This window comes from Allobosea sp., assembly GCF_017308075.1.
Taxonomy (GTDB): Bacteria; Pseudomonadota; Alphaproteobacteria; order Rhizobiales; family Beijerinckiaceae; genus Allobosea.
The window spans coordinates 1-57,671 of record NZ_JAFKFX010000045.1 but is presented as its reverse complement, the minus strand read 5'-3'; the positions used below and the strand labels follow the sequence as shown (position 1 = coordinate 57,671).

Here is a 57,671-nt window from a genome sequence, read left to right as displayed (position 1 = left end):
GCGCTCTCGCGATCATAGGGATATTGCAGCAATTGCCCGCGCGAAGGCCAGGTGAACAGCACGGCCACGCCCTTGAATCCGGCATCATGGACGATCTGGGCGAAGCGATAGGAGGCGTCGGCGAAATTGGTGTTGTAGCCATGGACGAAGACGAGCACGTCACGGTCGACCGGCTTGCGTCTGGCGAGTTCAGCGCGGACCTGCGCGGTGATCGGGGCACGTTCCAGCGACGTGACCTTGCTGACGGCGAAATGCAGCGAGGGATCGGCCTTCGCACCGACGGCCGGCAACTCGAGCTCGCCGGTCTTGTGGGCCCGCGGCACCGTCATGTCGAGTCGGGCGAAGGACAGGGTCGCGGCCCGCTCGCCGGTAAAATAGCTCGGCTCCTCGGCCGGCGCGCGCGTCGTCGCGACGAAGATCGGGAAGCTGGCGACGGTGTCGCCCTGCGCCGTGTCGGCCAGGACCAGGGTACGCGGCGTGCCCCCGCAGGCGCCGAGCGCAAGAGGGGCCAGCAAGGCCAGCACGATCAATCGAAACCGGGACAACAGGCGGCGCTCCAACAACCGGCGATTCGTCCCACCGCGGTGCCCGCGGATCAAGTGCCGCCAGGACACAGGCCCCTTACAATCGCGCTCTTCCTCCGCGGCCATGCACTTGCTACCAGCAGGGCATGATCGACCTGAACGCGCTCGGCAATGCGATTCTGGCGGGTGATCGGGCAGCGCTGGCGCGAGCCATCACGCTGGCCGAAAGCCGCCGGGCCGACCATCGCGAATTGGCGCAAGCCCTGCTGCAAAGGCTCTTGCCGCATGCCGGCAAGGCGATCCGCGTCGGCATCACCGGCGTACCGGGCGTCGGCAAGTCGACGACGATCGACGCGCTCGGCTCCTATCTGACCGGGCTCGGCCACAAGGTCGCCGTGCTGGCGGTCGACCCGTCATCGACCCGCACCGGCGGCTCGATTCTCGGCGACAAGACGCGGATGGCCCGGCTCGCGGTCGACCCCGACGCCTATATCCGGCCCTCGCCCTCGTCCGGAACGCTCGGCGGCGTCGCCGCGAAGACGCGCGAGACCATGCTGCTCTGCGAGGCCGCCGGCTTCGATGTGATCCTGGTCGAGACCGTCGGCGTCGGCCAGTCGGAAACCGCGGTCGCCGACCTCACCGACTTCTTCCTGGTGCTGATGCTGCCCAATGCCGGCGACGAATTGCAGGGTATCAAGAAGGGCATCATCGAGCTCGCCGACATGATCGCGGTCAACAAGGCCGACGGCGACGGTGCCACCGCGGCGCGGGCCGCAGCGGCCCAGTACAAGGCGGCGCTGCACATCCTCGCACCGGCCTCGGCGCTCTGGTCGACACCTGTCGTGACCATCTCCGGGCTGACCGGAGACGGGCTCGAGAAGCTCTGGGCGAAGATCGAGGAGCACCGCGACCGCCTGGCAGCCAAGGGCCTGATCGCCGAGAAGCGGCGCCAGCAGGATGTGAAATGGATGTGGGCGATGGTCCAGGACCGGCTCCAGGCCAGACTGCGGCACGATCCGGCGCTGAAGGCGCGCACGCCGAAGCTCGAGGCCGCAGTGGCGAGCGGCGAGATGCCGCCGACGCTGGCCGCCGCCGAAATCGCCCGGGCGCTCGGCCTGTGACCGCGGCGACGGGCGTCGATCTGCTCGTCACCGGCTTCGGCCCTTTTCCCCATGTCCGGGTCAACCCGACCGCAGCACTCGCCCGGGCTGTCGCGGGCCGGCTGGCCCGGGCCGGCATGGACGCAAGAGCGCTGGTTCTGGAAACCAGCTATTCGGGCGGCCTTCCGGCACTGCGCCGGCATCTCGACGAGACCCGTCCGCGCGCGGTGCTGATGCTCGGCCTCGCCGCCCGCGCCCGCTTCGTTCGGGTCGAGCTGTTCGCGCGCGGCCGCTCGAGCCGGCTGCACGCCGATGCCCGCGGCGCGACGCCAATGGCAGCGCCCGCCCCTGCGCGCGGCATGCCGCTGCGCAGCTCAGCCAGCACAGGCGCGGCACTCGAAACACTGCGCCGGGCCGGTATCAGGACCAGGCTCTCGCCTACCGCAGGGCGCTATCTCTGCGACGCCTGTTACGCCGCCGCCCTCAGCGGCCGCGACGCCGGCGTGCCGGTGATCTTCATCCATGTCCCCTGGCTGCGGCCCAGTGCCGGGACGAGACCGGCGAACCGGATCGCCCGGTTCCGACCGGGGCCTGCGCAGCTCGCCGCGGCGCTGGCGGAGCTCGGCCGCACGCTCGCCGGCTCCGGCAAGCGGAACGCCCGGCAGCGCAGCCGCTGACGCGGCACGCAGCTTGAACCCCTCCGCGCCGATGGAGGGTCTCATGACGGTTTCGCGCCGAAATCTGCTGCAGGCGGCCCTGTTTGGCACAGTCGCTGGCGCGGCCGCTCCCGCTTTGGCGCAATCGGCGCCACGCGCCGCCTCCGCCACGCCGCTCGGCGCGCTCGGCATCGAGGCCTCGCAATACGGGCTGCGCCCGGGCTCGACCGACGATCAGTCTCGCATCCTGCAGAATGCCCTCGTCGAAGCGGTCAAGCGCGATGCGCCGCTGCTCGTCGCGCCCGGCCGCTACCGCATCGCCAATGTCGTGCTGCCGGAAGGGGCGCGGCTTGTCGGCGTGCCCGGCGCCACCCAGTTCATCGCGGCGCAGGCCGCCCCGCTGCTCGTCGCGCGCCGGATCAAACGGGCGGCTGTTTCCGGCATCCTCCTCGACGGGCTCGACATCCGCATCGGCCAGCTCAACGGGCTGATGGCGGTGGACGAAGTGCCCGATCTCGGCCTCGCCGATTGCGAGTTCGCCAATGCCGGCTCGGTCGGCCTGACGCTGAACCGGACGGGCGGCCGCATCGCGCGCAGCCGCTTCCGCAGCATGCGCGATTCCGCCCTGTTCTCGCTGGATTCGCGCGGGCTCTCGATCGAGGCGAACACGGTCGAGGATTGCGGCAATAACGGCATCCAGCTCTGGCGCAGCCAGGCCGGCGACGAGCAGAGCCTCATCCGCGGCAACCGGGTCAACCGCATCCGCAACGATGCCGGCGGCGACGGCCCGAACGGCAACGGCATCAGCCTGTTCCGGGCCGGCGGCGTGATCATCGAAGGCAATACGCTGCGCGATTGCGCGCTGACCTTCATCCGCAACAATTCCGGTTCCGGCGTGCAGATGCTCGGCAATCAGGGCAGGCGCTGCGGCGAGGTCGGGCTCTACTCGGAATTCGCCTTCGAGGGCGCGATCATCGCGGGCAACCTCGTCGAGGACTGCGCCCAGGGCGCCAACATCACCAATCTCGACCATGGCGGGCGCCTGTCCGTCTTCGCCAACAACATCGTCCGCAATGCCCAGAAGGGCCTGGCGCCGAAGGGCAAGGAGCTGATCGGCGGCATGGGCGTGCATGTCGAGGCCGAGGCCAGCGTCACCGGCAACGTCATCGAGAACGCCAGCGAGGTCGGCATCTCGCTCGGCTGGTCCTGGGGGATGCGCAATCTCGTCGCCACCGGCAACATGGTGCGCAAGACCGGGATCGGCATCTCGGTCTCGCTGGTGCCGAAGGAGCGAAACGCCCTGATCGCCAACAATGTGATCAGCGAGGCGAAGCTCGGCGCCGTCGTCGGCACCGAGTACGGCAAGGCCGTCACCGGCGACCTGACCAAGGCCGAAGACCGGCGCGCCGCCGGCGTCAGGGTGGAGAGCAACGCGGTGGGCTGAGGCGTTTGGCTAGGCCTCTGCTCTGCACCGGCCGGGCAGGTGCTCGGCATCGCTCTTCCTGGCTTCGACCAGCGCCCGCTTCAGCGCCTTCCCGAATGCGCCCTCCACGGTCGCACGCTTGATCCGCCGGCGCAGGTGATCGGCCCAGAGAAATTCAGCGAACGGCATCTCGGTCTTGGCATAGCCGCCGGCGAGCCGCAGCGCCCCGGCTAGCGAGCGATAGGGATCGTCGACCAGATCGGAAATGCTGCGCGGAATATGGCCGTAGCCGCGTCGCCGCCCGTCGGCATCGAAGGGGTGCATCCAGCCGCGATTGTCGAGGAAGGTCCAGAAGGCCTGCCTGTCGAGCCGGCTCAGATCAGCGAGCTGCGTCGTCAGGACACGGTGCTCACCTTCGAGATGCAGGGCGAGCACCAGGTGATGGTGGTCGACCAGATAGGGCCGCCTCTTCGGACCCAGGACGACGGGAACCGCGTGCCCGCCCAGATACAGCGCGTCCCTGTCCACGCTCTCCTCGCGCCAGCGCAGGCGCTTGGCCTCGACCTCACGCATGCCGACGGTGATCTGGGTCGGGCGCAGATCCGTGATCGCCGTCGCGATCAGTTGCGGCTCGATCTCGAACTTCATCAGCTCCTCCCGCCGCTGTGCTGGTCGAGGGTCCGAAGCGCCTCCTCGACGCTATGGAACAGGTGGTCCTCCCCGATTTCGGCGATGACGCCGAAGCGGCGCAACGCCTCGAGCGCGCGCACCGACTCGACCCGCGCAATGGCGACGGCGGTTCCGCCTTCCCGGCACTCCCGTATCAGGGAGAGCAGCGCCTGTGCCGCGGTATAGTCGACCGCCGCGATCCCGCCGGCCTCGAGCACCAAGAGCGCCGGCCGTCGCTGCGCGATCAACGCCATCATGCCGTGCCTGAAGCTCTCGGCATTGGCGAAGAGCAACGGCGCCTGGAAGGCCGCGACCAGTACGCCTTCCTCATTCTGCGTCACACAGCCGTCACCGGGCGGCCACCAGATTGTCGTCCCGGGCAGCCGCCCGAGCTCCAGCGGCCGGCTCCGGGTGGTCATCCAGACGCCGTGCAGCAGCGAGAGCGCGATGCCGATGGCGACGCCGGTCTCGATCGGCAGCCAGATGATCGCAATGGCCGTGAGCAGGATGAGCGCGAATTCCGCCGGCGATTGGCGGGCGATGGCGCGGATCTGCCGGAGACGGAAGATGCGCTGGGCGATGAAGAGCAGGACCCCGGTGAGGGCCGCGACCGGCACCTGCGCCAGCAGCGCGCCGCCGGCAACCGCCAGCGCCAGCACGATGGCGGCGGCCAGCAGCGCGGCGCGCTGCGAAACGCCGCCGCTTTCGACGACCACAGCCGTGCGCGGCGGGCTGGCATTGACCGGAAAGGCGCCGGCAAGGCCGGAGAGGAGATTGCCCGCGCCGAGGCCGACGAAATCGCGGTCGATCCGCGGCTCGGCGCCTTCGCCGTCGGGGAAGGAGCGGCTCACCGTCGCCGTCTGCATCATCACGACCAGCGCGAGCAAAAGAGCGAGCGGCACCAGACCACGCAAATCGGCCCAGTCGAAGTGCGGCCAGGCCAGCGCCGGCCAGCCCGAAGGCAGGACACCGAGGACCGCGACGCCGCGCGCCGCCAGTCCGAACAACACTACGGCGGCGGTCGCGGCGGCCAGCGCGATCAGCGCGCCGGGCAGGCGCGGCGCCAGGCGCTCGCACAGATTCATCGTCGCCAGGGTGAACAGGCCGATGGCAAGGGCGAACGGGCTGGCATCGCCGATCCGGCTCCAGATCGCCTGGAGCTGCCCGGCGATGTGATGTCCGCCGCCGGGAATGCCTAGCAGCCCCGGCAACTGCGAGACCGCGATGTGGACCGCGATGCCGGCGAGGAAGCCGGTCAGAACCGGCACCGAAAGCAGGTCGGCGATCCAGCCGAGCCGGAGTCCGCCAGCGGTTAGCAGGGCGACACCGACGAGCAATGCCAGGAGCGCGGCGGCGCCCGGTGGAATGGCGCCGCTCGCGGCGAGCGCCGCGAGGCCGCTGACGAAGATCGGCGTGATGGTCGAATCGGCGCCGGCCGTCAGGACGCGACTGGCGCCGAAGGCGGCGAACCCCAGCGTCGCCGCGACGAAGGCGAAGAAGCCGAGTTGCGGCGCGAAGCCTCCGAGCTGTGCCGTCGCCATCTGCTCGGGAATGGTGATCGCCGCCAGCGTCAGACCGGCGAGCAAATCACGGCCGAGCAGGCCCGCGCCATTGGCGGCGGTGGAACGGTCGGCTTTGTCGAGATCTTGCGGCATGGAGCGGACCCGGCAGGGCCAGCCGAGCCTGCGCGCAGCTATCAGCGGCCGTCAAGCGCCTCAGGCGAGGCTTGCCGCCGCCCGGATCCTGCCGACCTCGATGCCGTTCCAGTTCTTCAGCACGCTTTCGCGGAAACCGCCGAAGGCGGCCTTGCCGTCCTCGTCCAGCGGCAGCAGGCGCTCGATCAGCGCCGCCATGGCGACCTCCGCGGCCCGGCCGGCGCCATCATCGCATTTCAGCGCGATGCCGTAGCCCAGTTCCGGCAGCGAGCCGCAATAGACGCCCTCGGCGCCGGTCTTGATGAAGGCGCGCGCCCCGAACTTCTCCATGAAGCGGGTGTCGAAGCGGCCGGTGCCGGCGACCATGAAGGGATTGGCGGCAACCGCCTCGCGGATGCGCCGCGCCGCCTCGGCGCGCTTCGGACCGAAGCCGTGACCGGTGCCGAAGCGGGCGAAGCCGAGCGCCAGCGCCTTCAGCGGCACGGCATAGGTCGGGATCGAGCAGCCATCGGTGCCGGAGAGTTCGCTGGTGTGGGCAGCGCCGGTCGTCTCCTCCAGAGCGCGGCGCACCGCCTGCTGCACCGCATGGCCGGGCTTCACATAGCCGGCCGGGTCCTCGTCGAGACCGCAGGAGAGGCAGACGAAGCCGGCATGCTTGCCCGAGCAGTTGTTGTTGAGCGCGGTCGGCTCCCTGCCCGCTTTGGCGAGGGCGCGCGCAGCGGCCTCGCCCATCGGCCAATGCGCGCCGCATTCGAGGCAGCCGGCCTCCCGGCCGGCCTTGCGCAGCATGCCGAGCGCCGTCTGCGCATGCGCCTCCTCGCCGGAATGCGAGGCAACGGCGAGGGCGATCTCGGCCGGCTTCAGGCCGTAGCGCTCGGCCGCACCGCTCTCCAGCAGCGGCAGCGCCTGCAAGGCCTTGACCGCCGAGCGCGGAAAGACCGGCCGCTCGACATCGCCGAGCGCCAGCACCACGGCCCCGTCAGCATCCATGACGATCGCCGCGCCGCGATGGCGCGATTCGACGACGCCGCCACGCGTGACCTCGGCGAGAACGGGATTGTCCATAAGAGCCTCCGGCGGAACTGCGGCGGATTTGTCGCGTTTGTCGCTCGACCTGTCAAAGACCATGACGCAGAGTGGCGGACGCCTGCCGAGGCAGGGATCTCCCATCAGCCGGAACGCCATGTCCCAGGACTACGAGACGCAATACAACAACCGCGCCCGCGTGCCCGAGCATCCCGCGCTGATCGCCGGCTGGGCGGCCGATGCCGCCGCCTATCGCAGCGAGGCCGTCTCGGAGCTCGGCGTCGGCTATGGCGAGAGCCCGCGGCAATATTACGACCTGTTCAAGCCGGAGACGGTCAACAGCCGGGCGATCGTGCTGTTCATCCATGGCGGCTACTGGCAGGCGCTCGATCCCAGCTATTTTTCGCATATGGCGCGCGGCCTGAACCGGCTCGGCGTGCCGGTCGCTGTGGCCGGCTACGACCTCTGCCCGCAGGTCGAGATCGGCCATATCGTCTGGGAGATGCAGCAGGCCGCAGCGGCGATCTGGCGGCGCTTCGGCCTGCCCGTGCTGGCGGCCGGACATTCGGCCGGCGGCCAGCTTTCGGCCTGCCTGCTCGCGACCGACTGGAAGAATGTCGACCCCGAGCTGCCTGACCATCTGGTCCACGCGGCCTATGGCATTTCCGGCCTCTACAATCTGAAGCCCCTGACCGAGACCAGCATCAACAAGGCGCTGGGCCTGACGATGGAAGCGGCCGAGCTGGAAAGCCCGCTGTTCTGGCCGGCCCCTTCAGGGCTGATCATGGACGCCGTGGTCGGCGGGGCGGAGAGCGAGGAATATCTGAAGCAGAGCCGGCGCATCACCGATGTCTGGGGCCTCGGCGGCGTCCGGACGCGCTATGAGGAGATCGAGGGCGCCAATCATTTCACCGTGCTGGCGGCCCTGCCCGATCCCGACAGCGCCATGTGCCGGCGCATCGCCGCCCTCGCCGGCGCTTGATCTTCCGGCGCAAGCCTCTATCCAGAAGCGCTTCAGGACACAGCGTTCCGGAGCGCGCAATGCAGACCTTCTTCGTCGAGATCAAATGCAGGCTCGGCAAGACCTACGAGGTCGCGAGCGAACTCGCCGACCGCGAGATCGCCTCGGAGATCTACTCGACCGCCGGCAATTACGACATCCTGGCCAAGTTCCATGTCGCCGCCGATGTCGATATCGGCCATTTCGTCGCCGAGAAGGTGCAGTCGATCCCCGAGATCGCCGACACCCACACGATCATCACCTTCAAGGCGTTCTGAACCTCCCGGGCCTCAGCGGATCGGCGTCGTTAGCCCGTCCTCGGGCTGCCAGGCGCGCAGAAGATCGGCGAAGCGCCGCGCCGCCGGGGCGACCGAGCCGGTCGCGGGGAAAAGCAGCGAGGTGCGATAGGCGATCCGCGGCGCAAAGCGCCGGGCCGCCAGTCCCTGCATGCCACCGAGCGTCAGCGGAAACGGGTTGAGCAGCGCGAGGCCGACGCGCTGTCGCACCAGTTCCGCCATGAAGGTCGCGGTCGCCCCTTCGGCGACCAGCCGGGGCGCGATGCCGGCAGCGGCGAAGGCTCTGTCGGCCTCGAAGCGGACCGGGAAGCGCCGCGCCGCCGCGATCAGCGGTTCCTCGGCGAGGTCGCGCGGTGTGAGCAACGCGCGCGCCGCGAGCGGATGATCCTCCGGCATCACCACATGCGCCACCGCCTCGCGGAAAACCTCGCTGCGAACGCCGATATGCGGCACGGGAACGTCGACCAGACCGATATCGGCAGCGCGATCGGCGACCTGAGCGATGACGGAGGAGCTAGTGCCGATCTCGACATTGGCCACGACATCCGGCTCCTGAATCCGGAAGCGCGCCAGCGCCGGCGGCAGCACGAACTGCGCCAGCGTCGCCGCGGCGGCGATGCGCAGCACGCTCGCCGGCGCTGTCTGCGAAGGCCAGCCGGCCAGGCGCTCGAGCGCGTCGAAGATCGGCTGCGCCTCCGCCTCGAGCGCGAAGGCGTCGCCGGTCGGCACCAGGCGCCCACCCTCACGCATGAAGAGCGGCCGTCCGACATGCGCTTCCAACGCCGCCAGCGCCCGCGACACCGCCGGCTGCGAAATGCCGAGCATCTGCGCCGCAGCCACGGTCTTCCGGGTCGCGATCATCGCCTGCAGGATCTCGAGCTCGCGCAGACTGGGCGCTTGCCGTGCTCCTCCTTTGCCGGCCACCGGCTTCTCCATCGCAACCGCCCTCGCCCCTGCATGAATCCGCATGCCGCATTCGAATATGCGCAGACGTTATACAGTCGACTGCCATCTATAATTTACAAGCATAGAAAACGCCTCTAGGCTCCCTGCCAAGGCGAAAACAGGGGAAGCTCCGGAGAACCGGTGACTCGCCAGCCATGGTTCAGTTGTTCAAGATGGCGGCTCAGGCCATCGGGAGGGCATAATGGAAAAGATCAGCAGGATCGGGCTGAAAGGCCTGAAGGCCGCGCTTCTCGCGGCGCCCGTCATGGCTATCGCTGGGGGGGCATCGGCCCAGGAGCTGCGCGTCGGCATCTCGGCCGAGCTCAGTGCGATGGATCCGCATTATCACAACGTCTCGCCCAACAACATGCTGGCGCGGCACATCTACCAGCCGCTGGTCGGGCAGGACGAGAAGCAGACGCTGACCCCGCTGCTCGCCGAAAGCTGGAAGGCGATCGACGACACGACCTGGGAGTTCAAGCTCCGCAAGAACGTCAAGTTCCATGACGGCTCGCCGTTCACGGCGGACGATGTGATCGCCACCATGCAGCGCGCGCCGAACGTGCCGAAAAGCCCGTCGAGCTTCTCCGCCTATGTGCGCGGCAAGGAATTCAGCAAGGTCGACGATTTCACCATTCGCGTGAAGACCGCGACGCCGGCGCCGCTGGTGCCGACCGATCTTTCGACCTTCGGCATCATCTCGGCCAAGTGCAAGGACACGACCACCGAGGAGTTCAATCTCGGCAAATGCGCCGCCGGTGGCACGGGCGCCTACAAGCAGGCCGAATATGTCGCGGGCGACCGCGTCGTGCTGACGCCGAACGAGGACTACTGGGGCGGCAAGGAGCCCTGGTCGAAGGTCACCTTCAAGATGATCACCTCGGCGCCGACGCGCGTCGCGGCGCTGCTGGCCGGCGATGTCGACGTGATCGACAACGTGCCGACCTCCGACGTCGCCCGCCTCAAGGGCGATGCCAAGCTCAGCGTCGCCAGCACGGTCTCGAACCGGGTGATCTATTTCCACATGGATCACTTCCGCGAGGTCTCGCCCTTCATCAAGGGCAAGGACGGCTCCGAGATCAAGAACCCGCTGCAGAATCTCAAGGTCCGCCAGGCGCTGTCGATGGCGATCAACCGTCCGGCGATCGTCGACCGTATCATGGAGAAGGAGGCGATTCCCGCCGGCCAGCTCCTGCCCGACGGTTTCTTCGGCACCTCCAAGAAGCTGAAGCCCGTCGCCTTCGACCTCAACGGCGCCAAGAAGCTGCTCGCCGAGGCCGGCTATCCGAACGGCTTCAAGATGAAGCTGCACGGGCCGACCAACCGCTACCTCAACGACACCAAGATCATCGAGGCGGTGGCGCAGATGTTCTCGCGCCTCGGCATCGAGACCGAGGTCGAGACGCTGCCTTCGGCCAACTTCTTCACCCGCGCCTCGCAGGGCGGCCAGGGCAATGTGCCGGAATTCTCCTTCATCCTCGTCGGCTGGGGCGCGGGCACGGGCGAATCCTCCGACTCGCTCAAGGCGCTGCTCGCGACCTTCGACCCGCCGAAGGGCATGGGCGCGACCAATCGCGGCCGCTACTCCAACAAGGCCTTCGACGCCAAGCTGGAAGAGGCGCTGCGCACGGTCGACGACGCCAAGCGCGACCAGGCTCTGGCCGAGGCGATGGAGATCGGCATGAACGATGTCGGCCTGATCCCGACCCATTACCAGCTGAACACCTGGGCTTCGCGCAAGGGTGTCAAGGTCCAGGCCCGGACGGACGAGTACACCCTCGCCACCGGCATCCGGAAAGAATAAGCCGGACTATCGACACCCGTCCGGACCCGCTTGAAGCCCGGTCCGGACGGCGCGAAACTCTTTTCTTGTTGGACTGCGGGAGCGCCATCCGGCCGGCACACCGGTCGGCTGGCGTTTCGCATCCCGCTCCGGAAGGTCCCGGACCATGCTCGCATTCGTCCTGCGCCGCCTGGCGCAAGCGCTCTTCGTCATCGCGGCGATGCTCGTGATCGTCTTCTTCGGCGTCAACGTCGTCGGCGATCCCGTCTACATGCTGATCTCGCCGGAGATGGACCAGCAGCAGATTGCCGAGACGGCGCGGGCGCTCGGTCTCGACCGGCCGATCTGGGAACAATTCCTGATCTTCCTGAAGAACGCCGTCCAGGGCGATCTCGGCCGCTCCTTCGTGCATGGCGAATCGGCGATCAAGCTGATCCTGCACCGTATGCCGGCGACGCTGGAGCTCGCCTTCGTCGCCCTCTTCATGGCGATCGTGATCGGCCTGCCACTCGGCCTCTATGCCGGGCTGAAGCCCGAGAGCCGGATCTCGCGGCTGATCATGGCGATCTCGATCCTCGGCTTCTCGCTGCCGACCTTCTGGGTCGGTCTGATGCTGATCCTGACCTTCGCCGTCAGCCTCGGCTGGCTGCCGGCTACGGGGCGCGGGCCGACCGTCTCGATCCTCGGCATCGATACCTCGCTGCTCTCGCTCAAGGGCTGGCAGCATGTCGCCCTGCCGGCGCTCAACCTCGCTCTGCTCAAGATCTCGCTGGTGATCCGTCTCGCCCGGGCCGGCGCCCGCGAGGCGGCGCTGATGGACTATGTCAAATTCGCGCGGGCCAAGGGCCTGTCGCAGAGCCGGATCATCGGCGTCCACATCCTCAAGAACATCATGATCCCGATCGTCACCGTGCTCGGGCTCGAATTCGGCTCGCTGGTCGCCTTCTCGGTGGTGACGGAGACGATCTTCGCCTGGCCCGGCATGGGCCGCCTGCTGCTCGAGGCGATCACCCGGCTCGATCGGCCCGTTATCGTCGCCTATGTCATGGTTGTCGTGGTGCTGTTCGTCACCATCAACCTCCTGGTCGACCTGATCTATTCCGCGCTCGATCCACGCGTGCGCCTGACGGAGGCCACATCATGAGCGAGGCGACCCTGCCCACCGCCGCTTCCGCCCCGCCGGTCGAAGCGAAGGAGGAGACGCCGTTCCGGCGCTTCGCCCGTTCCTTCTTCGAGGACAGGCTCGCGACCTTCGGTCTCTGCCTCTTCGCCCTCATCGTCCTGCTGGCGCTAGCTGCGCCCCTGATCGCGCCGCAGAATCCTTACGACCTCGCCAGCGTCGACGTGATGGATTCGCGCCTGCCGCCCGGCGACGTCGCCGGCGAGGGCTTCACCATGTGGCTCGGTTCCGACGGCGTCGGGCGTGACCTGCTCTCAGGCATCCTCTACGGCCTTCGCATCTCGCTGATGGTCGGCGCCTTCTCGGGCATCCTCGCCGCCGGCGTCGGCATGGCGATCGGCCTGATCGCCGCCTATGCCGGCGGGCGCACCGAGAACATCATCATGCGCATCGTCGACCTGCAGCTCTCGCTGCCTTCGGTCCTGGTCGCGCTGATCCTGGTCGCCGGGCTCGGCAAGGGCGTCGACAAGATCATCATCGCGCTGGTGATGGTGCAATGGGCCTATTACGCCCGCACCGTGCGCGGATCGGCGCTGGTCGAGCGGCGCAAGGAATATGTCGAGGCGGCCCAGTCGCTCGGCCTTTCCCACGCGCGCACCGTGTTCCGGCACATCCTGCCGAACTGCCTCGCCCCGGTGATCGTCATCGTTACCGTGCAGACGGCGCATGCGATCTCGCTGGAAGCCACCCTCTCCTTCCTCGGCGTCGGCCTGCCCCAGACCGAGCCCTCGCTCGGCGTGCTGATCGCCAACGGCTTCCAGTACATGCTCTCCGGCAAGTACTGGATCTCGGTCTTCCCCGGCATCGCGCTGCTCCTGACCATCGTCTCGATCAACCTGGTCGGCGACCGGCTGCGCGACGTGCTCAACCCGCGGCTGGAGAAGTGAGGATGGCGCCTGTTCTCGAAGTTTCCGGCCTGAAGACCCATTTCTTCACCCGTGCCGGCACGGTGAAGTCGGTCGACGGCGTCGACTTCCATGTCGACCGCGGCGAGGTGCTCGGCCTCGTCGGTGAATCCGGCTCGGGCAAGTCGGTCACCGGGTTCTCGATCATGGGATTGATCGACCCGCCCGGGAAGATCGTCGAGGGCTCGATCAGGCTCAACGGCAAGGAGCTCGTCGGACTCGACGAGGAGGGCTTCCGGAAAGTGCGTGGCCGCGAGGTCGCAATGATCTTTCAGGACCCGATGATGACGCTGAACCCGGTGCTGCGCGTCGACACGCAGATGATCGAGGCCGTCACCGCCCATGACAGGGTCTCGCACAAGGCGGCGCGGGAGCGCGCCCGCGACGCCCTCGCCAAGGTCGGCATCCCCTCGCCCGAGGAGCGGCTCAACGCCTATCCGCACCAGTTTTCCGGCGGCATGCGCCAGCGCGTCGCGATCGCGATCGCGCTGCTGCACCGCCCGCCCCTGATCATCTGCGACGAGCCGACGACCGCGCTCGACGTCACCATCCAGAGCCAGATCCTGGCCGAGATGCAGTCACTCTGCGCCGAGACCGGCACGGCTCTGGTCTGGATCACCCATGACCTCGGCGTCGTCGCCGGCCTCGCCGACCGGATCGCGGTGATGTATGCCGGTCGCATCGTCGAGACCGGCGCGGTCGATCCCGTCCTCGACGCGCCCCTCCATCCCTATACCAGCGGCCTGCTCGGCTCGCTGCCGGCCGAGGGTGAGCCCGGCGCCCCCTTGCGCCAGATTCGCGGCTCGACGCCGTCGCTGGCGAGGCTGCCGCAGGGCTGCGCCTTCGCGCCGCGCTGCGATTTTGCGCAGGCCGATTGCCTCGCCCAGGCACCGGCCGTCACCGCCTTCCCGGGTGAGCGCGGCGTGCGCTGCCATCACCCGCTGAACCTCGCCGGAGTCGCGGCATGAGCGCGCCGATCCTGACCCTCGACGGCGTCTCCAAGCGTTTCGTCAAGCCGCTCGACGCCGCCTCGAAATTCGCCAACCTGCTGGGGGCCGGTTACACCGAGCAGGTGGTGCATGCGGTCGACGGGGTCGATCTCTCGGTGACCCAGGGCGAGGTCGTCGGGCTGGTCGGCGAATCCGGCTGCGGCAAGTCGACGCTCGGACGCGTCGTCGCCGGCATCCACCCGCCGAGCGCCGGCCGGGTGTCCTGGCGCGGCCAGTTCACCGACGAGATGGACGCGCAGCAGCGCCGGGCCGCGACGCTGGCGATCCAGATGATCTTCCAGGACCCGATGTCCTCGCTGAACCCGCGTCTACGGGTCACCGACATCGTCGGCGAGGCCCCGGTCGTGCATGGCCTCGTCGGCAAGGCGCAGCAGGACGCCTATGTCGTCGAGATGCTGGAGCGGGTCGGGCTCGATCCGAGCTATCGCCGGCGCTATCCGCACCAGTTCTCGGGCGGGCAGCGGGCCCGCATCGGCATCGCCCGGGCGCTGGCGGTGAACCCGCAATTCCTGGTCTGCGACGAGAGCGTCGCCGCACTCGATGTCTCGATTCAGGCCCAGGTCCTGAATCTCTTCATGAAGCTGCGCGACGAGCTCAACCTGACCTATCTGTTCATCAGCCACGATCTCAGCGTGGTCCGGCACCTCTCGGACCGGGTGGTGATCATGTATCTCGGCCGGGTCGTCGAGGCGGCGCCGGCGAGCGAACTGTTCAAGGGGCCGCAGCACCCTTACGCCCAGGCGCTGCTTGCCAATGTGCCCTCGATCACGGCACGCAAGAAGCGTTTCGCGCCGCTGAAGGGCGAGATCCCCTCGCCCCTGCACCCGCCCCCGGGTTGCCATTTCCATCCGCGCTGCCCGATGGCCGGGCCGCGCTGCAAGGCCGAGCGGCCGGTGCTGAAGCAGATCGCGCCCGGCCATGTCGCCGCCTGCCATCTCCATGATGGCGGGGTCGGGGCGCTCGCCGCCTAGAGCCTGGCCCACCCAGTTCCGGCCAGGACGTTCTGAACAAGGATTATTGCCGGTTCGCAGCTTGACGCGGGCCGGCTTACGGGCGACCTCCGAACAGCCCGGCGCCGGTTGCGCCGGGCGTACGCCTGGGGAATCGGAACCATGAAGAGCACCCTGTCGGCCGACCTTCGCGCTGGCGCCCTCGTCTATCATCGCCAGCCGCGGGCCGGAAAACTCGAGATCCAGGCGACCAAGCCGCTCGGCAACCAGCGCGACCTCGCGCTCGCCTATTCGCCGGGCGTCGCCGCGGCCTGCGAGGCGATCGTCGACGATCCCAGCCAGGCGGCCGAGCTGACCTCGCGCCAGAACCTCGTCGCGGTCATCACCGACGGCACCGCCGTGCTCGGCCTCGGCGACATCGGCCCGCTGGCCTCGAAGCCGGTGATGGAAGGCAAGGCCGTCCTGTTCAAGAAGTTCGCCGGCATCGACTGCTTCGACATCGAGGTCGACCAGCGCAATCTGGAGAAGTTCGTCGAGGTCGTCGCGGCGCTGGAGCCGACCTTCGGCGGCATCAATCTGGAAGACATCAAGGGCCCCGAATGCTTCGAGATCGAGGAGCAGCTCAAGGCCCGGATGAACATCCCGGTCTTCCATGACGACCAGCACGGCACGGCGATCATCGTCGGCGCCGCCGTCCTCAACGGGCTCGATCTCGCCGGCAAGAAGATCGCCGACGTCAAGATCGTCGTCTCCGGCGCCGGCGCCGCCGCGCTCGCCTGCCTCAACCTCCTGGTCTCGCTCGGCGCGCAGCGCAAGAACATCTGGGTCACCGATCTCGAAGGCGTCGTCCACAAGGGCCGCAACACGCTGATGGACCGCTGGAAGGAGGTCTACGCCCAGGAGACCGACGCCCGCACCCTTTCCGACGTGATCGGCGATGCCGACGTCTTCCTCGGCCTCTCGGCGGCCGGCGTGCTGAAGCCGGACATGGCCAAGCGCATGGGGCCGAAGCCGCTGATCCTGGCGCTCGCCAATCCCAATCCGGAGATCACGCCCGAGGATGCGCTGGCCGCCCGGCCGGACGCGATGATCTGCACCGGCCGCTCGGATTATCCGAACCAGGTCAACAACGTCCTCTGCTTCCCCTACATCTTCCGCGGCGCGCTCGACGTGCAGGCGACGACGATCAACGAGGCGATGAAGCTCGCCGCGGTACGCGCCATCGCCGCGCTGGCACGCGAGGCGACCTCGGACATCGCGGCGCGAGCCTATGGCGGCGAGGCCCAGACCTTCGGCGCGACCTCGCTGATCCCGAACCCGTTCGACCCGCGCCTGATCCTGCGGATCGCGCCCGCGGTCGCGGAAGCTGCGATGATCACCGGCGTCGCCAAGAAGCCGCTGATCGATATCGAGGCCTATCGCGAGGACCTGTCGCGCTTCGTCTTCCGCTCGGGCTTCCTGATGAAGCCACTCTTCGCCAAGGCCAAGGCCGACCCGAAGCGGGTGGTCTACGCCGAGGGCGAGGATGAGCGCGTGCTGCGCGCGGCGCAGGTGGCGCTCGAGGAAGGCCTGGCGGTGCCGATCCTGATCGGCCGGCCGAGCGTGGTCGAGGCCCGTATCGCGCGCTTCGGCCTGACGATCCGGCCCGGCATCGATTTCGAGCTGATCAATCCCGAGGACGACCCGCGCTATCGCGACTATGTCCAGACCTATCTCGACATCGCCGGCAGGCGCGGCATCACCCCGGAAGCCGCCCGCTCGCTGGTGCGCACCAACAACACGGTGATCGCGGCGCTCGCCGTGGTGCGCGGCGAGGCCGACGCGATGATCACCGGCCTCGAAGGCCGCTTCCTCTCGCGGCTGCGCCATATCCGCGACATCATCGGGCTCGAGCCCGGCGTCAGCGACATCGCGGCGATGACCCTGATCATCACCAGCAAGGGCGCCTTCTTCCTCACCGACACGCATGTGAAGCACGATCCGACGGCCGAGGAGATCGCCGACATGACCGTGCTCGCGGCCGGCCATGTCGAGCGCTTCGGCATCGAGCCGAAGATCGCCCTGCTCTCGCATTCCGATTTCGGCGCGGCCGACACCCCCTCCTCGATGAAGATGCGCAAGGCGCTGGGGTTGATCCGCGAGCGCGCGCCGGAGCTTGAATGCGACGGCGAGATGGAGGCCGATTCAGCGCTGGTGGCGGCGATCCGCGACCGGGTCCTGCCCTCCTCGCGGCTGAAGGGCGTCGCCAATGTCCTCGTCTTCCCGAATCTGGACGCGGCGAACATCGCCTATCAGTTCGCCAAGGTGCTGGGCGACGCGCTGCCGGTCGGCCCGATCCTGATCGGCGCGGCCAAGCCCGTGCATATCCTGACGGGTTCGGTGACCTCGCGCGGCGTGGTCAACATGACCGCGGTCGCGGTGGTCGAGGCGCAGGGGCGCGGCCAGAAGGGCTGAAACGCGAACAGCAAGCCGGGCTGGTTCACCCGCCCGGCCTCCTGCCTCCCGCCAACCGCGCGGGTGCTTTTCGGCACCCGCCGACACCTCTCGAAGAACAGTTGAAGCCCCCGTTTTCCTCCTTGGCTCCGGCCTCGGGATCGGCCCATACTTCCCGTACGAGCGGGAAAGGGGCCCGTCCGGCTAAGCTTCGGAGAGCGCTCATGAAAACCTTCACGCGTCAGTCGCCGCTCCTGCGCCGGCTGCGGCCTCTCGCCCTTGCCGCCAGCCTCGCCTGCGGCCTCGGCGGAACGGCTCTCGCGGAAGTGGTCTTCCATCGCGGCAATGACGGCGACCCCGAGACGCTCGACGCCCACAAGACCTCGACGGTGAGTGAGGCGCATCTGCTGCGCGACCTCTCCGAGGGGCTGGTCATCCACCATATCAGCGGCAATGTCGTGCCCGGCGTCGCCGAGAGCTGGACGATGAGCGAGGACGGCAAGAGCTACACATTCAAGCTCCGCGCCAACGCCAGATGGTCGAATGGCGATCCGGTCAAGGCCGGCGACTTCGTCTATTCGCTGAAGCGGATCATCAATCCCGCGACCGGCGCGAAATACGCCAACATCCTCTACCCCATCCTCAACGCCGAGAAGATCAACAAATCGGGCGAAGGCGCGGGCCTCGACGAGCTCGGCGTCAAAGCGCCGGACGACACGACGCTGGAAATCAAGCTGGAGCGGCCGACGCCCTATTTCCTGGAATTGCTGACGCACCAGACCGGCCTGCCGGTGCATCCGGCCTCCGTCGAGAAATTCGGCAAGGACTTCGTCAAGCCGGAGAACTGGGTCTCCAACGGCGCCTACACGCTGAAGGAGTTCGTGCCGAACTCCCACATCAAGATGGAGAAGAACAAGAACTTCCACGATGCGGCGAATGTGCAGATCGACACGATCCTGTACTATCCCGCCTCCGACCTCGCCGCCGCCGCGCGCCGCTTCCAGGCCGGCGAACTGCACATGACGACCGACATTCCGGCCGACCAGATCCAGCAGTTGCGCGAGAAGCTCGGCAATCAGGTCAAGGTCGCGCCCTATCTCGGGACCTATTTCCTGATCGTGAACACGGCGAAGAAGCCCTTCGACGACCTGCGCGTACGCCGGGCGCTGTCGCTGGTAATCGACCGCGAGTTCATCGCCGAGGAGATCTGGGGCGGCACCATGCTGCCGGCTTATGGCGTGATCCCGCCCAATATCGGCAACTACGGCGAGCGCGCCGAGGCCGACTTCAAGAGCGTCTCGCCGCTCGACCGCGAGGAGGAGGCCAAGCGCCTGCTCGCCGCCGCGGGCTACGGTCCCGGGATGCCGCTACGGGTGCAGCTGCGCTACAACACCACCGACAACAACCGCCGCACGATGATCGCCATCGCCGAGCAGTGGAAGGTGCTCGGCGTCGAGACCAGCTTCATCAACACCGACGGCAAGACTCATTTCGCCCTGCTGCGCGACGGCGGCGATTTCGACATCGCCCGCTATGGCTGGATCGGCGACTATTCCGATCCGCAGAACTTCCTGTTCCTGTTCCTCAGCGACAACAAGGGCTTCAATTCCGGCAAATATGCCAATCCGAAATTCGACGCGCTGCTGCAGCGAGGCGCCGACGAACTCGATCTCGCCAAGCGCGCCGCTGTGCTGCGCGAGGCCGACGCCATTCTCGCGGCCGAGATGCCTTGGATCCCGCTGATGTACTACTCCTCGAAGAACCTGGTCTCGCCGAAGCTCGTCGGCTTCCAGCAGAATCTGCGCGGCGCGCTGCCGACGCGGTTCATGAGCCTGAAGCCGTGACCGACGCACGTCATGGTCGGGCTTGTCCCGACCATCCACGTCTTCCCGTGACGAGCGCGGTGTTCGAGACGTGGATGCTCGCCACAAGGGCGAGCATGACGGGTAGACCTGAGCGACCCCTCATCCGGCCCTTCGGGCCACCTTCTCCCGCAGAGGGGAAAGGGAAGAATGGCGGGCATCCCGGCGCAATCTGATGCTCACCTACATCCTGCGCCGCTTCGCCACCGCGATCCCCACCCTGTTCGTGATCGTCACCCTTTCGTTCTTCCTGATGCGGCTCGCGCCGGGCGGGCCGTTCGATCTCGAACAGCCGCTCGAAGCCAAGGTGATGGAGAACCTGCGGCGGATCTACCAGCTCGACCAGCCGCTTCACGCCCAGTACCTGACCTATCTTGGTGCCCTGCTACGCGGCGATTTCGGCCCCTCCTTCTATTTCCGCGATTTCTCGATCGCCGAACTGTTCGCGCAGGGGCTGCCGGTCTCGATGCGGCTCGGCGCCTCGGCGCTCCTGCTCGCCCTCACCATCGGCGGCCCGCTCGGCGCGCTCGCCGCCTTCCGCCAGAATGGTGGGGCCGATCATGCGGTGATGGGCTTCGCCACCGCCGGCATCACCATTCCGAATTTCGTCGTTGCGCCGGTCCTGCAGATCGTCTTCGGCCTGAGCCTGGCCTGGCTTCCGGTCGGCGGCTGGAACGGCGGCGCCTTCCGCAACACCGTCCTGCCGATCATGACGCTCGCTTTGCCGCAGATCGCCGTGATCGCCAGGATGACGCGGGCGGCGATGATCGAGACGCTGCGCGCCAACCATATCCGGACCTTGCGGGCGCAGGGCCTCTCTGGCGCGACGATCGCCCTGCATGCCGGGCGCGGGGCCGCCCTGCCGGTCATCTCCTATCTCGGCCCGGCGGCGGCGAGCCTGCTCACCGGCTCGGTGGTGGTCGAGACGATCTTCGGCATTCCCGGCATCGGGCGCTATTTCGTCGAAGGCGCGCTCAATCGCGACTACACGCTGGTGATGGGCACGGTCGTCGTCGTCGCCATCTTCGTGCTCGTCTTCAATCTCGTCGTCGACATCCTCTACGCGCTGCTCGACCCGCGCGTCCGGCTGGATTGAGCCGATGAGCGAGGCCGTACCACTCCCCGCCCCGCCCGCCGGCCGCACGCTCTGGCAGGATGCCCGCATCCGCCTGCTGCGCAATCGCGCCGCGGTCGCGAGTCTCGTCGTGCTGGCGCTAATGACGCTGATCTGCAGCTTCGGGCCCTGGTTCACCGGCCACCCTTACGACCGGGTCTATCAGGACTATGTCCGCGTGCCCGCCAGCCTCTCGGCCTATCCGAAGGCCGAGGCGCTGCCGGCCGCCGTACAGCGCATCGCCTCGCGCATAAGGGCGACGTCGAGCGAGATCACGGTGGAAGCGCAGGAGGTCCGGCTGGTCCTGACGGCGCAAAGACCGATCGACCAGCGCCTGCTGGTCTATTTCGACCGCTCCGACCAGTTCGGCACGCCGCGGCTCCTCGCGAGCGAGCAGGATGGCCGCCGGCTCGCGCTGGCCGTGCCGATCAAGCGCCAGCATTTCCTGCTCGGAACCGACAGCAATGGCCGCGACCTCCTGACCCGGACCCTGGTCGCCGGCCGCGTCTCGCTCGCCATCGGGCTGCTCGCCACCGGCGTCGCGCTGGTGATCGGCGTCGTCTATGGCGCCACCGCCGGCTATCTCGGCGGGCGCATCGACATGGTGATGATGCGCATCGTCGACGTGCTCTATTCGCTGCCCTTCATCTTCCTGGTGATCCTGCTGGTCGTGTTCTTCGGCCGGAATTTCATCCTGATGTTCCTGGCCGTCGGCGCGATCGAATGGCTCGACATGGCCCGGATCGTCCGGGGCCAGACGCTCTCGATCAAGCGCCAGGACTATGTGCTGGCAGCCGAAGCGCTCGGCGTCTCCACCGGCGGCATCCTGAAGCGCCACGTCATCCCGAACACGCTCGGCCCGGTGATCGTCTATGTCACCTTGCTGGTGCCGAAGGTCATCCTGCTCGAGAGCTTTCTCTCCTTCCTCGGCCTCGGCGTGCAGGAGCCGATGACGAGCTGGGGCGTGCTGATCTCGGACGGAGCGCGCGCGATCCAGGCGACGCCCTGGATGCTCGTTTTCCCGGCCGTCTTCCTGGTGACCACCCTGTTCGCACTGAATTTCCTCGGCGACGGCCTGCGCGATGCGCTCGACCCCAGGGATCGCTGAGATGGCGAGCGAATCCGTCCTCGCCATCCGCGACCTCAAGGTTCGCTTCCGCACCAATGACGGGCCGTGCGAGGCGGTGCGCGGCATCGACCTCGACGTCGCAGCCGGCGAGTTCGTCGCCATCGTCGGTGAATCCGGTTCCGGCAAGAGCCAGAGCGTGATGGCGGCGATGGGGCTGCTTGCCAGCAATGGCGAGGCTTCGGGCTCGATCCGCTATCGCGGAACCGAGCTGCTCGGCCTCTCCCCGGCCAGACTCAACGCCTATCGCGGCAGGAAGCTCGCCATGATCTTCCAGGAGCCGATGACCTCGCTCGATCCGCTGTTCCGGATCGGGGCGCAGATGGCCGCACCGCTGCGCCGGCATCAAGGCCTGTCGCGCAAGGCGGCGCGGGCGCGGGCGCTCGAACTGCTCACGCTGGTGCGCATCCCGCAGCCGGAGCGGCGGCTCGATTCCTATCCGTATGAGCTCTCCGGCGGCCAGCGCCAGCGCGTGATGATCGCCATGGCGCTCGCCAATGATCCCGACATCCTGATCGCCGACGAGCCGACCACCGCACTCGACGTCACCATAGAGGCCGAAATCCTGGCGCTGATCGCCGAGCTCAGGCAGCGCCTCGGCATGGCGGTGATCCTGATCAGCCATGATCTCGGCCTCGTCAGGAAATATGCCGAGCGCGTCCATGTGATGAAGGCTGGCGAGATCGTCGAGAGCGGCACGACCTCGGCGATCTTCGAGCGGCCGGTGCACCCCTATACCCGCGCCCTGCTCGCGGCCGAGCCGCATGGCCGCAAGGCCCCTCCTCCCGCTGATGCGCCGATCCTGCTCGAAGCCCGCGACCTGCGCGTGACCTTCGACCTTTCACGGGGCCTGTTCGGGCGGCACAAGGCGGTGCTGCACGCCGTCGACGGCGTCGATCTCACGCTGCAGCGCGGCCAGACCATCGGTATCGTCGGCGAATCCGGCTCGGGCAAGTCGACGCTCGGCCGGGCGGTCCTGCAATTGGTGCCGGCGGGCGGGCTGGTACGCTTCGAGGACCGGGCACTGACCGGGCTCGACCGGGCTGCCATGCGGCCGCTGCGCCGCAGCCTGCAGCTGGTGTTCCAGGACCCGTTCGGCTCACTCTCGCCCAGGCTGACCGTCGGCGAGATCGTCACCGAAGGGCTGCTCGTCCATGAGCCCGGCCTGTCGCGCACCGAGCGGGAGCGCCGCGCCGCGCACGCGCTCGCCGAGGTCGCGCTCGAGCCCGCCCTGCGCAACCGCTATCCACACGAGTTCTCAGGCGGCCAGCGCCAGCGTATCGCGATCGCCCGCGCCATGATTCTGCACCCGGCCTTGGTCGTGCTCGACGAGCCGACCTCGGCGCTCGACCGCACGGTTCAGGCGAGCATTGTCGCTTTGCTCAAGCAGCTGCAGGCACGGCACGGCCTGTCATATCTCTTCATCAGCCACGATCTTTCCGTGGTTCGGGCGATGTCCGACGAGGTCATGGTGATGAAGGATGGCCGGGTGGTCGAGCGCGGGTCGACCGAGGCGATCTTCGAGGCGCCTCAGCAGAGCTACACACAGCGCCTGATCGCAGCGGCGCTGAAGTGCTGAGACGCAAGTCCCGTAAGGGCCGCGCTCTGCGCCTGGCGCCGAGCGGTAACACGGCCTGCCCTCTCGCATCGCCAGCTCCGCTCGGATAGGAAAGGTGCGCCTTTGTCCACCCAGCAAGAGACCCGAGCGATGAGCCGTACTGTCTATGTCAATGGCGCCTATCTTCCCGAGGAAGACGCCACGATCTCGATTTTCGACCGCGGCTTCATCTTCGGCGACGGCATCTACGAGGTTTCGGCCGTGCTCGGCGGCAAACTCGTCGATTGCGAGGCCCATCTGATCCGGCTGGAGCGCTCCTGCAACGAGATCGGCCTGAAGCTGGCCTGGAGCCGCGACGAACTGATCGCGATCCATCAGGAGCTGATCGCCCGCAACAAGCTCGACGAGGGCTCGATCTATCTGCAGGTCTCGCGCGGCGCCGCCGACCGCGACTTCGCCTTCCCGAAGGACATCAAGCCGACGATCGTCCTGTTCACCCAGGCGCGCCAGTTCGCCGACATCCCGCAGGTCAAGACCGGGATCAAGGTGGTCAGCACGCCGGATCTGCGCTGGGCCCGCCGTGACATCAAGAGCGTCAACCTGCTCGGGCCGGTGCTGGCCAAGCAGTTCGCCGCCGAGAACGGCGCGCAGGAAGCCTGGCTGATCGAGGATGGCGTCGTCACCGAAGGCGCCTCGTCGACCGCCTGGATCGTCAAGGGCAAGACGCTGATCTCGCGCCCGCTTTCCAACAAGGTCCTGCCCGGCATCACCCGCAAGGCCGTGCTCGCCTTCCTCGCCGAGAGCGGCTTTTCCTTCGAGGAGCGCGAATTCACGCTGGCCGAAGCGCTCGACGCCGAGGAGGCTTTCATCACCTCGGCGACCAGCCTGGTGATGCCGGTGACCACGATCGACGGCCATAGCATCCACAATGGCGCGCCGGGACCGGCGACGCTCCGCCTGCGCGAAATCTATCTCGACCATGCCCGCAAGGGCGGCGCGCTCGGCTGATTGACTATCCGTCAGCGTTCACATCGCCGTCCGTCGTCCGGATGTTCAACAATTTTTCAATGTGTTGAACATCCGGAGGCACGCTCGCCCATCACATAGGTCGCGACCACGTTGCGCTCGTCGCCGAGCGTAACCAGCACGAAGAGTTCCTCTGCGAGATCGCGCGCTGTCTCAAGCCTGTGCGCCATCGCCCGCGTCGCGGCGGGATCGAGCACCACGACATCCGCCTCACGGCCGGGCTCGAACGAGCCGATCAGCTGGTCGAGGCCGAGCGCCACCGCATTGCCCAGCGTGATCGCGTGCAGGGCCTCGAAGGCCGACAGGCTTTGCCCCTGCAATTGCAGGATCTTGTAGGCCTCGGCCATGGTGCGCAGCATCGAATAGGAGGTGCCGCCGCCGATATCGGTGGCGAGCGCGACCTTGACGCCCTCGCGCCGGGCCCGCCCCCAGTCGAACAGGCCGGAACCGAGGAAGAGATTCGAGGTCGGGCAGAAGACGGCGACCGCCCCATGCTCGGCGAAGGCGCGCCATTCGCGCTTGGTCATGTGGATGCAGTGGCCGAGCAGGCTCTTCTTACCGAGCAGGCCGTAATTCTCGTAGATGCCGGCATAGTCGGCGGCTTCTGGATAGAGCTCCCTGGCGAAGGCGATCTCGGCCCGATTCTCGTTGATATGGGTCTGGACGAAGCAGCCTGGATGCTCCGCGACCAGGCGCTGCGAGGCCGCCATCTGCTCAGGCGAGGAGGTCACGGCGAAGCGCGGCGTGATCGCGTAGAGTTGCCTGCCCTTGCCGTGCCAGCGGCCGATCAGCGCCTTGCTCTCGGCATAGCCGCTTTCGGCCGTGTCGGTCAGCGCCGGCGGCGCATTGCGGTCCATCATCACCTTGCCGGCGATCATCCTTGTGTTGCGGCGATGCGATTCGGCGAAGAACGCCTCCGCCGATTTTTCGTGCACCGAGCAATAGACCGCCGCGGTCGTGGTGCCGCTCGCCAGCAATTCGTCGAGCAGGAAGCGCGAGAGCTTTTCGGCATGGCCCTGCTGCTCGAGCTTCTGCTCCTCGACGAAGGTGTATTTGTTCAGCCACTCCATCAGCTGCGCGCCATAGGAGGCGATCACCTGCGTCTGCGGCATGTGGATATGGGCGTCGATGAAGCCAGGCATGATCAGATGCGGGCGATGGTCGATGATGTCAGCCCCCGCCGGCAGGGTCGGCAGCAGCGCCCGCGCCTCCCCGGCCGCCCGGATCAGCCCGCCCTCGACGATCAGCAGCCCGTCCTCGACATAGCGATGCGCGGCCGCGCCGGCGCCATGGGGATCGCCGACGAACCAGAGAAGCCGGCCCCTCAGGGCGCGGACCGCATCCTGCCTGCTCAACCTGCACACTCCGGCGCCGATACCTATCTTATCTGCACCAAATCAAAGCTTCCGGCCAAGCGACGAACATGCCTAATCTCAGGGCATGTTCGCGATTTGCTCTCGACGGGGCTGCCATGCGTGAAACCGTCCGCTTCCTGCTCGGCGACGAGCTGGTCGAGATCGCAAGCTGCGATCCGACCCGGACGGTGCTGGACTGGCTCCGGCTCGACCGGCGCCGCACCGGCAGCAAGGAGGGCTGTGCCGAAGGCGATTGCGGCGCCTGCACCGTCGTCATCGGCCGCCTCGACGAGGGCCATCTGCGCTACGAGGCGATCAATGCCTGCATCCGCTTCCTCCCGACATTGGACGGCTGCCAGCTCCTGACGGTGGAGCATCTGAAAGGCGCGGACGGCACGCTTCATCCCGTGCAGCAGGCGATGGTCGACTGCCATGGCTCACAATGCGGCTTCTGCACGCCGGGCATCGTGATGTCGCTGTTCGCACTCTGGCTGAACGAGGCGGCACCATCCATCGCGCGCATCGAGGACGCGCTCGCCGGCAATCTCTGCCGTTGCACAGGCTACGAACCAATCATCGCGGCCGGGCTGCGGGCGGCTGCGGCCGACCGCTCTCAGGACCGCTTCGTCGCAGCGCAGGCCGGTATCGCCGCCCGCCTCGCCGAACTGCGTGACAGACAGACTGTGGCGATAGGCGACGGCGAGCGACGCTATTACGCCCCGGCCACTACGGAAGCCCTCGCCGAGCTCGTCGCCGCCCACCCGCAGGCGACGCTGATCGCCGGCGCGACCGATGTCGGGCTCTGGGTGACCAAGGGCATGCGCCGGCTCGATCCCGTGATCCATCTCGGCCGGATCGAGGCGCTGCGCGCCATCTCCGACGAAGGCGACCAGCTGCGCCTCGGCGCGATGGCGAACCATGTCGCCGTGCGCAAGGCGCTCGCAGCCATCTCTCCGCAGCTCGACGAAATGATGCGCCGCTTCGGCGGCGAACAGGTGCGCAATGCCGGCACGATCGGCGGCAACATCGCCAATGGCTCGCCGATCGGCGACCTGCCACCCGCGCTGATCGCTTTGGGAGCGACGCTGGTGCTGCGCCAAGGCAGTGAACACCGGACAATCCCGCTCGAAGCTTTTTTCCTCGACTATCGCAAGCAGGACCGGCGCGAGAGCGAGTTCGTCGAAGCCGTGCTGGTACCGAAACTGCCGGCCGATGCGCTGTTCCACGTCTCGAAGATCTCGAAGCGCTTCGACGAGGACATTTCGGCCCTGTGCGGCGCCTTCTTCCTGCGCCGAGACCCCGATAACCGCATCGTCGAAGCCCGCCTCGCCTTCGGCGGCATGGCCGGCATCCCGAAACGGGCGAAAGCGGCGGAAGCGGCCCTGCTCGGCCGCCACTGGAATGCCGAGGCCGTCGCGGCGGCCAAGGCGGCGCTGGCGCAGGATTTCACGCCGCTCACCGACATGCGTGCCTCGGCCGGCTACCGGCTCAAGGTCGCCGGCAACCTGCTCACGCGTTTCCTGCTCGAAACGACCGCTCCCGAAGCCGCGACCCGGGTGGCTGGCCTGCTGGCGGAGGCCGCCCATGGCTGACGCACGCAAGCGGCTCGACGCCATGGAGACGCGGCCGGTCGTCGGCTCGCCGCTGAAGCACGATTCAGCCGACAAGCACGTCGCCGGCGAGGCCGTCTATGTCGACGACATCCTGGAGCCGGCGGGAACCGCCCATGCCTGCCTCGGCCTCTCCAGCATCGCCCATGGCCGGCTGCTATCGCTCGACCTGTCGGCGGTCGAAGCCACGCCCGGCATCCTCGCAGTCCTGACCGCCGCCGACATCCCCGGCGAGAACGATATCTCCTCGACGCACAAGCATGACGAGCCAGTCTTCGCGACGGACAGGATCCTGCATCACGGCCAGCCGCTCTTCGCGGTGATCGCCACGACCCGCGAGCAGGCGCGGCATGCCGCGGCGCTGGCGAAAGCGGAATACGAGGAAGCTGCGCCCCTGCTCGACGTCGCTTCGGCGCGCGCCGCAGGCGGCGAACTCGTCACCGAGCCGCTGAAGCTCGAACGCGGCGATGTCGCGGCCGGTCTCGCGGCGAGCCCGCGCCGGCTCAAGGGCGCGATGGCGATCGGCGGACAGGATCACTTCTATCTCGAAAGCCAGATCGCCCTCGCCATTCCCGGCGAGGATGGCGACATGCTCGTGCACTCCTCGACCCAGCATCCGAGCGAGGTCCAGCACATGGTCGCCTCCGTGCTCGGCGTCGGCGCGCATGCGGTGACGATCGAGGTCCGGCGCATGGGCGGCGGCTTCGGCGGCAAGGAGACGCAGGCCAATCTCTTCGCCTGCGTCGCGGCGCTCGGCGCCCGCAAGCTCGGGCGGCCGGTGAAGCTCAGGCCCGACCGCGACGACGACATGGTGATCACCGGCAAGCGCCACGACTTCGTCGTCGACTACGATATCGGTTTCGACGATGACGGGCGCATCCATGCGGTCGACGCCGTCTATGCGGCGCGCTGCGGCTGGAATGCCGACCTTTCCGGCCCGGTCACCGACCGCGCTTTGTTCCACATGGACAATTGCTATTTCTACCCGGCAGTACGGGCCCGCTCCGAGCCTCTACGGACGCATACGGTCTCGAACACCGCCTTCCGCGGCTTCGGCGGGCCGCAGGGCATGGTCGGGGCCGAACGCTTCATCGAGGAGGTCGCCTACGCCACCGGGCTCGACCCGCTGGAGGTGAGACGGCGCAATCTCTATGGCGGCGAGGACCGGCTGACGACGCCCTATCACCAGCAGGTCGAGGACATGATCGCCGGCGAGGTGATCGACGAGCTGGAACGCGACTGCCATTACCGCGAGCGGCAGCAGGCGATCCGCGCCTTCAACCGCGAGAGCCCCGTCATCAAGCGCGGCATCGCGCTGACCCCGGTGAAATTCGGCATCTCATTCACCGCGACCTGGTACAATCAGGCCGGCGCGCTGGTGCATGTCTATACCGACGGCACGATCTCGCTGAACCATGGCGGCACAGAAATGGGCCAGGGGCTCTACCAGAAGGTGGCGCAGGTCGTGGCCCAGGCCTTCGGCATCGGCCTCGACAAGATCAGGATCACCGCGACCACTACCGGCAAGGTGCCGAACACCTCGGCGACCGCCGCCTCCTCCGGCTCCGACCTCAACGGCATGGCCGCGCTCGACGCCTGCGAGACGATCAAGCAGCGGCTCGTGGCTTTCGCCGCGGAGCGCTGGCAGGAGGCGCCAGAGGCAATCGTCTTCCTGCCTGGGCGGGTTCAGATCGGGGCGCGCGAGATCGCCTTCGTCGAGCTGGTCAAGGCGGCCTACATGGCCCGCGTCCAGCTCTCGGCGACGGGCTTCTACGCCACCCCGAAGATCCATTGGGACCGCAAGGCCGGGCGCGGCCACCCCTTCTACTATTTCGCCTATGGCGCGGCGGCCTCCGAGGTCGCGATCGACACGCTGACCGGCGAGTACAAGGTCGAGCGCGTCGACATCCTGCATGATTGCGGCAACTCGCTGAACCCGGCGATCGACAAGGGCCAGATCGAGGGCGGCTTCGTCCAGGGTATGGGCTGGCTGACCACCGAAGAGCTGGTCTGGGACGAGAAGGGGCGCCTTAGGACCCATGCGCCCTCGACCTACAAGATCCCCGTCGCCTCCGACCGCCCGCGCATCTTCAACGTCGCATTGCTGGAGAACGCTCCGAACCGCGAGCACACGATCCACCGCTCCAAGGCGGTCGGAGAGCCGCCGCTGATGCTGGCGATCAGCGTGCTGCACGCTCTGTCGGATGCGGTCGCCAGCGTCGGCGAGCATCGCTTCTGTCCGAAGCTCGACGCACCGGCGACGCCCGAGCGCGTGCTCGACGCGGTCGAGCGGGTGCGGGCCCTGGCTGCAGCCGCGGAGGGCGCATCATGACGCTCTCCGATTTTCTCGGCAGGCAGCTCGGTGAAGGCGCGATCATCGTCCGCATCGAACGCGCGCAGGGCTCGACGCCGCGCGAGGCCGGCGCAACGATGATCGTCGGCAGCCATGACAGCGCCGGCACGATCGGCGGCGGGCAGCTCGAATTCCATTGCCTCGACCTCGCCCGCGAGATGCTGGCGACCGGCGAGGATCGGCGCCGGATCGACCTGCCGCTCGGCCCGCAAATGGGCCAGTGCTGCGGCGGGCGCGTCGAGGTCTTGCTGACGCGCGCCATCCCCGCCGACCTCGCCGCCCTGCGCTCGAGCGAGACGAAAGCGGCTGCCAGCCGGCCGCAGGTGCTGATCTTCGGCGCGGGGCATACCGGCCGGGCGCTCGCGCACTGCCTTTCCCTGCTGCCCTTGGCAGTGACGCTGATCGACGACCGCCCTGACCAGTTCGCGGACCTGCCCGAGGCCATTTCCTGCCTCCATCTCGACGATCCCGAGCAGGCGCTCGTCACGGCGCATGCCGGCGCTGCCTTCATCGTCCTGACCCACAGCCATCCGCTCGACTACCGGCTGGCCGAGGCGGCGCTTCTGCGCGGCGATGCGGCCTATGTCGGGATGATCGGCTCAGGCACGAAACGCGCCCGCTTCGAGGCGAGCTTCCGCCGCCGGCATCCCGGAAGCACGGCTTTGACGCGCCTGACCTGCCCGATCGGTGGATCGGATGTGCATGACAAGCGTCCGGAGGTGATCGCGGCCTTGACGGCGGCCGAGCTGGTACGTTGGTTGCTTGGCGAGAAGGCGGCCTTCGCGGGGAAGGACGCCACCCTGCCAGAGAAAGGCCGAGCCGCCCATGACGCAGCCGCCTGACGAGACGGCCTCCTTACGTCTGGCGCTCGCCCATGTCTCCAAGAGCTTTCCGGGCGTGAAGGCCAATCAGGACATCAGCTTCGGTGTCCGCCCCGGCGAGATCCATGCCCTGCTCGGCGAGAACGGCGCCGGCAAGTCGACCCTGGTCAAGATCATCTACGGCGTGCAGCGCGCCGACGAGGGCGAAATCCGCTGGGACGGCCACCCAGTCGAAATCCCCTCGCCCAAGGCCGCCCGCAAGCTCGGCATCGGCATGGTGTTCCAGCATTTCTCGCTGTTCGACGGCATGACGGTGCTGGAGAACATCGCGCTCGGGCTCGACGAGAAGGTTCCGGCGGAAGAGCTGAAACGGCGGATCAAGGCGATCCTCGACAGCTATTCGCTGCCGCTCGATCCCGATCGCGAGGTGCACACGCTTTCGGTCGGCGAGCGCCAGCGCATCGAGATCGTGCGCTGCCTGCTGCAGAAGCCAAAACTCCTGATCATGGACGAGCCGACTTCGGTGCTGACCCCGCAGGAGGTCGAGCGCCTGTTCGACACCCTGCGCCAGATCGCCGCCGAGGGCTGCTCGATCCTCTACATCAGCCACAAGCTCCACGAAATCAAAGCGCTGTGCTCGGCCGCGACCATCCTGCGGGCCGGCCGGGTCGTCGCGACCTGCGATCCGCGCACGGAATCGACCCGGCGCATGGCCGAGCTGATGATCGGAGCGGAGCTGAAAAGCATCGAGCGTCCCGCGGGAACCGGCGAGGCGCGCCGAGCCCGCCTCGTCGTCAGCGGACTGAACATGCCGGGCGAGCCGCCCTTCGGCACCGACCTGAAGACCATCGGCTTTACCGCTTATGCCGGCGAAATCCTCGGTATCGCCGGCGTCGCGGGCAATGGACAGGCCGAGCTGCTGCTGGCTCTGTCGGGCGAGCGCCGCACCGCCTCGAACGATGCCGTCAAGCTCGACGGGCAGGCGCTCGGTCATGCCGATGCCGGCCGGCGCCGCGCCGCCGGACTCGCCTGCGTGCCTGAGGAGCGCAACGGTCACGCCGCAGTGCCGGATTTCTCGCTCGCCGACAATGTCGTGCTGACGGCGCGGCATCGGCTGCCGCTGGCGCCCTCCGGCCTGATCCGGCAAGGCGCGGTCGACGCCTATGCGCGCGAGGTGATCCAGCGCTTCGACGTTCGCACCACCGGCCCCGCCGCCCTCGCCGGCGCGCTCTCCGGCGGCAATCTGCAGAAGTTCATCATGGGTCGCGAAATCGGCCAGAATCCTGAGGTCCTGGTCGTCGAGCAGCCGACCTGGGGCGTCGATGCCGGCGCCGCCGCCGCGATCCGGCAGGCGCTGGTCGATCTCGCCGCCAGGGGCTCGGCGATCGTGGTGATCTCGCAGGACCTCGACGAGCTGCTCGAATTGGCCGACCGGCTCTGCGTCATCAATGAGGGCCGGCTTTCGGAAGCCAGGCCGGTCGCCGGGCTTAAGCTGGAGGAGATCGGCCTGCTGATGGGCGGCGTCCATGGCGAGGCGGTAGCAGCGGACCATGCCCATGCTTGAATGGCGCCGCCGCAGCGAACCGAGCCGGGCGATGCTCTATCTGAGCCCGCTGATCGCTATCGCCCTGACCATGCTGACCGGCATGCTGGTGTTCAGCGCGATCGGCTATGACGGCTTTCACGCGGTCAAGGCGATCTTCCTGACGCCGCTGCTCGAACCGCAGCGCTGGGCCGATCTCGGCGTCAAGGCCGCGCCGCTGGTGATCATCGCGCTCGGCCTCGCCATCGGTTTCCGGGCCAATGTCTGGAACATCGGCGCCGAGGGGCAATATGTGATGGGCGCCATCGCCGGCACCGGCGTCGCCTTGCTCACCCATGACATGACCGGCTGGTGGATCCTGCCCGCCATGGCGCTGGCCGGCGTCATCGGCGGCGCCGCCTGGGCCGCGATCCCCGCTTTCCTCAAGGTCCGGCTGCAGGTCAGCGAGATCCTGACCAGCCTGATGCTGAGCTATGTCGCCGTCCAGTTCCTGTACTACCTCGTACGTGGCCCGTGGAAGGACCCAGACGGCTTCAACTTCCCGCAGACCAAGATGTTCAGCGGCGATCAGGTGCTGCCCGCCATCGCGGAGGGCTCGCTGGTCCATCTCGGCGTTCCCGTCGCATTGCTGCTGGCGCTCACCGCCTGGTTCGTTCTGGGCAGGACAGTCGCCGGCTACGCGGTCAGGGTCGTGGGGCGGGCGCCAGCGGCCGCCCGCCATGGCGGCTTCGACGCGAACCGCATCACCTGGGCCGCCCTGCTCGCCAGCGGCGGGCTCGCGGGCCTGGCCGGGCTGTTCGAAGCGGCGGGTCCCTTCGGCCAGCTCACCCCGCAATTTCCGGTCGGCTACGGCTTCACCGCGATCATCGTCGCCTTTCTCGGACGGCTTTCGCCGATCGGCATCGTCTTCGGCGGCCTCGTCCTCGCGGTGACCTATGTCGGCGGCGAGATCGCGCAGAGCACGGTCCGGCTGCCGCAGGCGGCGACCGGCATGTTCCAGGCGATGCTGCTGTTCTTCCTGCTCGCCACCGACGTGCTGGTGCGCTGGCGGCTCGCCTTCCGGCGCGGCCACGCGAAGGTTGCGCCATGACCAGCGTCATCCTCGTCTCGATTTTCATGACGCTGGCGGCGGCGGCGACGCCGATCCTGCTGGCGGGCCTCGGCGAGCTCGTCACCGAGAAGGCCGGCGTTCTCAATCTCGGCGTCGAGGGCATGATGCTCTGCGGCGCGGTGACCGGCTTTGCGGTCGCCTACAGCAGCGGCAGCGTCACGCTCGGCCTCGTCGCCGCGGCAGTCGCCGGCCTCTTGGCGGCGATGATCTTCGCCCTGCTGACGCTCGGCCTCGGCTCCAACCAAGTCGCGACGGGGCTCGCGCTGACCATCTTCGGGATTGGCGTCTCCTCGCTGTTCGGCGCCGGCTATGTCGGCCGCACCATCCAGCGGCTCGGACCGCTCTTCCCGGCAGATTATGCCGCGCATCCATGGCTGCGCCTGGTCTTCGGCCATGACGCCCTGGTCTATCTCTCGCTGCTGCTGGTTCTCGCGGTCAGCCTGTTCCTGCGGCGCACGCGGGCCGGGCTGATCCTGCGCGCCGTCGGCGAGAACGCCGAGTCCGCCCATGCCATCGGCTATCGCGTGCTCGCTATCAGGGCCGCCGCGACCGGCTTCGGTGGCGCGCTCGCCGGGCTCGGCGGCGCCTATTTCTCGCTGGCGCTGACGCCGATGTGGGCCGACCGGCTGACCGCCGGACGCGGCTGGATCGCGCTCGCCCTCGTCGTCTTCGCCGCCTGGAAACCGGGACGGCTGCTGCTCGGCGCCTATCTCTTCGGCGCCGTCGCGACCTTCGAATTGCAAGCCAAGGCCGCCGGCATCAACTGGGTCGCGCCGGAGGTGCTGGCGATGACACCCTACCTTGCGACCATTGTGGTTCTGACGATGATGTCGCTAGGAACGAGAACCGGCGGCCGCAACGCGCCCGCCTGCCTTGGCAAGCCTTTCCCGGCGCCCTAGCGCCGAAACCGACAACGGGGAGCACAGACAATGTCGACCATCATCACCCGCAGGACGCTTCTGGCCGGCGCTGCCGCGACCTCGGCGCTGCCGCTCATCGGGGGAGCCCAGGCGCAGGCGCCGCTCGGCGTCGGCTTCGTCTATGTCGGCCCGATCGGCGACCACGGCTACACCTGGACCCATGACCAGGGCCGACTGGCGCTCGAAAAGGAGTACGGCGCCAAGATCAAGACCAGCTTCATCGAGAACGTGGCCGAGGGGCCGGACGCGGCGCGCGCCATCCGCCAGCTCGCCCAGGCCGGCAACCAGATCATCTTCGCCACCTCGTTCGGCTTCATGAACCCGACGATCCAGGTCGCCAAGCAGTTCCCTAAGATCAAGTTCGAGCACGCCACCGGCTATATGCGCGCCGAGAACGTCGCGACCTATAATGCCCGCTTCTATGAGGGCCGCGCGGTCCTCGGCACCATCGCCGGGCACATGTCGAAATCGGGCCAGGCCGGCTACGTCGCCTCCTTCCCGATCCCGGAAGTGGTGATGGGCATCAACGCCTTCCACCTCGCCGCCAGGAAGGTGAACCCGAACTTCAAGACCAAGGTGATCTGGGCCTCGACCTGGTACGATCCGGCCAAGGAGGCCGACGCGGCCAAGGCGCTGATCGACCAGGGCGCCGACATGATCACCCAGCACACCGATTCCGCCGCCCCGCTGCAGGCAGCTGAACAGCGCGGCGTGTTCGCCTTCGGCCAGGCTTCCGACATGAGCGCCTTCGCGCCGAAGGCGCATCTGACCGCAATCGTCGACGACTGGTCGGGCTACTACATCAAGCGCGTCAAGGAGGTCATGGACGGAACCTGGAAGACCGGCGACGTCTGGCACGGCCTCAAGGAAGGCATGGTCAAGATGGCGCCCTACAACGCGGCGATGACGCCGGCGGCCCGGGCCGCAGCCGACGAGGTCCAGAAGGGCATCATCGCCGGCACGTTCCACCCCTTTACCGGCGAGCTCAAGGACCAGAAGGGCACGCTGCGCCTGAAGGCCGGCGAGACCGCCAGCGACGAGATGCTGTCCAAGATGGACTGGTATGTCGACGGCGTGCAGGCCTGAGGCTGCTATCGAGTAAGCGTCATGCTCGGGCTTGACCCGGGGCATCTCTTGCCGAAGGAGGCGCCGTAAAGCGCCTTCTCGTCTGGAATTGCTCGGGTCTGCGCTTCGCTCCGCCCGAGAATAGCGCCTCGATCCACGCACGAAAATTACCCGCAGGACCCCCCTTGCAGATATTTTAAGCTTGAAACAATATGACTGCCGACGCCGTCTGGACGGGGATGGGGAACCCCGCCGGCGGCCGTATCTGGCACGTCCCGGGAGGACATCAGACATGAATCTCAAATTCGCATTGTCGCTCAGCGCCGGCATGCTCGCCCTCGGGCTTTCGAGCGCCCAGGCGCAGGAACCCTTGAAGATCGGCGTGGTCAGCGTGCTGACCGGGCCTGCGGCGGCCCTCGGCCAGCAGGTTCGCGACGGCTTCCAGCTCGCGGTCGACCAGAACGGCGGCAAGCTCGGCGGCGTGCCGGTGCAGATCACCATCATCGACGACGAGCTGAAGCCCGATGTCGCGGTCGGCAAGGTCCGCAGCTTCGTCGAGGGCGGTAAGGTCGACTTCGTCGTCGGCCCGGTGTTCTCCAACATCCTTGGCGCGATCGCCAAACCCGTGCTGGATTCCGGCGCCATCCTGATCAGCCCGAACGCCGGCCCGTCGACCATGGCCGGCAAGGCCTGCCACCAGAACTTCTTCGTGACCTCGTACCAGAACGACCAGGTCCACGAGGTGCTCGGCAAATACGCCCAGGACCAGAACTACAAGAAGGCCTATATCATCGCGCCGAACTACCAGGCGGGTAAGGACTCGCTGGCCGGCTTCAAGCGCTATTTCAAGGGCGAGGTCCTCGACGAGGTCTATGTCCCGCTGACCTCGCTCGATTTCTCGGCCGAGCTCGCCAAGATCGCTTCGGCGAAGCCCGACGTGGTCTTCGCCTTCCTGCCCGGCGGCCTCGGCGTCAACTTCGTCAAGCAGTGGTCGCAGGCCGGCCTCACCGGCAAGGTGCCGTTCCTCTCCGCCTTCACGGTCGACGAGTCGACCCTGCCGGCGCAGCAGGACGCCGCGGTCGGCATGTTCGGCGGCATGACCTGGGCGCCGAACATGGACAATCCGCAGACGAAGAAGTTCGTCGCGGCCTATGAGGCGGCCTACAAGATCGTGCCCGGCTCCTATGCCCAGCAGGCCTTCGACGCCGCGCAGCTGATCGACTCGGCCGTGAAGGCGGCGGGCGGCACCGGCGACAAGGACAAGCTGCGCGCCGCGCTCAAGAAGGCCGATTTCACCTCGCTTCGCGGCAAGTTCAAGTTCAACACCAATGGCTACCCGATCCAGGACTTCTACCTGGTCAAGGTCGCCAAGCGGCCGGACGGCAAGTTCCAGACCGAGATCGCCCAGAAGGTGTTCACGGACTACGCCGATCCGCACGCCAAGGATTGCGCGCTGAAGTGACGCTTTCGTCCTTCACCGCGACCTGAATGGTCATCCCGGGCGGGCTTCAGCCCGACCCGGGATCCATGCCAGACCGACCGATGTTCAGGCATGGGTTCCGGCCCTCCGCTTCGCTGCGGCCGGGATGACGGCGTCTGTTGTTCTTAAGCCGAGTTGCGCAAGCGCATGACCACCGGCCTCCTCCTTGTCCAGATCCTGAACGGGCTGCAGTTCGGCATCCTGCTGTTCCTGGTGGCGGCAGGGCTGACCCTCGTTTTCGGCGTGATGGATTTCATCAACCTGGCGCATGGCGTGCAGTACATGCTCGGCGCCTATCTGGCGGTGACCTTCGTCGCGCTGACCGGCTCCTTCGTGCTCGGGCTTGTACTGGCGCTGGCGGCGGCGCTGGTCTTCGGCCTCGCGCTCGAATTCCTGGTCTTCCGACATCTCTACGAACGCGACCATCTCGACCAGGTGCTGGCGACCTTCGGGCTGATCCTGCTGCTCAACCAGGGCGTCAAGATCATCTGGGGCGCGGCTCCGCTCTCGGTGCCGGTGCCGGAGTTCCTCTCTGGCAATGTCGCGCTGCTGGACGGCATCCTCTATCCGACCTACCGCTTCGCACTGATCGGGGCGGGGCTCGCCGTCGGCCTGCTGCTCTGGTTCGTCGTCGACCGCACCCGCACCGGCATGCTGCTGCGCGCCGGCGCCTCGAACGCCCCGATGGTCTCGGCGCTCGGCGTCGACATCCGCAAGCTGTTCATGATCGTCTTCGCCTTCGGCACCATGCTGGCCGGCTTCGCGGGGGCGATGGCGGCGCCGATCCTCTCGGTCGAGCCCGGCATGGGCGACACCGTCCTGATCCTCGCCTTCGTCGTCATCGTCATCGGCGGCATCGGCTCGATCCGCGGCGCCTTCGTCGCGGCCCTGATCGTCGGCCTCGTCGACACGCTCGGCCGCTCCTTCATGAACGATTTGCTGCGCCTGTTCATGAGCGCGCCCTCGGCCCGGGCCACCGGCGCCGCCCTCTCCTCCATGCTGATCTACCTCCTGATGGCGGTGGTGCTGTTTCTGAGGCCTGAGGGGCTCCTGCCCTCGCGGGGTCGCACATGAGCACGGCTCCGGCGCTGGCGGAGACGGTGGCCGCCCCGGCCCCGCGCAGGCGCGGCCGGCTGCTGCTGCCGATCCTGCTCTTTGGGCTGCTGGCGCTGGCGCCGCTCGCCGTCAGCCTCGGCATGCCCTCCGGCTGGCTCGCTCTGCTGACGCGGGCGATGATCTTCGCGATCGCGGCGCTCTCGCTCGACCTCATCCTCGGCGTCGGCGGGCTCGTCTCCTTCGGCCACGCCGCCTTCCTCGGCATAGGCGCCTATGTCACCGGCATCATGATCACCGAAGGACAGGCCGAGGCGCTGCTGATCCTGCCGGTGGTGCTCGGCATCTGCGCCCTGTTCGCCGCGATCACCGGGGCGATCTGCCTGCGCACCCGCGGCGTCACCTTCATCATGATCACGCTCGCCTTCGGCCAGATGGTCTATTTCCTGGCGCAGGCGCTCTCGGCCTATGGCGGCGATGACGGGCTGACGCTCTACGCGAAGAGCACCATTGCCGGCCTCGATCTGTTCTCGACCCGCACGGGCTTCTTCTATTGCGTGCTCGCCGCACTCGCCGGCTGCTATGCGCTGGTCCGCATCCTCGTCGCCTCGCGCTTCGGACGCATCCTGCGGGCGGCGCGCGAGAATCCGGTGCGGGTCTCGGTCACCGGCTTCGACGTCACCCGCATACGGCTCGTCGCCTATGTGATCAGCGGCATGGTCGCAGGGATCGCCGGCTTCTTCCTCGCCAACCATACCGATTTCGTCAGCCCGGCCTTCATGTCCTGGCAGCGCTCGGGCGAGCTGATCTTCATGGCGGTGCTCGGCGGCGTCGGCTCGCTGCATGGCGCGATCATCGGCGCCATCGCCTATCTCATCGCCGAAGACGGGCTCTCGCATCTGACCGAGCATTGGCGGGTGATCTTCGGGCCGCTGATCATTCTTTTCGTGCTGTTCACCCGTGGCGGCATCGTCGGCATGCTGCGCAAGCTGGGCGGGGGTGGCGGCGCATGAAACAGCCCGTCCTCACGCTCGAATCCGTGCGCAAATCCTTCGGTGCGCTCAAGGTCACCGACGATGTCAGCCTCTCCGTGGCACCCGGCGAACTGCATGCGCTGATCGGCCCGAACGGCGCCGGCAAGACCACGCTGGTCCACCAGATCTCCGGCATGCTCAAGCCCGACAGCGGCGCGATCCGCTTTCGCGGCGAGGACATTTCGGCGCTGACGCCGGAGAAGCGGGCGCGGCGCGGCCTCGCCCGCACCTTCCAGATCACCTCGACGATCGCCTCGCTTTCGGTGCTGGAGAATGTCGCACTCGGCGTGCAGGCCAAGGTGGCGCATCCGCTCTCACTGTTCCGTAATGCGGCGCGCGACGCGGCGCTGAACCGCCCTGCCCTGGCGGCGCTGGAGGCGGTAGGCCTCGCCGACCGTGCCGAGGTTCCTGCCGGGCGCCTCTCGCATGGCGAGAAGCGGGCGCTCGAACTCGCCATGGCGCTGGCGCTGGAGCCGGCCGCGATCCTGCTCGACGAGCCCTTGGCCGGCGTAGGCCGCGAGGAAGGCGAGCGCTTGATCGAGCTGCTCTCCAGCCTGAAGGGCCGCTATGCCATGCTCCTGGTCGAGCACGACATGGCGGCGGTGTTCGCGCTCGCCGACAAGGTCAGCGTGCTGGTCTATGGCCGCGTCATCGCCTCGGGCGAGCCGGCCGCCGTCAGGGCCGACCCGGCCGTGCGCGAAGCCTATCTCGGCGAGGAGGGCTGAACCGTGCTGACGGTCGAGAACCTCGATGCCGGCTATGGCGAGGCGCAGATCCTGTTCGGCGTCGATCTTGCGGTCGGCGCCGGCGAGGTCGTGACCCTGCTCGGCCGCAACGGAATGGGCAAGACCACGACGATCCGTTCGATCATGGGGCTGATCCGCCCGAAGGCCGGGCGCGTCAGCTTCGGCGGCGTCGACCTCACCGGCAGCGCGCCCTTCCACCTCGCCCAGGCCGGGATCGGCCTCGTCCCGGAAGGCCGCCAGATCTTCCCGACGCTCTCGGTCGAGGAGAACCTGATCGCGACGGCGGCCAGCCGCTTCGGCCAGCCGCGCTGGACGCTGGAGCGGGTCTACGCCTTCCTGCCACGGCTCAGGGAGCGCCGCGCCAACCGCGGCAACCAGCTTTCCGGCGGCGAGCAGCAGATGCTGGCGATCGGCCGGGCACTGATGACCAATCCCAAGCTCGTCATCCTCGACGAGGCGACCGAGGGGCTCGCGCCGATCATCCGTCAGGAGATCTGGGCCTGCCTCGCGGCGCTGAAGGCGGAAGGCGAGTCGATCCTAGTGATCGACAAGAATGTCGATGCGCTGGCCAAGATCGCCGACCGGCATATCGTGCTGGAGAAGGGCCGCGTCGTCTGGCGCGGCACGAGCGAGGCGTTGCGAAGCGATAGTGCGGTCAAGGACCGCTTCCTGAATCTGTAGAGGCAGGTCCGCCTCCAACGCGATGACCGGACCGTGCTCTGGCGAGAGCTGGGGAGGGAGACAGGCAAATGGGGTATCGCGTCGCGGTCGGCGGAACCAGCCATGCCTTCGCCGATCTCCGCGAGCTGATGGCGAAGGCGTCGCCGCCGCGCTCCGGCGACCAGCTGGCGGGGCTCGCCGCCGGCAGCATGCAGGAGATCATGGCGGCGCGGATCGCGCTGGCGGACCTGCCGCTGCGGACCTTCCTGCATGAAGCGCTGATCCCTTACGAGGACGACGAGGTCACACGCCTCATCATCGACACGCATGATGCGGCGGCCTTCGCGCCGGTCGCCGCGCTCACCGTCGGCGAGTTCCGCGACTGGCTCTGCTCCGATGCGGCGACGAGCGAGGTGCTGGCCCGGCTCGCCCGGGGCATCACGCCGGAAATGGCGGCGGCGGTGTCGAAGCTGATGCGCAACCAGGACCTGATCCTGGTCGCGCGCAAATGCCGGGTCGTCAGCCGTTTCCGCAATACGCTCGGCCTGCCCGGGCGGCTCGCTGTGCGCCTCCAGCCCAATCACCCGACCGACGATGCCGCCGGCATCCTCGCCTCGATCATAGACGGGCTGAGCTATGGCTGTGGCGATGCGGTGATCGGCATCAACCCGGCCTCGGACAGCCTCGGCCGGATCGGCGAGCTGCTGCGCCTACTCGACGAGCTGATCGCCCGCTTCGAGATCCCCACGCAGGGCTGCGTCCTGACGCATGTCACCAGTGCGATCGCTCTGATCGGGCAAGGCGCGCCAGTCGACCTCGTCTTCCAGTCCGTCGCGGGCACGCAGGCCGCCAACGCCTCCTTCGGCATCGACCTTTCCCTTCTGCAGGAGGGGATGGAGGCCGGCCGCTCGCAGCAACGCGGCACGACCGGCGACAACCTGATGTATTTCGAAACCGGCCAGGGCTCAGCCCTTTCGGCCAACGCCCATCACGGCGTCGACCAGCAGACGCTCGAAGCGCGCGCCTATGCCGTCTGCCGGGCCTACGAGCCGCTACTGGTCAATACCGTGGTCGGCTTCATCGGGCCGGAATATCTCTATGACGGCAAGCAGATCATCCGGGCTGGGCTGGAAGACCATTTCTGCGGCAAGCTGCTGGGCGTGCCGATGGGTTGCGACATCTGCTACACCAATCATGCCGAGGCCGATCAGGACGACATGGACACGCTGCTGACCCTGCTGGGCACGGCCGGCGTCAATTTCATCATGGGCGTGCCCGGCGCCGACGATGTGATGCTGAACTACCAGTCGACCTCATTCCATGATCAGCTCTATATCCGGGAAGTTCTCGGCCTGAAGCGCGTCCCCGAGTTCGAGGCCTGGCTGCAGCGCATGGACATCACGGATGCGACCGGGCGCCTGAGCGCGAGGCAGGGCGGACAGGCCCTTCTGGCGGCCCTGCCAGGCAGGGCAGCATGAGCGAGAAGCCGAAATCCGGCGCGCCGCAACTGGCCGAGCTCGCGACGCTCACGCCGGCCCGCGTCGCGCTCGGCCGTTCGGGCGCCTCCGTGCCGACGCGGGAAGTGCTCCGTTTCGGCATGGCCCATGCCCAGGCCCGCGACGCAGTGCATGCGCCGTTCGACGCCGACGGCGTGGCCCGCCGGCTTGCAGCCCTCGGCCTCGAGGTGATCCAGGTCGACAGCGCGGCGGGCTCGCGCGAGGCGTATCTGCGCCGGCCCGATCTCGGGCGAAGTCTCTCACCCGGAAGCCGCGAGGCGCTGACGGCACGGTATGGCGACTTCGACCTGGCGTTCATCGTTGCGGACGGGCTCTCCTCGACGGCGGTTCATCGAAATGCCGTTCCCTTGGTCGCGGCGCTGTTGCCATTATTGGCCCGGCAGGGCCTGCGGCTCGCCCCGCTCGTTGTCGGGCGCCAGGCACGGGTTGCTCTCGGTGACGAGATCGGCGCGGCGTTCGGCGCGCGTGCTGTGGCCATGCTGATCGGTGAACGTCCCGGGCTGTCCTCTCCGGATTCTCTCGGCGCGTATCTGACTTTCGCGCCACGAGCGGGTCTCACCGACGCCAATCGCAATTGCATCTCGAACATCCGCCCGGAGGGCCTCGCCTATGAGCCCGCGGCCTTCAAGCTCTCCTGGCTGATCGCCGAGGCTCTTCGCCGTTCGCTGACCGGAATCGGCCTCAAGGACGAGAGCGATCTCGCTATCGAGACGAACGAAACTGCGCTCTCTGGCGCCGCTTTGCTTTCCGGCGCGGTTGCGAACACGGAACCACCTCGCACTTCCGACGCATTCACTGGAGAAGGAGACCGATGATGAAGCCGCTGACCGCCGGCGTGACGCGTGCCAATGAGGGCATCGACGCGATCACCTGGAGCATTCTGGGCCAGACCTATGTACCCAAGACCCTGAGCGAGGACAGCTTCTCCTGGCACGCCACCTTCCCGCCCGGCACCTTCGTGCCGCCGCATATCCATCCGACCCAGGACGAGTTCATCTACATGCTGGAGGGCCGGCTCGATCTCGTGCTCGACGGCCAGGAATCGCATGCGCTGCCGGGCGACCTGATCCGGCTGCCGCGCAATGTCCCGCACGGTCTGTTCAACAAGAGCGACACGCCCGTGAAGTGCCTGTTCTGGGTCGCGCCGACCGGCCGGCTCTATGATCTGTTCTGGGCGATTCACTCGATGAAGGAGCAGAATCCGGCCGAAGTCGTGGCGCTCGCGGCTCGCTACGAGATCGACTTCCTGCCGCCTCCACCGGACGCCGGCTGAACCGGCTCCGGCAGGTGCGTCGCCCGCGTTAGGGTTAATCAAGGGTAAGGCGCGCAAAGGACGGTATTTCGGCGCATGATGCGGGTCTCCACCAGGAAGGTTCGGCCCATGCCCGCCGTCACCACCGAACGCCGCCAGCATGCCCGCAGCCGCACGCTCATCGGCGCCCAGATCATCTTCAACCAGCGTCGGTCGACGCTGGATTGTACCGTCAGGAACATGTCCGAGCACGGGGCGCTGCTCGTCCTCTCCGACGCGGTCTCGACGCCCGAGCTGTTCGAGCTTTATCTGCCGCTCAAGCGTGAAAGCCGCATGGTGCGCGCGCGCTGGCGCGACGGCGCGCGTCAGGGCGTCGAGTTCACGCGGCCTGCCAAGCCGGATAACGAGCCGGCCCCGCTCGACCTGCTGCACCGCCTCAAGCAGCTCGAGCAGGAGAACGCGCAGCTGAAGGCAAGAATCGCCCAGCTGACGGAAGCCGGCTGAGCCCGGGCGGGTGCTCCCGGCATCTGGACGAACCGGATCGACAGGGTCGTTCGGCTCATGCCGTCATTCCAGCCGGAGCGAAGCGGAACACCGGAAGCCGTCATAGGACTCCGGCGCTCTATGATGGTTTTCGGAGCTGCCCCACTTTGCGGCTTGTCCGGATGACGAGCCAGCGCGAGCGAAATTCGTTCTACCGGCGCGGCGCCAGTTGCTCCTTGGCGAAGCCGGCCTTGCCGGCATAGGTCTTCACGATCATCTCGCGCTTGGCATAGGACAGCACGCGCTCGACATCGTCGAAGCCGTTCGGCGCCAGCTCCTCGACGGCATCGATGACCCGCTCCGGGCCGCCGGCCCGGTTCATCGCCACGATCTCGGCCGTCGCCGGCAGGCGCTGCGCCTCATAAGCGGCGAGGGCCTGGCGCGGATGCTCGGCCCGGACCAGCAGGTCGGCAAGGCAGCGGGCATCGAGGATCGCCTGCGAGGCACCATTCGAGCCGACCGGGTACATCGGGTGGGCGGCGTCGCCGAGCAGGGTGACACGGCCATGGGTCCAGCGCGGCAGCGGATCGCGGTCGCACATCGGATAGTCCCAGAAGCCCGGCGTCGCCTGGATCAGGGCGAGGATGTCGACGCCCGGCACAGTGAATCTGCGGGCGAAGGGCAGCACGTCCTCGAGCCGGCCAGCCTTGGACCAGGCCTCCTTCGGCGGCGGCTTGGCGGGATCGCCGGTGCGGATGTTGACCACCCAATTGGTCAGCCGCGTTCCAGGCTTGCTCCCTTCGGCGATCGGATAGAGCACGAGCTTGCCGGCCATGCCGCCGGCGATGATCATGCTCTCGCCATCGAGAAAGGCCGGCCAGTCGCAGGCGCCGCGCCACATCTGCACGCCGTTCCAGCGCGGTGCGCCCTGGTCGGGGAAGTAGTGGGCCCGTACCGTCGAATGGATACCGTCGGCGGCGATCATCAGGTCGGCTCGCGCGGTTTCTCCGCCCTCCCCGCGGCGGGAATCGGTGAAATGCGCGGTGACGCCGCCTTCGTCCTGCAAGAAGCCCTGGAGGCGCCGGCCACAGCGCAGCGCCTCCGGCCCGAGCCGGGCCACGACCGCGTCCCTGATCACGCCCTGGAGCCGGCCGCGATGGATCGAGAACTGCGGGACCGGCGCACCTGCATGCAGGCCGCGCGGTTCGCGCCAGACCGCCTGCCCGAAGCGGTTCATGTAGACGAGTTCGCGGGTGCGGATCGCCACGGCGTCGAGAGCCGGCAGCAGGCCGAGCTCGGCAAGCTCGCGAATGGCGTGCGGCAGGGTGTTGATGCCGACGCCGACCTCCCGGATATCGCTGGACTGCTCGTAGACCGTCGCGGCGATGCCGCGTGCGTGCAGCATGAGCGCCAAGGTGAGGCCGCCGATGCCGCCGCCGACGATAATGACCTTCATGCGCGCTCGTTCCCCATTATTATTTCAAGCTTGAAATATCAGCGCGAAGCTTGTCAATCGCCCCGCGCCGTTGCTTCCGCCACCCGGGCAGGGCCGGAAAAGCGCATTTTCCGCGGAACGAAGCCGTATTCTGTGCGTATCTAGGCCCAATGCTGTCGTTTTTGGATGGCAGCCATGCAACACGGTGGGTTCGCGCGCGACAGCGCACCGATTCGCCGCGACGCTCCGGCCTTCAAAAGCGGTGCCGGAGCGAGGCTACTCTCATCATTGCTCTTCCAGGAGGGTTGTATGACCAAGAACGAACTGATCGCCGCCATCGCCGACGAGACCGGCAAGACCAAGGCTGACGTCTCGGCCATCCTCGGCTCGCTCGCCGGCGTCGTCGCCAAGACCCTGAAGTCCGGTGGTGACGTCACGCTCGGCGGCATCGGCAAGCTGGCGGCGGCCAAGCGCGAGGCCCGCGAAGCCCGCAATCCGTCGACCGGCGCGACGATCAAGGTTCCCGCCAAGACCGTCGTGAAGTTCAAGGTCACCAAGGATCTCGCCGACGCCGTCGCCTGAGGCGACCGGCTTTCAAAGATCAGGAGCATGGCGAAAGGCGCGGCGTCCTTTCGCCATGCTCCGTCTCGGCGGGCAAGATCGGCAGGCCGGACTATGCCCCCGACCGCCGCGCATCGCCGAGTGGAACTCGTCCTCGGTCCCGGCATGGCTTGACCGCGGCGCGGCGCTGCCCACAGTAGCGCGATGTTCCTGCGCCTCTTCACCGATCTGCGAGCTGCCAAGGTCCCCGTCACGCTGCGGGAGTATCTCGCCTTGCTCGAGGGCGTCGAGGCCGACCTCGCCGAGCATCGCGTCGACGAATTCTACCATCTCGCCCGCACCTGCCTGGTCAAGGACGAGCGTCATCTCGACCGCTTCGACCGGGTCTTCGCCCAGGTCTTCAAGGGCATGGAGACGCTTGGCGAGGCCTTCGAGGAAGCCGGTATTCCCGAGGAATGGCTGCGCAAGCTGGCCGAGAAATTCCTGACCGAGGAGGAGAAGGCCCAGCTCGAGGCGCTCGGCTGGGACAAGCTGCTCGAGACGCTGAAGCAGCGCCTCGCCGAGCAGAAGGGCCGCCACCAGGGCGGCTCGAAATGGATCGGCACCGCCGGCACCTCACCCTATGGCGCCTATGGCTACAATCCCGAGGGCGTACGCATCGGCCAGGACAAGAACCGCAATTTCCGTGCGGTGAAGGTCTGGGACAAGCGCGAGTTCAAGGATTTCGACGACACACGCGAGCTCGGTGTCCGCAATTTGAGGGTTGCGCTGCGCCGCCTGCGGAAATTCGCCCGGACCGGCGCCGCCGAGGAGCTCGACCTCGACGAGACGATCACCGAAACGGCCAAGCATGGCTATCTCGACGTCAAGCTCAGGCCCGAGCGGCACAATGCCGTGAAGGTGCTGCTCTTCCTCGATGTCGGCGGCTCGATGGACTGGCATGTCGAGCTGGCGGAAGAGCTGTTCTCCGCGGCGCGGGCCGAATTCAAGCATTTCGAGCATTTCTACTTCCACAACTGCCCTTATGAGCGGGTCTGGAAGGAGAACCGGCGCCGGCACGACCAGGTTATCCCGACCTTCGACATCCTGCGCACCTATCCGCCCGACTACCGGCTGGTCTTCGTCGGCGACGCCTCGATGAGCCCCTATGAGATCGCCATGCCCGGCGGCTCGGTCGAGCACTGGAACGAGGAGCCCGGCGAGGTCTGGATGCGGCGGCTGACCGAGCGCTTCCCGAAATCGGTCTGGCTCAACCCGGTGCAGCAGCATCTGTGGAGCTACACCCAGTCGATCCGGCAGATCGGCGGGCTGATGGGCGGGCGCATGTTCCCGCTGACGCTGGATGGGCTCGACGGCGCGATCAAGGCGCTGACGCGGTAACATCCACCGGCTTGGTTATGCGCGGGCCCAAACAGCGCATGTTCTTCAGGAGATTTTCAACCCCGCGCTTTGCTCTCCGCGGCAAGGCCGGCTAGAGCTTCGCGCCATGCAAGCCGAAGACGACGACGCCCCTCCCTCCTGGCGCCAGCGCCCCAAGCCGATCGGCTTCGAGATCGCCTATCGGCTCGATGGCGACACGCTGGAGATCGACAGTACGCGCAAGGTCGACCGTGTCAGGCTGGCTGCGGTCGAGCAGGTCCGCTTCCTCTACACGCCGAGCAATGTCACCGCGAAGAGCTTCCGGACGCAGCTGCGGCTCAGCGACGGCAAGAGCATCACCTTCGGCAATCTGTCCTGGCGCTCGCTGACCGATATCGAGCGCGACGATCCGCGCTATCACGCCTTCGTCACGGCTCTATCGGCCACGATCAGCCGCGCCAATCCGCGCGCCCGCTTCGTCGCCGGCAAGCCGTTTCCGCTCTGGCTGGCCCTGGCGATTGTCGGCGGGCTCTCGCTGGTCATGCTCGCCTTCTTCAGCCTCAGCGCCTTCCGAAGCGGCGCGAGCACGGCCGGCTGGCTCGGGATCGTGCTGGGAGCCGCCTCCTTCTGGCAAGTCTGGCCGATGGTCAGGCTCAACCGCCCCCGCGAGCTCGCCAATGGCGAAGTGCCGGGCGAGCTCGTGCCCGGGGGCAAACCGAACTGAGGGCCTCGGGCCACAGCCGAGCGTCTCACCTCGGGTGAGCTGATCTCGTCATCCTGGACGAGCTCGCCCGGAATCCATCGGAAGGCACCGGGCCCCGTCGATGAATCCCGAACCTGCGCTGTTTCGCGGCATTCCAAGGTGACGGCTGCTCTTCCGTGAGGGGAGCGTACCCTAGCGCACCACGAGCACCGAGCATTTCGCCCGCCTGACGATGGTCGAGGCGTTGGAGCCGATGACATAGGCGAGCATGCCGGGCTCATGCGAGGCGATCACGATCAGATCGGCGCCGCTGGCATCGGCCTCCGCCAGGACCTCGCCATGGACCGAGCCGACCAGCACCTTGGCGGAGACACGCTCGGCCGGCAGCTTCACCTTGGCGGCGATTTCGGCGAGCTTCGCCTCGGCCTCGGCTTGCTGCCCGGCGTCGAAATCGGCCGGAACGAATTCCATATAGGTGATCGGCACCAGCGAGCGGACATAGACCAGCCGGATCGTACCGTCCGAAGCCGTGGCGAAGGATTCCGCAGCGGCGATGGCGGGATCGGCGAGTTCTGCCTCGGCAAGATCGACCGGTACCAAAATCGATTTGTACATCGCGTTCTCCTCGCTCTACTCGACTGAGATGAAATCTGGCACCGAGCGCGTTCCGGGTCGTTGCGCTCGATCAACCGGCTTCGCGCATGGTCGTCATGATGCCGCGGAATTTGACGTGGATCGGCATGGGTTTAACAGTCCCGCCGATGCTGCGTTCGCGGCCTTAGGTCGCCCCGCCGCGACGTCCTCGATTTCGGGTGCGCCGATGTCCGAAGCCTCCCCCCCTCGCCGGCTGACCGGACTGATCGCCTCTCCGACCAGCTTCCTGATGGTGCTCGCCTTCGTCAACTGGTTCGGCTACGCGAGCTGGAGCGCGCTGCTGAACAATTTCGCCAAGGAGGCGGCGGGTTTCACCGGGCAGGATATCGGCATCCTGCAATCGGTGCGCGAAATTCCCGGTTTCCTGGCCTTCACCGCGATCATCCTGTTCTGGATCATGCGCGAGCAGGTGCTGGCCTATCTCAGCCTGCTGACGCTGGGCCTCGGCGTCGCCCTCACCGGCTTCTATCCGAGCCTCGGCGGGCTGCTGCTGACGACGACGATCATGTCGATCGGCTTCCACTATTACGAGACGGCCCAGCAATCCCTGCAATTGCAACTGCTGCCCAAATCGGAGGCGCCGCGCCTGCTCGGGCGGATCGCCGGCGCCTCGGCGGTCGCGCAATTGCTGGCCTTCGGCTCGATCGCGTTGATCTGGCGGACCCTGCAGCCGAGCTATGCCACCGTCTTCCTCGGTGCCGGTCTCGTCACCATTGCGCTGACCATCGTCGCGATCGCGCTGTTCCCGCGTTTCCAGGGCGCCGTGCCGCAGAACAAGGGCTTCGTGCTGCGCAAGCGCTACTGGCTCTATTACGCACTGACCTTCGCGTCGGGGGCGCGACGCCAGATCTTCATGGCCTTCGGCGGCTTCCTGCTGGTCGAGCGCTTCGGTTACGACGTCGCGGCGACGGCGACGCTGCTGCTGGCGACCTACGGCATCAACATGTTCGCCGGCCCGCTGCTGGGCGCCTTGGTCGGGCGGATCGGCGAACGCGCCACCATCCAGCTCGAAAACATCTCGCTGATCGTCGTCTTCGTCGGCTACGCGCTGGCGAGCCACGGCACCTTCGGCAACTGGGGCGCCCTGTTCGCTGGCGCCTTCTTCGTCATCGACGGCGTCTGCTTCACGCTCGTCCTCGCCCAGCGGACCTATTTCCAGAAGATCGCAGACCCCGCCGACATCGCCCCGACCTCGGCGGTCGCCTTCACGATCAACCACATCGCGGCCGTATTCCTGCCGATCACCTTCGGGCTGATCTGGCTGCGCGATCCGGCTCTGGTGTTCTATATCGGTGCTGGCGTCGCTACCGCCTCGCTCGGGCTTTCGCTGCTCGTGCCACGCCATCCGGTCGCCGGCCACGAGACGACGCTGTCAGCCCCTGCCCCCGCAGCGGCGGAGTAGGCGTCCTCAGCCCTGCCGGGCGGGCGTACGGACGATCAAGCCGTCGAGCTCGTCGCGGACGCGGATCTGGCAGGACAGGCGCGAACCCGGGCGCACGTCGAAGGCGAAATCGAGCATATCCTCCTCCATCGGCTCGGCCTGGCCGGTCGCCGCGAGCCAGGCATCGTCGACATAGACATGGCAGGTGGCGCAGGCGCAGGCGCCGCCGCATTCGGCCTCGATGCCGGGCACGCCATTGCGGACGGCGACCTCCATCACGGTCGAGCCGGTCTCCGCCTCGACCGTGCGGCTCGTCCCCTGGGCGTCGATGAAAGTGATCTTCGGCATCGTGAACTCCGGCGCGCCGTCCTGGCGGCTTCGCGGCTTGCGTGTCCGGGCGATGCCGGGCCCGGCCTTCAATGCCGTGCCGCGCCTGCCGCCCGCGAATGGGATTGGCGTCCGCGGAGCCCGCGGACCCGATCGTCTCTAGAGGATTTCGAAAGCGCGGGAAACGGCGATTTCAGGCGGCGCAGTCGAAGCGCGCGATCGCAGCCCGCGCCTCGGCCGCCGCCAGGGCCAGCGCGTCCATGCCCGCCTCGAGCGCAAGCTGGTCGGGTGCGCCCAGTTGCTGCTCGACGAGATCGGCCGCATCGGCGACCTGCCAGGCGCCGATCGCCCGCGCCGCGCCCTTGAGCGTGTGCGCGGCATCGCGCCTCGCCTGGTCGTCGGTGCTGCCATGGATGGTGCGCAGGTGCCGGACGCATTGCTGGGAGAACAGAACGAGCAGTTCGCGCTCCAGCGCGAGATCGCCGCCGGTCTGGCGGGCGAGATGCTCGAAATCAATGGCTGTGTTGGTCATCACGGGGAACTCGACTTTAAAGGTCCGAGGCGGCGTCCCGGCGCGCCTCCTGACCTCTTAGGAAGCGCCAACATGGTGAATGAGGCGTTAACGACGTTTGTGAATCGGCGGGGGAAACAGGTTTCATTCACCGCCTGCCTCAACTACGCTTCGAGCCAGTAAACGATGGGCGTCGTGTCGCTTGCGGAATCTCGGCTTGAGGCGGCCGTTCTTCCGTCGTGCGGCGCGGGACGACGCGCCCATCGCCAGTAGCGTAGCGAGGCGGCATTCATGACCCGGCAGAACAAGCTCCAGGATCCGACCGAAGCCGCGATGTCGGCGATCGAGGAAGCGCTGAGGCTGGACCAGCCCAAGGGCGACAACTCAACCGGCGATCCCGAGCTGAAGCTGCCCGCTGCTACCGGCGGCGACCTCAAGGTCGAGCTACCGCGCGTCGAATCCGCTCCGCCGAAGCCGGAAGCGGCAGAGCCAGCGACACCGTCGCGCCCGGCCATCGCCCCCGACACCAGCCGCGTCGCCAATGACGACCGCCGCGATTCCAGCTCCCTCGTCCAGGCCTTCTCCGCCCGCCCCTCCGCCAAACCCTACTGGTTCGCCGCCCTCGCGACCCTGGCCTGGCTCGGCGGCGTCGGCTTCACCCTGGTCAGCCGCTACGGCTCCTTCGCCGAGGGCCTGCCGCCCGGCATCGTCGCCTTCGGCCCGGGCCAATGGGCCCTGCTCACGCTGGGCGCCGGCGCACCGGTCGTGTTCTTCTTCGTCCTGGCGGCGCTCTATCGCCGCACCCAGGAGATGCGCCTGGTCTCGCGCGCGATGACCGAGGTCGCGCTGCGCCTGGCCGAGCCCGAGATCGTCGCGACCGATTCCGTGCTCTCGCTGAGCCAGACCATCCGCCGCGAGGTCGCGGCGATGGGCGACGGCATCGAACGCGCCGTCGCCCGCGCCGGCGAGCTCGAGACCATCGTCCGCGGCGAGATCGCGACGCTGGAGCGCGCCTATGCCGACAACGAGATCCGGCTGCGCTCGCTGATCGACGAACTGGTGACGCAGCGCGAATCCGTCGTCGGCAATGCCGAGCGGGTCAAGTTCGCCATCAGCGGCGCCCATGAGAACATCAGCAAGGACCTCGAAACCGCCAGCCGTTCGATCGCCGAGGCGGTCGCCCAGGCGGGCGAACGCGTCACCGTGACGCTGAGCGACAAGGGCGACCAGATCACCCTCGCGCTCGGTCGCGCCGGCGAGCGCATGGTCGACGAGATCAGCGGACGCGGCAACGAACTGGTCGAGCGCCTGCAGGTCACATCGGGCGAAGTCGGCGAGCGCCTGACCGGCGCCAGCCACAGCATCACCGGTCTGATCGACAGCCGGGTCCAGGAAATCGCAAGCTCGCTCGAGCGCACCGGCTCGGTCCTGACCGAGGGCCTCACCGCCGGCGCCCGCGACGTCACCCGCGCGATCAGCGAGACCGGCGCGCAGGTCGCCGAGACGCTCGCCAACCGGGCCGAAACGGTCAACGAGACGCTGCGCAGCACCGGCGAGACGCTGGCGCAGGAGATCTCCCAGCGCGGCACCACCGTGGCCGAACGCTTCGAGCACAGCGGCCGCACCCTGGTCGGGCTGATCGAGGAGCAGAGCAGCAACCTGACCGCGCGCCTGGCCGAGACCGGCGAGACCCTGCGCACCACCATCTCCGACGAGGGCGAGAGCGTCACCACCCGCCTGGCCGAGGTCGGACGCGGCGTGCACGTGCTGCTCAGCAAGCAGAACGAACTCGTCGCCTCCCGCATCCAGGAGGCCGGCGACACCGTCCACAGCCTGCTCGGCAAGCAGGGCGAGACGCTGGTCGAGCGGCTGACCGAGACGGTGCAGACCGTCGACGGCCTGCTGCGCGAGCAGAGCGACTCGATCATCCTGCGCTTCGACGAAGCCGGAAAGGGACTGAACACGCTGATCGGCGAGCGCGGCGAGGAGTTGACCGCCCGCATCTCCGCCGTCGGCGCGACCGTGCACAGCCTGTTCTCGGAAGAGGCCGGCAGCCTGGTCACCCGCCTCTCCGATATCGGCCATGATGTCCGCGGCGCCATCGGCAGCCAGGGCGACACGCTGATCGAGCGCCTGACCGAGGTCGGCAAGGGCATGCAGGAGGCTCTCGGCGAGCGCGGAGACGGCTTGGTCGCGCGCTTCGCGAACGTCACCCGCGAGGTCGAAGAGGCGATCGGCGCCCGCGGCGACGGTCTGGTCCTGCGCCTGGCCGAGGTCACCCGCGAGGTCGAGGCGGCCATCGATCAGCGCGGCGGCGGGCTGGTCAGCAGCCTCGCCAACGTCACGCGCGAGGTCGAGGACACGATCGGCGCCCGCGGCGACGGTCTGGTCGCCCGGCTCGCCGAAGTCACCCGCGACGTCGAGGCGGCCATCGATCAGCGCGGCGGTGGGCTGGTCAGCAGCCTCGCCAACGTCGCCCGCGAGGTCGAGGACACGATCGGTGCCCGCGGCGACGGGCTGATCGCCCGCCTCGCCGACGCCTCGCGCGAGGTCGAGAACGCCCTCGGCGTCCGCGGCGAAGGCCTGGTCGCGCGCCTCGCCGAAGTCACCCGCGACGTCGAGAATTCCATCGGTGCGCGCGGCGACGGCCTCGTCGCCCGGCTCGCCGACGTGACCCGCGACGTCGAGAACGCCATCGGCGCTCGCGGCGACGGTCTGGTCACCCGCCTCGCCGACGTCACCCGCGAAGTCGAAACCGCAATCGACGAGCGCGGCGGCGGACTGGTGTCGCGTCTGTCGGATGTCGGCCGCGAGGTCCAGAGCGCGCTCGGCGAGCGCGGCGAGAGCCTGGTGGCGCGCCTCTCCGAGGTCGGCGCCGACGTGCAGGCCGCGATCGGCGAGCAGCGCGAGAACCTCATCCTGCAGCTGGCAGAGGCCGGCTCGGGCGTGCGCAACCTCTTGATCGCGGAGAGCGAGGCCCTGAGCGGCCGCGTCATCGCCACCGGCCAGGACATGCAGGAGCTGCTCTCCGGCCAGAGCCAGGCGCTCGTCACCCGCGTCGCCGATGTCGGCCGCTCCGTGCACGGCCTCCTCGCCGAGCGCAGCGGCGCGCTGATCAGCCAGCTCGCCAGTGCCGGCCAGTCGCTGCATGATCGCCTCGGCGATCAGGGCGAGGCGATCGCAGCCCGCATCAACGCCGCGAGCGACAGCGCCCGCGCGGTGTTCGACGACCAGCAGGCCGCCTTCATCGTCCGTCTTTCGCAGACCGGCGACGAGGTCGCCGGCGCGCTCGGCAGCCAGCGCGAGAGCATCATCGCCGGCCTCGCCGCGACCGGACAGGAAGTCCACGGCCTGATCGGCTCGCAGCGCGAGAAGCTGCTCGCCGACCTCAGCGCCACCGGCCGCGAGGTCCATGGCCTGCTCGGCGAACAGGGCGAGCATCTCGCCGAGCGCCTCGGCGAGGCGGCCCGCAAGCTCGCCGAGACGATCAATGTCGATGGCCGCCATGTCGCCGACCGCGTCAGCGACGCGACGATCGCGCTGCGCGAGACCTTCACCACCCAGGCCGACCAGGCGAGCAGCATGCTCGCCGCGACCGGCAAGGAGGTCGTGATCGCGCTCACCCAGCAGGGCGGACGCGTCAACGAGGCTCTGGCCGCGAATGCCGAGTCGCTGATGCGCTCTGTCGATGTGCGCTCGCAGGCGCTGAACGAGTTGCTGGCCGGGCGCCATGACGCCTTCACCCGCCTGTTCGACGTCCAGGGCCGGGAGATCGAGGCTTCGATCAGCGCCCGCCTCGGCGCGCTCGAGGAAATCGTGGTCACCCGCGGCGGCACGCTCGCCTCGAAGATCGGCAACGATGCGCGCTCCTTCACCGACGCGGTCACGCTGCGCCTCAACCAAGTCGAGAAGCTGCTCGGCGAGGAAGGTCAGGCCCTGGCCGAACGCATCGGCGAGCGCTCGCAGCACGCAGCCGAGATCATGAGCACGCGGACGCAGGAAGCGGCCGCGGCGATGGAGAACCAGATCCGCGTCTTCGAGGAGCGCTCCAGCGCCAAGAGCGCCGAGATCGCCGGATCGCTCGACAGCCTGATCGCCCGCATCGACGGCAATCTCGGCTCGCGCGCCACCGCCCTCAACGAGGCGCTGGTCGAGCGCACGGTCGACATCGCCCGCGTCATGGCCGAGGGCGGACGCGAGGTCACCCGCGCCCTGGCCGCCAAGGCCGACGAGATCGGCGAGGTCGTGACGTCGAAGAGCGAGGCGCTGACGCGCACCCTCGCCGACAAGGCCGACAGCATCAATGCGACGCTCGGTGGGCGCGCCCTCCAGATCGCCGACACGCTCGACCAGAGCGTGGCGCGCTTCGAAGAGCGCGTGGTCAACCGACTCGACACAGTCTCCGGCACGCTGGATTCGCGCGGCACTGAAATCGCCGAGCGCCTCCAGGGCACCTCGGACGCGATCTCGCTCACCCTCGGCGCCCGCGCCGAAGAACTGCGCGCCCTGTTCGACGACAAGGGCGGCGGCATGATCAGCACGCTCGACCAGCACGGCTCGCAGATCGCCCTCACCTTGCAGAGCAAGTCGGACGAGATCGCCGCGGCGCTCGGCGCCAGCAGCGAGCAGCTGCGCGCCCTGTTCGACGAGAAGGGCGGCGGCATGATCAGCGCGCTCGGCCAGCGCGGTTCGATGATCGCCCAGACGCTGCAGAGCAAGTCGGACGAGATCGCCGCGGCGCTCGGCGCCAGCGACGCTCAGCTGCGCGCCCTCTTCGACGACAAGGGCGGCGGCATGATCAGCACGCTCGGCGAGTACGGCTCGCAGATCGCGCTCACGCTGCAGAGCAAGTCGGACGAGTTCACCACGACGCTCGGCGCCAGCGACGCCCAGCTGCGCGCCCTGTTCGACGAGAAGGGCAATGGCATGATCAGCGCGCTCGGCCAGCGCGGCGCGATGATCGCCCACACCCTGCAGTCGAAATCGGACGCCCTCGCCGCGGCGCTCGGCGCCAGCACCGAAGAGCTGCGGACGCTGCTCGACGAGCGCGGCGGCAGCGTGATCAGCACCCTCGACCAGCGCGGTGCCCAGATCGCGCAGACGCTGGACACCAAGTCCGGCGAGCTCGCCGCGACGCTCGGTGCCCGGACCGAGGAACTGCGCGCGCTGTTCGCCCAGACCGGCGGCGGCATGATCGAGGCGCTCAGCCAGAAGGGCGAAGCGATCGCCAGCGAGGTCGCCAATGTCGGCGAAGCGGTGGTGCGGACCCTCACCAGCCGCGGCAGCTCGATCATCGAAGGGCTGCGCGAGCGCGGCGCCGACATCGCCGGCGCGCTCGAGACGGCCTCCAGCCAGCTGCGCGAGACGCTCGAAAGCGGCACCAGCCAGTCGGTCGAGGCCCTGCTCAAGACCAATGAGCAGCTGCGCGGCGAGCTCGGCGGCATGCTCGGCCGCCTCGGCGAGGCGAACAAGCTGATGCAGCAGATCGTCACCGGCGCGAACAAGAACCTCGTCGCGATCGAGGGTAGCCTGTCCGGCCGCGTCGAGGAGCTGCAGAACGTGCTCTCGACGGTGGTCGAGGAGACCGGCCGCGCCTCGATGCAGGTCGCGGGCCAGATCGAGGCGCTGAAGGGCTTCTCGGAAGGCACGCTGCGCGAGACCGCGGGGCTGATCTCCAGGATCGACGAGCAGGGCTCCTCGATGACCGAGGCGACGCAGACCAATGCCGCGGCACTGAACGCGGTCGCGGCCCGGCTCGAGCAGGTCGAAGCCCGCGTCGGCAATGCGCTGGCCGACCGCAAGGAGGCGCTCGAGCATCTGCACGGCCTGATCGCCACGCGCACCGACGACATCGAGCAGATCACCCGCTCCTTCTCGTCGACGCTCGACGAGTCGCTCAGCGCAGCCGAGACGCGTACCCGCCAGATCGGCGGCGTCCTCAGCGAATCCGCGGAGACGACGACCAATGCGATCACCGCGCAGTTCGACACGATCCGTGCCGCCAGCGGCCGCGAGCGCGAGCGCATCACCCAGGCGCTGCGCGCCTCCTATGAGCAGGTCGTCAACGAAGTCGGCGCGGAGATCGCCAAGGTCACCGAGCGCTTCCAGAGTGCGGCCGAGGACATGCGCACCATGTCGGCCGAGATCCAGCAGGAGCTGGAAGCGACGCGTTCCGAGCTGAAGCGCGGCGTGCTCGATCTGCCGCGCGAGACGCAGGAATCGACCGCTGCCATGCGCCGCGTGGTCGCCGACCAGATCAAGGCGCTGAACGAGCTGACCGAGATCGTAACCCGGTCGGGCCGCAGCAGCGACGTCGCGCGCCCGTCGAGCGATGGCGCCGGCCGCCGTGCCGCGGCCAGTGCCGCGAGTGCTCCGGCGCAGGTCGTGGCGACGGTATCGAGCCCGCGCATGCCGGCCCTGATGGAGCCGCTGCGCGCCTCGATCGACCCGACGCCGGAACCGGCGCGACCGGAGGCGGCGCGCAGCCCGGCGGCCGAGCCGGTCCGCCAGGAAGTGGCGCGCACGGAAGCGGCGCGCCGGCAGCCGGAGCCGGCTCCGGCCAAGTCCGGCTGGCTCTCCGATCTGCTCAACCGGGCCTCGCGCGACGACCGCGCGCCGGAGACGCCCAAGCCGACCGCCCACAGCATCGAGAAGCTCGATTCGCTCTCGGTCGACATCGCCCGGATGATCGACCATGACGCTGCCGTCGAGCTCTGGGACCGCTACAAGCGCGGCGAGCGCAACGTCTTCACGCGCCGGCTCTACACCCTGCAGGGCCAGCAGACCTTCGACGAGATCCGGCGCAAATACCGCCGCGACGCCGAGTTCAAGGAGACCGTCGACCGCTATATCGAGGAGTTCGAGCGCCTGCTCGGCGAGGCGGCCAAGGATGATCGCGACTCGATGGTCGCCAAAACCTACCTGACCTCGGAAACCGGCAAGGTCTACACCATGCTGGCCCATGCCAGCGGGCGCTTCGAGTAAGCGCCCTCTCCTTCCGGACCAGCAAGATCGAGGGCCGCCCGTCAGGGCGACTCTCTCTGTTGGGGCAGGGGTATCAAGCTCCCCACGTGGCGAATGTCTCGGGTGGGGCGGGAACGGACGATTACCCGCCATCTCGATAGATGGTATCAGGGGCTGCGGGACCATCTGGAGGAAGCGGTTTGAACTACAACGACAACTCCCTCTACTACATCCTGTTCTCGTTGCCGTTCATCGCCTTCTTTCTCGCAATTGGCATCGTCGTTTGGGTATTCAAATACCTCCTGTCCAAGAACACTCCATCCAATTCCGAGGACGATCCGGATCGCTGACGGCTACCCCGGCTTCACGATGTCCGTTATGGGTCGATACCGTTGAAAAAGTCGTCGTTGCCGCGGGTATGAAGTCCTGATTCAGTCGTCCTTGGATGGAGGGCGGCGCGATGATGGGCGAACGGCAGGTGGCGCAGGAGGCGCTGTTCTACGAGTTCAGCCTGGAGCGTCACATCCCGGCCG

General features: G+C 67.9%; 48 protein-coding genes (1 of these 48 running past the window's edge). 38 read left to right on the top strand and 10 right to left on the bottom strand.

What is annotated here, in order from left to right:
* On the bottom strand, positions 1–545 hold the start of the coding sequence (locus J0J10_RS23115) for an alpha/beta hydrolase (RefSeq protein ID WP_291649532.1). 607 nt of this gene lie to the left of the window's left edge; only the first 545 of its 1,152 coding nucleotides appear in the window; the start codon lies at positions 543–545; its stop codon lies beyond the left edge, outside the window.
* A 125-nt stretch (positions 546–670) separates the two neighbouring features.
* On the opposite strand from J0J10_RS23115, the gene meaB reads away from it, so the two are divergent.
* Genes meaB through J0J10_RS23100 form a run of 3 tightly spaced genes read left to right on the top strand, consistent with a single transcriptional unit; the run spans position 671 to position 3,724 of the window.
* Positions 671–1,645 (top strand): methylmalonyl Co-A mutase-associated GTPase MeaB, encoded by a 975-nt coding sequence (gene meaB / locus J0J10_RS23110; protein WP_291649531.1) that lies wholly within the window; start codon positions 671–673, stop codon positions 1,643–1,645.
* The gene (locus J0J10_RS23105) at positions 1,642–2,301 is read left to right on the top strand and encodes a pyroglutamyl-peptidase I family protein (protein ID WP_291649530.1); all 660 of its coding nucleotides are present in this window, start codon (positions 1,642–1,644) and stop codon (positions 2,299–2,301) included. The genes meaB and J0J10_RS23105 overlap by 4 nt, the downstream gene beginning before the upstream one ends.
* 43 nt (positions 2,302–2,344) lie before the next feature.
* A complete protein-coding gene (locus J0J10_RS23100; RefSeq protein ID WP_291649529.1) occupies positions 2,345–3,724 on the top strand; it encodes a TIGR03808 family TAT-translocated repetitive protein in 1,380 nt (459 codons plus the stop codon).
* Between the two features lie 9 nt (positions 3,725–3,733).
* Here the strand turns inward: J0J10_RS23100 and J0J10_RS23095 are convergent, their stop codons facing one another.
* From J0J10_RS23095 to J0J10_RS23085, 3 genes are read right to left on the bottom strand one after another with little or no spacing between them, the layout of a single operon-like run.
* Positions 3,734–4,351 (bottom strand): ParB-like protein, encoded by a 618-nt coding sequence (locus tag J0J10_RS23095; protein ID WP_291649528.1) that lies wholly within the window; start codon positions 4,349–4,351, stop codon positions 3,734–3,736.
* Positions 4,351–6,027 carry a SulP family inorganic anion transporter gene (locus tag J0J10_RS23090; protein ID WP_291649527.1) on the bottom strand — a complete coding sequence of 559 codons (1,677 nt, stop codon included), beginning with the start codon at positions 6,025–6,027 and terminating at the stop codon, positions 4,351–4,353. Before J0J10_RS23090 ends, J0J10_RS23095 begins: the two co-directional genes overlap by 1 nt.
* Positions 6,028–6,087: 60 nt before the next feature.
* On the bottom strand, positions 6,088–7,092 hold the full coding sequence (locus J0J10_RS23085) for an asparaginase (RefSeq protein WP_291649526.1): 1,005 nt from the start codon (positions 7,090–7,092) through the stop codon (positions 6,088–6,090).
* A gap of 118 nt (positions 7,093–7,210) precedes the next feature.
* On the opposite strand from J0J10_RS23085, the gene J0J10_RS23080 reads away from it, so the two are divergent.
* Together J0J10_RS23080 and J0J10_RS23075 are read left to right on the top strand one after the other, a co-directional pair.
* The gene (locus J0J10_RS23080; RefSeq protein WP_291649525.1) at positions 7,211–8,035 is read left to right on the top strand and encodes an alpha/beta hydrolase; all 825 of its coding nucleotides are present in this window, start codon (positions 7,211–7,213) and stop codon (positions 8,033–8,035) included.
* A 59-nt stretch (positions 8,036–8,094) separates the two neighbouring features.
* The gene (locus J0J10_RS23075) at positions 8,095–8,331 is read left to right on the top strand and encodes an Lrp/AsnC ligand binding domain-containing protein (protein ID WP_291641903.1); all 237 of its coding nucleotides are present in this window, start codon (positions 8,095–8,097) and stop codon (positions 8,329–8,331) included.
* Between the two features lie 12 nt (positions 8,332–8,343).
* On the opposite strand, the gene J0J10_RS23070 is transcribed toward J0J10_RS23075, so the two are convergent.
* A complete protein-coding gene (locus J0J10_RS23070; protein ID WP_291649524.1) occupies positions 8,344–9,273 on the bottom strand; it encodes a LysR family transcriptional regulator in 930 nt (309 codons plus the stop codon).
* A gap of 223 nt (positions 9,274–9,496) precedes the next feature.
* Here J0J10_RS23070 and J0J10_RS23065 point away from each other — a divergent pair, with 223 nt between their 5' ends.
* The 11 genes from J0J10_RS23065 to J0J10_RS23015 all read left to right on the top strand — a co-directional run bounded on the left by J0J10_RS23065 (position 9,497) and on the right by J0J10_RS23015 (position 24,223).
* Complete coding sequence (locus tag J0J10_RS23065; protein ID WP_291634200.1) at positions 9,497–11,098, top strand: ABC transporter substrate-binding protein; 1,602 nt, start codon at positions 9,497–9,499, stop codon at positions 11,096–11,098.
* Between the two features lie 145 nt (positions 11,099–11,243).
* Positions 11,244–12,221 carry an ABC transporter permease gene (locus J0J10_RS23060; RefSeq protein ID WP_291649523.1) on the top strand — a complete coding sequence of 326 codons (978 nt, stop codon included), beginning with the start codon at positions 11,244–11,246 and terminating at the stop codon, positions 12,219–12,221.
* Positions 12,218–13,144: an ABC transporter permease gene (locus tag J0J10_RS23055; protein WP_291649522.1), complete on the top strand. Its 927-nt coding sequence runs from the start codon at positions 12,218–12,220 to the stop codon at positions 13,142–13,144. Before J0J10_RS23060 ends, J0J10_RS23055 begins: the two co-directional genes overlap by 4 nt.
* 2 nt (positions 13,145–13,146) lie before the next feature.
* Positions 13,147–14,130, top strand: a complete 984-nt coding sequence (locus J0J10_RS23050) for an ABC transporter ATP-binding protein (RefSeq protein ID WP_291649521.1) — start codon at positions 13,147–13,149, stop codon at positions 14,128–14,130.
* Complete coding sequence (locus J0J10_RS23045) at positions 14,127–15,143, top strand: ABC transporter ATP-binding protein (RefSeq protein WP_291634192.1); 1,017 nt, start codon at positions 14,127–14,129, stop codon at positions 15,141–15,143. The genes J0J10_RS23050 and J0J10_RS23045 overlap by 4 nt, the downstream gene beginning before the upstream one ends.
* Before the next feature lie 141 nt (positions 15,144–15,284).
* The gene (locus tag J0J10_RS23040; RefSeq protein WP_291649520.1) at positions 15,285–17,576 is read left to right on the top strand and encodes an NADP-dependent malic enzyme; all 2,292 of its coding nucleotides are present in this window, start codon (positions 15,285–15,287) and stop codon (positions 17,574–17,576) included.
* A gap of 203 nt (positions 17,577–17,779) precedes the next feature.
* Positions 17,780–19,399, top strand: coding sequence for a peptide ABC transporter substrate-binding protein (locus J0J10_RS23035; RefSeq protein WP_291649519.1), 1,620 nt, complete (start codon positions 17,780–17,782; stop codon positions 19,397–19,399).
* Between the two features lie 193 nt (positions 19,400–19,592).
* On the top strand, positions 19,593–20,513 hold the full coding sequence (locus tag J0J10_RS23030; RefSeq protein WP_291649518.1) for an ABC transporter permease subunit: 921 nt from the start codon (positions 19,593–19,595) through the stop codon (positions 20,511–20,513).
* Between the two features lie 4 nt (positions 20,514–20,517).
* Positions 20,518–21,639: an ABC transporter permease subunit gene (locus J0J10_RS23025; protein WP_291649517.1), complete on the top strand. Its 1,122-nt coding sequence runs from the start codon at positions 20,518–20,520 to the stop codon at positions 21,637–21,639.
* A gap of 1 nt (position 21,640) precedes the next feature.
* Positions 21,641–23,236: an ABC transporter ATP-binding protein gene (locus tag J0J10_RS23020; protein ID WP_291649516.1), complete on the top strand. Its 1,596-nt coding sequence runs from the start codon at positions 21,641–21,643 to the stop codon at positions 23,234–23,236.
* Between the two features lie 129 nt (positions 23,237–23,365).
* On the top strand, positions 23,366–24,223 hold the full coding sequence (locus J0J10_RS23015) for a D-amino-acid transaminase (RefSeq protein ID WP_291634181.1): 858 nt from the start codon (positions 23,366–23,368) through the stop codon (positions 24,221–24,223).
* Positions 24,224–24,279: 56 nt separating this feature from the next.
* On the opposite strand, the gene guaD is transcribed toward J0J10_RS23015, so the two are convergent.
* Positions 24,280–25,596, bottom strand: a complete 1,317-nt coding sequence (gene guaD / locus J0J10_RS23010; RefSeq protein ID WP_291649515.1) for a guanine deaminase — start codon at positions 25,594–25,596, stop codon at positions 24,280–24,282.
* A 116-nt stretch (positions 25,597–25,712) separates the two neighbouring features.
* Here guaD and xdhA point away from each other — a divergent pair, with 116 nt between their 5' ends.
* The 16 genes from xdhA (at position 25,713) to J0J10_RS22930 (ending at position 43,265) form a co-directional block, all read left to right on the top strand.
* On the top strand, positions 25,713–27,188 hold the full coding sequence (xdhA, locus tag J0J10_RS23005; protein WP_291649514.1) for a xanthine dehydrogenase small subunit: 1,476 nt from the start codon (positions 25,713–25,715) through the stop codon (positions 27,186–27,188).
* 22 nt (positions 27,189–27,210) lie between these two features.
* Positions 27,211–29,538, top strand: coding sequence for a xanthine dehydrogenase molybdopterin binding subunit (gene xdhB, locus J0J10_RS23000; protein WP_291649541.1), 2,328 nt, complete (start codon positions 27,211–27,213; stop codon positions 29,536–29,538).
* Positions 29,535–30,401 carry a xanthine dehydrogenase accessory protein XdhC gene (gene xdhC / locus J0J10_RS22995; RefSeq protein WP_291649513.1) on the top strand — a complete coding sequence of 289 codons (867 nt, stop codon included), beginning with the start codon at positions 29,535–29,537 and terminating at the stop codon, positions 30,399–30,401. The genes xdhB and xdhC overlap by 4 nt, the downstream gene beginning before the upstream one ends.
* Positions 30,385–31,944, top strand: coding sequence for an ABC transporter ATP-binding protein (locus J0J10_RS22990; protein ID WP_291649512.1), 1,560 nt, complete (start codon positions 30,385–30,387; stop codon positions 31,942–31,944). The genes xdhC and J0J10_RS22990 overlap by 17 nt, the downstream gene beginning before the upstream one ends.
* Positions 31,931–33,013, top strand: a complete 1,083-nt coding sequence (locus J0J10_RS22985; RefSeq protein ID WP_291649511.1) for an ABC transporter permease — start codon at positions 31,931–31,933, stop codon at positions 33,011–33,013. Before J0J10_RS22990 ends, J0J10_RS22985 begins: the two co-directional genes overlap by 14 nt.
* The gene (locus J0J10_RS22980; protein ID WP_291649510.1) at positions 33,010–33,933 is read left to right on the top strand and encodes an ABC transporter permease; all 924 of its coding nucleotides are present in this window, start codon (positions 33,010–33,012) and stop codon (positions 33,931–33,933) included. Before J0J10_RS22985 ends, J0J10_RS22980 begins: the two co-directional genes overlap by 4 nt.
* Before the next feature lie 30 nt (positions 33,934–33,963).
* A complete protein-coding gene (locus J0J10_RS22975; protein ID WP_291649509.1) occupies positions 33,964–35,040 on the top strand; it encodes a BMP family ABC transporter substrate-binding protein in 1,077 nt (358 codons plus the stop codon).
* 271 nt (positions 35,041–35,311) lie between these two features.
* Positions 35,312–36,481 (top strand): ABC transporter substrate-binding protein, encoded by a 1,170-nt coding sequence (locus J0J10_RS22970; protein WP_291649508.1) that lies wholly within the window; start codon positions 35,312–35,314, stop codon positions 36,479–36,481.
* Between the two features lie 165 nt (positions 36,482–36,646).
* Entirely contained in the window at positions 36,647–37,573 is a 927-nt protein-coding gene (locus J0J10_RS22965) for a branched-chain amino acid ABC transporter permease (protein WP_291634161.1), read from the top strand.
* A complete protein-coding gene (locus J0J10_RS22960) occupies positions 37,570–38,565 on the top strand; it encodes a branched-chain amino acid ABC transporter permease (protein ID WP_291649507.1) in 996 nt (331 codons plus the stop codon). Before J0J10_RS22965 ends, J0J10_RS22960 begins: the two co-directional genes overlap by 4 nt.
* Complete coding sequence (locus J0J10_RS22955; protein WP_291649506.1) at positions 38,562–39,311, top strand: ABC transporter ATP-binding protein; 750 nt, start codon at positions 38,562–38,564, stop codon at positions 39,309–39,311. Before J0J10_RS22960 ends, J0J10_RS22955 begins: the two co-directional genes overlap by 4 nt.
* Positions 39,312–39,314: 3 nt before the next feature.
* Positions 39,315–40,013: an ABC transporter ATP-binding protein gene (locus J0J10_RS22950; RefSeq protein WP_291649505.1), complete on the top strand. Its 699-nt coding sequence runs from the start codon at positions 39,315–39,317 to the stop codon at positions 40,011–40,013.
* Between the two features lie 68 nt (positions 40,014–40,081).
* Positions 40,082–41,470, top strand: coding sequence for an ethanolamine ammonia-lyase subunit EutB (locus J0J10_RS22945; protein WP_291649504.1), 1,389 nt, complete (start codon positions 40,082–40,084; stop codon positions 41,468–41,470).
* Positions 41,467–42,324: an ethanolamine ammonia-lyase subunit EutC gene (eutC, locus tag J0J10_RS22940; RefSeq protein ID WP_291649503.1), complete on the top strand. Its 858-nt coding sequence runs from the start codon at positions 41,467–41,469 to the stop codon at positions 42,322–42,324. Before J0J10_RS22945 ends, eutC begins: the two co-directional genes overlap by 4 nt.
* Positions 42,324–42,782, top strand: coding sequence for a cupin domain-containing protein (locus J0J10_RS22935; protein ID WP_291649502.1), 459 nt, complete (start codon positions 42,324–42,326; stop codon positions 42,780–42,782). Before eutC ends, J0J10_RS22935 begins: the two co-directional genes overlap by 1 nt.
* Positions 42,783–42,890: 108 nt before the next feature.
* A complete protein-coding gene (locus tag J0J10_RS22930; protein ID WP_291649501.1) occupies positions 42,891–43,265 on the top strand; it encodes a PilZ domain-containing protein in 375 nt (124 codons plus the stop codon).
* A gap of 190 nt (positions 43,266–43,455) precedes the next feature.
* Here the strand turns inward: J0J10_RS22930 and J0J10_RS22925 are convergent, their stop codons facing one another.
* Entirely contained in the window at positions 43,456–44,700 is a 1,245-nt protein-coding gene (locus tag J0J10_RS22925; RefSeq protein ID WP_291634145.1) for a flavin-dependent oxidoreductase, read from the bottom strand.
* Positions 44,701–44,865: 165 nt separating this feature from the next.
* Here J0J10_RS22925 and J0J10_RS22920 point away from each other — a divergent pair, with 165 nt between their 5' ends.
* From J0J10_RS22920 to J0J10_RS22910, 3 genes are all read left to right on the top strand, one after another.
* Positions 44,866–45,261, top strand: a complete 396-nt coding sequence (locus J0J10_RS22920; protein ID WP_327524581.1) for an HU family DNA-binding protein — start codon at positions 44,866–44,868, stop codon at positions 45,259–45,261.
* 183 nt (positions 45,262–45,444) lie between these two features.
* Positions 45,445–46,620, top strand: coding sequence for a vWA domain-containing protein (locus J0J10_RS22915; RefSeq protein WP_291649500.1), 1,176 nt, complete (start codon positions 45,445–45,447; stop codon positions 46,618–46,620).
* A gap of 106 nt (positions 46,621–46,726) precedes the next feature.
* Positions 46,727–47,323 (top strand): hypothetical protein, encoded by a 597-nt coding sequence (locus J0J10_RS22910; protein WP_291649499.1) that lies wholly within the window; start codon positions 46,727–46,729, stop codon positions 47,321–47,323.
* A gap of 171 nt (positions 47,324–47,494) precedes the next feature.
* Here the strand turns inward: J0J10_RS22910 and J0J10_RS22905 are convergent, their stop codons facing one another.
* Positions 47,495–47,917, bottom strand: coding sequence for a universal stress protein (locus tag J0J10_RS22905; protein ID WP_291634138.1), 423 nt, complete (start codon positions 47,915–47,917; stop codon positions 47,495–47,497).
* A 205-nt stretch (positions 47,918–48,122) separates the two neighbouring features.
* Between J0J10_RS22905 and J0J10_RS22900 the strand changes: the two genes are divergently transcribed.
* On the top strand, positions 48,123–49,358 hold the full coding sequence (locus J0J10_RS22900) for an MFS transporter (RefSeq protein ID WP_291634136.1): 1,236 nt from the start codon (positions 48,123–48,125) through the stop codon (positions 49,356–49,358).
* A 6-nt stretch (positions 49,359–49,364) separates the two neighbouring features.
* Here J0J10_RS22900 and J0J10_RS22895 read toward each other — a convergent pair whose 3' ends face one another.
* The gene (locus tag J0J10_RS22895; protein WP_291634134.1) at positions 49,365–49,685 is read right to left on the bottom strand and encodes a 2Fe-2S iron-sulfur cluster-binding protein; all 321 of its coding nucleotides are present in this window, start codon (positions 49,683–49,685) and stop codon (positions 49,365–49,367) included.
* A gap of 172 nt (positions 49,686–49,857) precedes the next feature.
* Positions 49,858–50,196, bottom strand: a complete 339-nt coding sequence (locus tag J0J10_RS22890; protein ID WP_291634132.1) for an Hpt domain-containing protein — start codon at positions 50,194–50,196, stop codon at positions 49,858–49,860.
* Between the two features lie 270 nt (positions 50,197–50,466).
* Between J0J10_RS22890 and J0J10_RS22885 the strand changes: the two genes are divergently transcribed.
* Positions 50,467–57,159 (top strand): apolipoprotein A-IV repeat region-like domain-containing protein, encoded by a 6,693-nt coding sequence (locus J0J10_RS22885; protein WP_291649498.1) that lies wholly within the window; start codon positions 50,467–50,469, stop codon positions 57,157–57,159.
* 179 nt (positions 57,160–57,338) lie between these two features.
* Positions 57,339–57,488 carry a hypothetical protein gene (locus tag J0J10_RS22880; protein ID WP_291649497.1) on the top strand — a complete coding sequence of 50 codons (150 nt, stop codon included), beginning with the start codon at positions 57,339–57,341 and terminating at the stop codon, positions 57,486–57,488.
* The last annotated feature ends 183 nt before the right edge of the window (positions 57,489–57,671 follow it).

Excerpts from the sequence above, each read along its gene's own strand:
- meaB (WP_291649531.1), top strand. The coding sequence starts at position 671 with ATGATCGACCTGAACGCGCTCGGCAATGCGATTCTGGCGGGTGATCGG.
- J0J10_RS23100 (WP_291649529.1), top strand. The coding sequence starts at position 2,345 with ATGACGGTTTCGCGCCGAAATCTGCTGCAGGCGGCCCTGTTTGGCACA.
- J0J10_RS23095 (WP_291649528.1), bottom strand. The coding sequence starts at position 4,351 with ATGAAGTTCGAGATCGAGCCGCAACTGATCGCGACGGCGATCACGGAT.
- J0J10_RS23090 (WP_291649527.1), bottom strand. The coding sequence starts at position 6,027 with ATGCCGCAAGATCTCGACAAAGCCGACCGTTCCACCGCCGCCAATGGC.
- J0J10_RS23085 (WP_291649526.1), bottom strand. The coding sequence starts at position 7,092 with ATGGACAATCCCGTTCTCGCCGAGGTCACGCGTGGCGGCGTCGTCGAA.
- J0J10_RS23080 (WP_291649525.1), top strand. The coding sequence starts at position 7,211 with ATGTCCCAGGACTACGAGACGCAATACAACAACCGCGCCCGCGTGCCC.
- J0J10_RS23075 (WP_291641903.1), top strand. The coding sequence starts at position 8,095 with ATGCAGACCTTCTTCGTCGAGATCAAATGCAGGCTCGGCAAGACCTAC.
- J0J10_RS23065 (WP_291634200.1), top strand. The coding sequence starts at position 9,497 with ATGGAAAAGATCAGCAGGATCGGGCTGAAAGGCCTGAAGGCCGCGCTT.
- J0J10_RS23060 (WP_291649523.1), top strand. The coding sequence starts at position 11,244 with ATGCTCGCATTCGTCCTGCGCCGCCTGGCGCAAGCGCTCTTCGTCATC.
- J0J10_RS23055 (WP_291649522.1), top strand. The coding sequence starts at position 12,218 with ATGAGCGAGGCGACCCTGCCCACCGCCGCTTCCGCCCCGCCGGTCGAA.
- J0J10_RS23050 (WP_291649521.1), top strand. The coding sequence starts at position 13,147 with ATGGCGCCTGTTCTCGAAGTTTCCGGCCTGAAGACCCATTTCTTCACC.
- J0J10_RS23045 (WP_291634192.1), top strand. The coding sequence starts at position 14,127 with ATGAGCGCGCCGATCCTGACCCTCGACGGCGTCTCCAAGCGTTTCGTC.
- J0J10_RS23040 (WP_291649520.1), top strand. The coding sequence starts at position 15,285 with ATGAAGAGCACCCTGTCGGCCGACCTTCGCGCTGGCGCCCTCGTCTAT.
- J0J10_RS23035 (WP_291649519.1), top strand. The coding sequence starts at position 17,780 with ATGAAAACCTTCACGCGTCAGTCGCCGCTCCTGCGCCGGCTGCGGCCT.
- J0J10_RS23030 (WP_291649518.1), top strand. The coding sequence starts at position 19,593 with ATGCTCACCTACATCCTGCGCCGCTTCGCCACCGCGATCCCCACCCTG.
- J0J10_RS23025 (WP_291649517.1), top strand. The coding sequence starts at position 20,518 with ATGAGCGAGGCCGTACCACTCCCCGCCCCGCCCGCCGGCCGCACGCTC.
- J0J10_RS23020 (WP_291649516.1), top strand. The coding sequence starts at position 21,641 with ATGGCGAGCGAATCCGTCCTCGCCATCCGCGACCTCAAGGTTCGCTTC.
- J0J10_RS23015 (WP_291634181.1), top strand. The coding sequence starts at position 23,366 with ATGAGCCGTACTGTCTATGTCAATGGCGCCTATCTTCCCGAGGAAGAC.
- xdhA (WP_291649514.1), top strand. The coding sequence starts at position 25,713 with ATGCGTGAAACCGTCCGCTTCCTGCTCGGCGACGAGCTGGTCGAGATC.
- xdhB (WP_291649541.1), top strand. The coding sequence starts at position 27,211 with ATGGAGACGCGGCCGGTCGTCGGCTCGCCGCTGAAGCACGATTCAGCC.
- xdhC (WP_291649513.1), top strand. The coding sequence starts at position 29,535 with ATGACGCTCTCCGATTTTCTCGGCAGGCAGCTCGGTGAAGGCGCGATC.
- J0J10_RS22990 (WP_291649512.1), top strand. The coding sequence starts at position 30,385 with ATGACGCAGCCGCCTGACGAGACGGCCTCCTTACGTCTGGCGCTCGCC.
- J0J10_RS22985 (WP_291649511.1), top strand. The coding sequence starts at position 31,931 with ATGCCCATGCTTGAATGGCGCCGCCGCAGCGAACCGAGCCGGGCGATG.
- J0J10_RS22980 (WP_291649510.1), top strand. The coding sequence starts at position 33,010 with ATGACCAGCGTCATCCTCGTCTCGATTTTCATGACGCTGGCGGCGGCG.
- J0J10_RS22975 (WP_291649509.1), top strand. The coding sequence starts at position 33,964 with ATGTCGACCATCATCACCCGCAGGACGCTTCTGGCCGGCGCTGCCGCG.
- J0J10_RS22970 (WP_291649508.1), top strand. The coding sequence starts at position 35,312 with ATGAATCTCAAATTCGCATTGTCGCTCAGCGCCGGCATGCTCGCCCTC.
- J0J10_RS22965 (WP_291634161.1), top strand. The coding sequence starts at position 36,647 with ATGACCACCGGCCTCCTCCTTGTCCAGATCCTGAACGGGCTGCAGTTC.
- J0J10_RS22960 (WP_291649507.1), top strand. The coding sequence starts at position 37,570 with ATGAGCACGGCTCCGGCGCTGGCGGAGACGGTGGCCGCCCCGGCCCCG.
- J0J10_RS22955 (WP_291649506.1), top strand. The coding sequence starts at position 38,562 with ATGAAACAGCCCGTCCTCACGCTCGAATCCGTGCGCAAATCCTTCGGT.
- J0J10_RS22945 (WP_291649504.1), top strand. The coding sequence starts at position 40,082 with ATGGGGTATCGCGTCGCGGTCGGCGGAACCAGCCATGCCTTCGCCGAT.
- eutC (WP_291649503.1), top strand. The coding sequence starts at position 41,467 with ATGAGCGAGAAGCCGAAATCCGGCGCGCCGCAACTGGCCGAGCTCGCG.
- J0J10_RS22935 (WP_291649502.1), top strand. The coding sequence starts at position 42,324 with ATGAAGCCGCTGACCGCCGGCGTGACGCGTGCCAATGAGGGCATCGAC.
- J0J10_RS22930 (WP_291649501.1), top strand. The coding sequence starts at position 42,891 with ATGCCCGCCGTCACCACCGAACGCCGCCAGCATGCCCGCAGCCGCACG.
- J0J10_RS22925 (WP_291634145.1), bottom strand. The coding sequence starts at position 44,700 with ATGAAGGTCATTATCGTCGGCGGCGGCATCGGCGGCCTCACCTTGGCG.
- J0J10_RS22920 (WP_327524581.1), top strand. The coding sequence starts at position 44,866 with ATGGCAGCCATGCAACACGGTGGGTTCGCGCGCGACAGCGCACCGATT.
- J0J10_RS22915 (WP_291649500.1), top strand. The coding sequence starts at position 45,445 with ATGTTCCTGCGCCTCTTCACCGATCTGCGAGCTGCCAAGGTCCCCGTC.
- J0J10_RS22910 (WP_291649499.1), top strand. The coding sequence starts at position 46,727 with ATGCAAGCCGAAGACGACGACGCCCCTCCCTCCTGGCGCCAGCGCCCC.
- J0J10_RS22905 (WP_291634138.1), bottom strand. The coding sequence starts at position 47,917 with ATGTACAAATCGATTTTGGTACCGGTCGATCTTGCCGAGGCAGAACTC.
- J0J10_RS22900 (WP_291634136.1), top strand. The coding sequence starts at position 48,123 with ATGTCCGAAGCCTCCCCCCCTCGCCGGCTGACCGGACTGATCGCCTCT.
- J0J10_RS22895 (WP_291634134.1), bottom strand. The coding sequence starts at position 49,685 with ATGCCGAAGATCACTTTCATCGACGCCCAGGGGACGAGCCGCACGGTC.
- J0J10_RS22890 (WP_291634132.1), bottom strand. The coding sequence starts at position 50,196 with ATGACCAACACAGCCATTGATTTCGAGCATCTCGCCCGCCAGACCGGC.
- J0J10_RS22885 (WP_291649498.1), top strand. The coding sequence starts at position 50,467 with ATGACCCGGCAGAACAAGCTCCAGGATCCGACCGAAGCCGCGATGTCG.